Here is a 57512-nt window from a genome sequence, read left to right on the forward strand (position 1 = left end):
GTCTTGCCATGGTCAACGTGGCCAATCGTGCCAATGTTCACATGAGGCTTGTTGCGCTCAAACTTACCCTTAGCCATTGCTTTTTCCTGTCTGTTTCGGGTGGCCGAACATGGGAGCCCATGTTTGAGCGGCGGACATAAGGGGTAAACACCGGAGGCGCAAGGCCAAATTGCCCGCATGCACGGCACCGAAAAGCGAGCTTTCAGAGCCGGATTGGAGCGGGCGAAGGGAATCGAACCCTCGTCGTAAGCTTGGGAAGCTTCTGCTCTGCCATTGAGCTACGCCCGCATGTGAAAATGCGTACTGGATGCCGAGAGGAAAATCTACGGAATTTATGGAGCGGGTAGCGGGAATCGAACCCGCATATTCAGCTTGGAAGGCTGCTGCTCTACCATTGAGCTATACCCGCAGGCGCGAAAGCGCGAAGTCCGGTCAGGCACGCCGATGGTGGAGGAGGCTGGATTCGAACCAGCGTAGGCTTAGCCAACGGATTTACAGTCCGTCTCCTTTAACCACTCGGACACTCCTCCATGGCGGCGTGAACCGGTGCGCCGATACACGGTGTGCAACGACGACGCGCCTTATGATGCTGACCTCCGGCGCTGTCAACACGCATCGCGGGCTTTTTCCCGTTTGCGTGCGACAATCCCTTGCGGTGCATGCGGCGTTGTGATGTTCGTGCCGCTCAAAGCACAACCGGAAGATGGAAATGGCCGACAGGAACGACAAGGGGAGCCCCAGGGACAGCCATTACGCCCGTCTCCGGCGCGCCCACCGCGACGCGAAGCCGGCAGAGCCGGACGACGGTCACGTACATCTCTATGGCCTCCATACGGTGCGTGCCGCGCTTGCCAATCCGAAACGTCAGCATTTCCGCCTGCTGGCGACGCGCAACGCTCTCGCCCGCCTTGAGGAAGGGGGAAGCGCGCCCCGCTGCAAGGTGGAGACTGTCGAGCCGAAGGAGATCGACCGGTTGACCGGTTCTGACGCCGTTCACCAGGGGGTGCTACTCGAAACGCTGCCCCTGACGCCCAAGCCCCTTCGCCAGTTGGGCGAGACGGATCTTGTGCTGGTGCTCGATCAGGTGACCGATCCGCACAATGTCGGTGCGATCATGCGTTCTGCGGTGGCGTTCAATGCAGGCGCAATCGTCACCACCGCTCGGCACAGCCCCGTCGAATCGGGCGTCCTTGCGAAAGCCGCTTCCGGCGCGCTGGAGCATGTCGATCATATCCACGTGCGCAACCTTGCGGTCGCCCTCGAAGAGCTCAGCGCAGCCGGGTTTCAGACCGTCGGTCTCGATTCCGATGGCGAGGCGGATCTCGAAACTACCGTCAAGGGCCCGAAGATCGCGCTCGTACTGGGCGCTGAGGGCAAGGGCCTGCGGCAAAAGACGCGCGAGACGGTCAGCGCCCTCGCCCGTCTCGACATGCCGGGCGCCATACGCTCGCTTAACGTGTCGAACGCGGCTGCGTTGTCGCTTTACGTCGCACGCCGCTTTGGTCTTGGACAACGCATGCCCTGACCCATTTTGGCCTGAATTTTCGCTTTAGGGTCCGCGCAAGGTGTCCTAAATATGACCCTGAATTGACGGAGAGAAAAGGAAACTCCACATGAAAAAAGCAACAACACTCAGCATGGCGGGTCTCCTGGCCTTCACCGCGGCGTGCACCACCGTCGACCCGTACACGGGTCAGCAGAAGGTTTCGAACACGGCCAGCGGCGCGGCCATCGGGGCCGGCGTGGGCGCACTGGCGGGTCTCGCCGCTGGAGGCGACGACCGCCGCAATGCACTGATCGGGGCCGGGGTCGGCGCTCTCGCGGGAGGCGCGGTCGGCAATTTCATGGATCAGCAGGAAGCCGAACTGCGCGCGGAACTTCAGGCCACCGGGGTCAGCGTCACGCGCGTCGGCAACAACATCGTGCTCAACATGCCGAGCAACATCACCTTCGCAACCGATCAGGATCAGATCAATCCGGCCTTCTACCCCACGCTGAATTCGGTCTCCACCGTGCTGCGCAAGTACAACCAGACCCTGGTCGATGTTTACGGTCACACCGATTCGACCGGTTCGGACGGCTACAACCAGGCGCTCTCGCAGCGCCGCGCAAATTCCGTCGCCAACTATCTGATCCAGGGTGGCGTGAGCCCGCAGCGGCTGGTCGCTACCGGTTTCGGCGAAAGCCGGCCGATTGCATCGAATGCCTCCGAGGCCGGCCGTTCGCAGAACCGCCGCGTCGAAATTCAGATCGTACCCTTGAGCTGATCAGAAGTTCGGAAAAGATGAGAAAAAGGCGGCCGACCGGCCGCCTTTTTCATGCGTCGGGATCGCCGTCCAATTCGCCTGCATCGCGCGCCCGCATCTCCTCGATGTCGTCGGCCATCAGCGCAAGATGCTGCTCGATCAGCGACAGGTTGGCGATCAAGCCGCAGACAAGGGCAGCCACAACCAGTCCCGCGACGAGGCCAAGTCCGGCACCGAAGGTCAGGTTTTCGCCGACCTGGTAGGCTTGCCGGTAGCCCAAATATGCCCCGCCGGCGACGATGATGAGCGCGAGCCCCGGATTGATGGTCTCGAGCAGTTCGGCGAGAAACCTTGAAAATCGCATGGCAACCTCGTTCGCTTGGTGACGGGGTAAAACGGTATCGCGTGCTAGCCGGTTCCGGCCAGTAGCGCCTCGATCTCGCCGCGTGCCGGCATAGAAGGCGCTGTCCCCGGGCGTGTGACGGAAATCGCCGCCGTCGCGCAGCCGAACCGCACCGCCTCGACCGGATGCCTGCCCTCTGACAGTGCGACCGCGAATCCGCCGTTGAAGGCGTCGCCCGCGCCGGTTGTCTCCACCACGGGTCCCGCGCTGAACGCCGGAACGTGTTCCGAAATGTCCTTTCCATGGATCAGCGCGCCGCGTTCGCCGAGCGTGATCACCGCTGCGCCGACACCCTTGCGCATGAATATTTCCGCTGCCTGCCGTGCCTGATCGATCGTTTCCACCGTCTGGCCGGTAATTTCGGCCGCTTCCGTTTCGTTGGGCGTGACATAACTGCACAGCGCCAGCATCGCGTCGCTCACCGGCGCGGCCGGGGCCGGATTGAGGATGGTGATCGCACCGCCGTTGCGGGCGATGCCCAGCGCATGCTCGGCGGCGTCCATCGGCTGTTCCAGTTGCGTGATGAACACCGAAGACCGGGCGATCCGATCGGCATGGGCATCGACGTCCGAGGTGGAGATCTTCGCCGCGGCGCCAGGAGAAATGATGATCGCGTTGTCGCCGGTCGCTTCTTCGATGAAGATATAGGCCGCCCCGGTGTAGCTGTCCGGGTCATGCGTCACCAGCGGCTCGACCCCGGCGTCGGCCCAGGTTTTGATGGCCAGTTCGGCGAACGCATCCTTGCCGAGGCGGGTGATGATCGCTGCGCGTCCCCCTGCTCGCGCCGCGGCGACCGACTGGTTCGACCCCTTGCCGCCCGGTCCGAGCACGAACGACTTGCCGAGGATCGTCTCCCCCAAGCGCGGCTGGCGCTCCGCCCGGTAAGCGGTGTCGGCGACGAACACGCCGAGGATGGTGATGCCGCCGTCAGTCATGATGGCGCTCCCCTGCTCTCACGAAATCAGGCATCTGGCGGAATTACCCCCTTGCGGAAGGCGAAACATCCGTAGAAGCGGCGCTCGCCGGTCTGGATGACGCAATAGGCCTTCTTGGCCCGCTCGTAGAATGCGTAGCGCTCGATCGAGATCATCGGCCAGGGCTTTCCCTCCGCGGCGTCGATCTCGGCCTGTACCTCGGCCTGGACCGGCGGCACCTCGTCCGGTGAGCCGACGATTTCCATCCGCGCCACCGCGTCGTCGACGAACGTGTCCAGCGGATAGACCGAGAGCACCGCCTTCACCACCTCAGCGGCGCTGGCGTCGATCCGCAGGACCTTCCCGAGAACCGTCTCCCGGGCGACCGAATCGGACGGAAAATTCGTATCGGCGATGATCAGATCGTCGCCATGTCCCATCGCTCGAAGCGCTCTGAGCACATCGGCGTTCAATTTCGGATCGATCCCCTTCAGCATGCTGCTCTCCCTGATCCTGTTCTGCTTCTAGCCGAATGCAAGGCGCCTTCCCGTCTCCGAGTCGAACACGTGCACCAGATCCGTGCGCGGCCGGACATGCACCGTATCGCCGGGCCGGAAATCATGGCGCTCCCGGAACAGCGACACGATCTGGTGCCCCGCCGACCGGAAAAACACCATTGTTTCCGATCCGGTCGGCTCGATCACGCCGACGGTAGCCTCTATCCCGCGGTCGCTGAGCTCGATGTGCTCGGGCCGAATGCCGTAGACCACCTTTCGCCCCTCACCGAGCGAGGCCGCCTCCTTTGGAAGCGGAAGCCGCATTTCCCCAGCCTCGACGGCCGGTTCCTCCCCGGTCCTGATCGCACCTTCCATCAGGTTCATCGACGGCGAGCCGATGAAGGTCGCGACAAAGGTGTTTTGCGGCGCATCGTAAAGTTCAAGCGGCGAGCCGATCTGCTCGACATTTCCGTCATTCATCACAACGATCCGGTCGGCCATCGTCATCGCCTCAACCTGGTCATGGGTCACGAACACGGTCGTCGTCTTAAGTCTCTGGTGCAACTCCTTGATTTCAGTACGCATCTGAACGCGGAGCTTGGCATCGAGATTGGAGAGCGGCTCATCGAACAGGAAAACCTGCGGATCGCGCACCAGCGCCCGCCCCATGGCGACCCGCTGGCGCTGCCCGCCGGAGAGCTGGCGCGGATAACGCTTCAGGTAGGGCTGGAGTCCGAGAATTTCCGATGCGGTCCCGACACGTTCAGCAACCACAGAAGGGTCGACACCTTTCAGCCGAAGCGAAAAGGCCATGTTTTTCTCTACCGTCATGTGCGGATAGAGGGCGTAACTCTGGAACACCATCGCGATGTCCCGGTCCTTCGGCGGCACGCTGTTCACGACCCTGTCCCCGATAGCGATGGTTCCGCCGGTGATCGCCTCAAGCCCGGCAATCATCCGCAAAAGGGTGGATTTCCCGCAGCCGGACGGCCCGACAAGAACGACGAACTCGCCATCTTCGATGCTGACGTCGATGCCGTGGATTACCTCCAGATCGCCGTAATTCTTGCGAACGCCGTTGATCGCGACTTCGGCCATTTCCCCTCCACCCGAATTTGACCGGTCTGAAATGAGCCCACAAGGCAGCCGATTTCAAGCACTAACTTTAAAGACTGATTTCACCACGCCCGTCAGCGAACATATTGCTGCCGCGATGTTTTCCGCGTCAGGGCTCGATTGACAGTTTTCAAATTTGAGCCTTACACTCGCCCTGCAAGTAGTTGGTATTGTGGTGTTCCAGCCCTGAAAACAGAAGCGGCCAGACGGAAAGCGAAAGAGGATCGCCGACCGCACAACCGCAATTCGGGTTTTTGCGAATTTCGCTCATGCAGCTTGCATTGCCGGGCGTTTTTTGCGCCGGCTCCAACCAGGGAGGAATGGCATGAAACTTGGTGTTTACGAAAAGCTGATGGCCATGCAGGCCAGCCGCCGGACGCTGCTCAAGGGCGCTGCCGGCGCGACCGCTGCGCTGTCTGCGTCGACCGTTCTTGGCGGTCTTGCGACCAGCGCCTTCGCGCAGGACAATATCCGCGCGGAGATCCTGAAGATTCCGGGTGTGGGCGCCGGCTCGCCCGGCGACGCCGAATGGCAGAAGGTCGGCGAACTGTGCCTCGGGGGCACGAAATCGACCGTCGAGGAGGGCGAGTTCGAGGGCGTCGAACTGACCTTCATGGGGCTCAACAACCAGAACCTCCACAACTTCCTGTTCCGCGGCTTCCTGAAGCCGTGGGAGGCCTATACCGGCGCGAAAATCAACTGGATCGATCTGGCCCAGGCTGACTATAACGCCCGGCTCCAGCAGTCGATCGCCACCGGCACGGTCGACTTCGACATCATCGAGATGGGGGCGCCGTTCGAGGGTGACGTGCTGGGCAAGGGTCTCGCCTCCGAGATGCCGGACTGGGTCCGGGATCTGATCGACATGGACGACTATGTCGACTACCTGAAGGAGCCCGTCGGTACGTGGGACGGAAAGACCTACCGGATCTCGATCGACGGCGACTGCCACACCTTTGCCTACCGCACCGACTATTACGAGTCTGACGAATTGAAACAGGCTTGGGCCGAGTCCGGTGGAGAGGGCGACTGGGCGCCACCGACAACCTGGGAACAGGTTCAGGCCCACTCGAAGTTCCTGGCCGGCAAGAAGGATCCGCTGACCGGCCTTGATGCGCACGGTTTCCTCGATCCGCTCAAGGGCTGGGGCGGCTTCGGCTTCTACTTCCTCGAGGACCGGGCAACCGCTTACGCAAAGCACCCGGACGACCCGGCATGGCTCTTCGATCCGGAGACAATGAAACCGCGGGTCAACAATCCGGCGTTCGTTCAGGCGATCCAGGACGTCATGGACCTGATCGCCATATCCGGCGCGTACCCTGCCGATCAGATCAACGCCGACCCCGGCACGACCGCGTTCCAGCAGTTCCTCGCCGGTACCGGTGGCATGCTGACATGGTGGGGCGACGTGGGTTCGAGCGCTCGCACCTCCGATACGTCGGTAGTGGGCGATGTTGTCGGCTTCTCGACCCTTCCCGGATCGAACCGGGTCTACAATTCGCAGACAAGCGAATGGGAAGACAAGGCCAACGAGGCGCCAAACATGGCCTATATCGGCTGGGGCATCTACGTCATGGCCCGCGTCGATGGCGACGAGAAGAAAAAGAAGGCGGCCTGGTCGGCGGCGGCACATCTTGGCGGCAAGGACCTGTCCCTGTGGGCGTCGGCCTATCCGTCCGGCTTCCAGCCCTACCGCAATTCGCACTTCCAGTACGACGAATGGGAAGAAGCCGGTTACGACCGCGCCTACATCGAGGATTATCTCGGGTCGAACGCCGACAGCTACAACCACCCGAACGCCGCGATCGAACCGCGCATTCCCGGCATCTTCCAGTACTATTCGGTCGCCGAAGACGAACTGGCCAAGGGCTTTGCCGGCCAGTACGGCTCGGCACAGGAAACCGCGGACGCCATCGCCGCGGCTTGGGAGAAGATTACCGACCAGATCGGCCGGGATTCCCAGATCGCGCTCTACAAGGCGTCGCTCGGCATGTAGCCAATCGAAACCGGCGGCGGGCTCCGGCCCGTCGCCATTTTCCCAAACCAATCTCCGGGCCGAAAATCCATGAGCGTCATCGAAGGCGACCGCCTTCACACAGTAAGCGGCGAGGAACTGTCGAAAGCCCGGATCGCTGCCGGCAGGGTCGTGCTCTGGGGAAGTGCGCTTGTCCTGCTCATCATGGTTCTCGTCCAGGCCCTGCATAGCGCCAGGCAGATTCCATTCGGTTTCGAAAATTGGCGTCCGGTTCTCTATGCCTACTTCTTCTGGGCGTTCGCACTGTGCGTGTCCCGCGTGTTGATATACGGCGAGCAGGGCAAGAAGGCGTTGTTCGTCCTTCCGGCCGTCCTCTTCGTCGTTTCGATGGTCGTGTTTCCGCTGGTCTTCGGCCTCTACATCTCCTTTACCGACTGGAACCTCAGTTCGCTGACCGGACGCAAGTTCAACGGCCTCGACAATGTGAGGCAGATGTGGACGGACCCGTTCTACTGGAACGCGCTTCGGAACATGGTCGTGTATGTGTTCGCCATCCTGGCCGAATACGCCGTCGCCTTCGGACTGGCGATGCTCCTGAATGCGCAGATCGTCGCGCGGAAGTTTTGGCGGGTGATCTTTCTCCTGCCGCTGATGCTCAGCCCGGTGGCGATCAGCTGGATGATCGGCAAGTCGATGATGGAGGTCCGTTTCGGTCCCCTCGCCCGCCTAGCCCGCTGGCTTGGCTGGGAGAATCCGTCCTTTTTCGGCTCCCCGGAGATCGCCAAGTTGACCATCATGCTGATGGACGCGTGGAACTTCATTCCATTCATGATGATCATGATTCTGGCTGGCCTGCAGGCCCTGCCGAAGGAGGTTCTGGAGGCTGCCAAGGTGGATGGCGCGTCGGCTTGGCAGAGCTTCTGGCGCGTGACCTTCCCGCTTATGCTCCCGGTCTCCGTTACCGCCATAATGATCCGCATCATCTTCAAGCTGAAGCTGGCCGACATCATTATCAACGTTACGGCGGGCGGGCCTGGCGGTGCCACCGACTCGGTGACCAGTTTCATATTCCGCGAATATCGCGACCGGTCGAATGTGGGGTACGGCACGCTGCTAGCCATGTTCTATCTGGTGCTGATCGTCATCTTCATGACTGCGCTGCTGAAGATCTCCGACCGGATCGTCCGGCGCGCCACGGGCACGGGCTGACCGGAAATGGCCGATCTCGAACTCACCACCGACGATTTCGACCGCCAACGCCGGATCCGCTGGATCGTCAGCCGCATCGTAATCTACGGTTTGCTCATCACCTGGGCAGCGATCTGCATCTTTCCCATCTTCTGGACCGTCACCACCTCTTTCAAGATCGCGCCCGACGTCATGAAGGGCAATCTGATCCCGTATCTGGACTTCATGCCCAAGGACCGGGGCTGGGAGTCACTTGGTCTGTCGCCGGACACCATCTTCCGAACATCGACGGTGCGCGAAGAATTCATGAAGCGGTTCATGAACAGTGTCGTCATTTCCATGTCCGCATCATTCCTGGCGGTTGTCCTCGGCGCGCTCGCCGCGTACGGGCTGAGCCGGTTCTCCTACCGTTTCGGCTTCATGCGCAATTCGGACATTTCGTTCTTCTTCCTGTCGCAACTGATCCTGCCTCCGGTCGTGCTCGCCCTGCCCGTCCTGGTACTCTACAAGGAGATGGCGCTGCTGGATTCGCGGATCGGCATGATCGCGATCTATACGCTGATGGTGCTACCGATCGTCATCTGGATCATGCGCGACCAGTTCATGGCGATTCCCGTCGAACTGGAGGAGGCAGCGCTGGTCGACGGCCTGTCCGTATGGGGTGCGTTCCTGCGCATTATCGTCCCCCTCGCCCTGCCCGGCATGGTGGCGGCCTTCATCCTGTCGCTGGTGCTGACCTGGAACGAATATTTCTTCGCCGCGCTGCTCACCAGCACCGACGCCAAGACGCTGCCCGTGATGATCGCCAGCCAGACAGGGTCGCAGGGAATCAACTGGTGGTCCATGGCCGCGCTGTCGACGGCGGGGATCGCGCCGCTGGTGTTGGTCGGGATATTCCTTGAACGCCACATCATCAAGGGCATGACCGCCGGCGCGGTCAAATGATCCCTGTTGCGCCTTTCCCCTCGCCCTCATCCCGGGGCTCGGTATTGAGTTCAGCGAGGTTGGCTCCTGAGCGCCGGAGAAGAAATCCGGCACGTTGATAAGTTTTTTGCCCGGTTTTCTATAACTCGTTGTCCTGTCTCGATATTTTATTTTTTTCCTTCGATTTCCATCAACACCTCTGAAATCTCCCGCATACTTGTGGCACGTTCCTCCACGGGAAGCCGGGTTCATGGACCGGATGGCCAGGCGGAGGGATGCGGTGCCGGCTGGGGCGTGCGGTTCACGCCTGGCAAGAGCTTACGGCCGGGCCCTAGCCTTCAGCTTTTCGGCCGGTCCCACGGGACCGCGAGCCGTGGCCGGGAGGCGGGTGAGCAACCGGCGGGCGGTCGATCCGATCGCACCAAACCATTCATAGAAGCGTGACGACGACCGCCCGCTTCCCATGAATGTTTCAATGGCCAGACTGGAGACAGGGCGTGGCAACGGAGCGACGCGCCCTACTCCATATTCGTGTGATTGGCGCGCATGGCCTCCTCACTCACACGGAGATCCCGCTTCAGCGTTGCCACCATGATCTCGAAAAGGAAAAACAGCGCACCCTCATAAGCCGATCCCATGGGCAGGATCGCGCTCGCGGCCGGCCCCCGGTCGCTGGCCATGGTCTGTGCGGGGAGATGAAGAACATGGTCGGCCAGCGTCGCGCTCGGCGTGTCCGCCACGGCCGTCAGAAAAAGAACATTCGCGCCAGCCTGTTTCGCGGTCTTCATCAGTGCAGTCACCGTTGCCAGTTCGCCCGGTCCCGCCGAAACGATGAGCAGATCGCCTTGGCCGAGCGGCGGCATCGTCACATCGAAGACCATCGATACCGGCAGACCCAGATGAAACAGCCGCATGGCGAATCCGCGGATTTGCAATGCCTCGCGCCCGCAGCCGTAAAGCCCGATCCTTTCCGCTGCGGCGATCCGGCGGCAGGCCTCGTCCACGCTGGGCGTGTCCACCGCATCGAGTACCGCACCGACCTCGTCGAGCGCCTGGCGTACGGCGTTGCTCATGGCGCATCCGCCGACAGCGCCGCCATGAGCGCCTTGGTACCCGGATAAAGATCGCGGAAAACCTGATACTGGCGCGAATATGCATTGACGTTGGCCGGGTCGGGCGCAAAACCCTCAACCTCGGGGTTCCAGCGGTCGATGTCAGCGAGTTCCGCATCGCCCAGCGCAACCGCCGCCAGAAACGCGTCGCCATAGGACGCGCCAACGGACTTCTCGCGCAACACCTGCCGCATTCCGGTGACATCCGATGTCGCCTGCGCCCAGACACGGTTTTTCGTGCCCCCGCCGACCGCATGCAGCGTTTTCGGCGCATGGCCGATCTCGCGGTAGGTGTCCACCACATGTGTGGTGCCATAGGCGATGCCTTCGAGCAGCGCCCGGTAGATGTCCCCGCGCGTGTGGGTCAGGTCGAGGCCGAAGATGACCCCCTTGGCGTCCGGATCATGGATCGGCGTCCGCTCCCCGGAAAAATAGGGCAGCATGACGAGCCCCTTGGCGCCCGGAGGAGAAGCCTCGGCTTCCTTTGCCAGCGCGGGAAACGCATCGTCCGGATCGAGTTCTCTGGCGAACTGGTCGCGGAACCAGTGCGTCAGCGTGCCGCTGGTCGCAAGCCCGGCCATCGAGGCGTGCTGGCCGTCGAACAGCCATGGCGCATACCAGAGGCGTGGATCGCTGACCCGCTCGGCGGTCGGCATGATGATGAAGATCGTCGAACCGTACATCACCATCATCTGGCCGGGTGCAGCGACCCCGACACTGACCGCCTCCGCTGCCGCGTCGACCGTCCCGGTGATAACCGGCGTCCCCGCGGCCAGTCCGGTCTCTTCAGCCGCAACAGCCGTCACCGCGCCCGTGATCTCCGTCGACCAGCGCGGGACCGGGAGCCGGTCCGGGTCCACGATCCCTTCGGACAGCTCGCTCGACCAGCCTCGATCGGCGATCCGGTAGAGCGGTGCGAAATTCGCCGCCGTGTAGTGATCGATCACACGCTCGCCGGTCAGCTTCTGGACGAGGTAGGATGTCGCCGTGTGGATCGTGGCGGCCTTCGCATGGATTTCCGGATGGTTGCGCTTCAGCCAGAGGATCTTCGGCCCGACCGACTGGGAGGTAAGCGCGTTGCCGCACTCCGCGATCAGCCTTTCCTCCCCGAACTTCTCCGTCAGTTCCGCGACTTCCCTCGCCGCGCGGTTGTCGACCCCGTAGAGAACGCCATTCATCAGCGTGTTGCCATCGTCATCGACCGGCAGCATGCACGGCCCGATCGCGCTGCACCCGATTGCCCCGATCGTCTTCGGATTAATCCCGGTTTCCCTGAGCAGCGCCTTCGTGATGTGGACGAAGTCGCCCCACCAGTCCTCGTCTGGGCGATGTTCGGCCCATCCGGCGCGCGGCACCAGCATCTTGTGCGGGCGCGACGCCATGCCGGCAATACGCCCCTCCGGATCGACAAGAACACCCTTGGATTCGAATGTCCCGATATCGACGCCGAGATAATAGCTCATGAGGGATAGTCGTCCCGGTCGAGGCTGAAATCGCCGTCAATCGCCCCGACGACCGAGACCAGCAGTCCCGCCAGACCGCACAAATCATCGAGGTCGCAGATTTCCATCGCCGAATGGGTGTAGCGGCAGGGAAAACCGAGATCGATCACCGCGACTCCCTCACCCACGAGTTGAACATAGGAGGTTTCGGTGAGCGCGCCGGTATGGGCGCTTCGTTGCAAGGCGATATCTTCCGCGCTGGCGGCCCGTTGGAACAGTGACACCAACGCCGGATGCGGGATCGCTCCGTTGAGCGTACCCCGGCCGTGGAACGAATACATGCTCATCGCCGGCCCTTCTCCGAGCGCAACGTCGCCGCGGGTCGCCATGTCAGGCGTGTCGGTTGCCAGCACCAGATCAAGCTGGATGCAGATGGAGGGCTTCAGGGCCTGCGCTGCCGGAAGGGCACCGCGCAAGTTGAATTCCTCCTGCACGGAGAAGACCACATGAACGGTCGGCCTCGTTCGCGTTTCGTTGAGATGTCGAACCGCCTCCAGCAGCACCGCGCAGGCGGCGCGATCGTCGACCGACGTCCCGGCAATCCGTCTTTCCCCGAGTTGAACAGCGTGCGGCTTGTAGACAACCGGCGTTCCGATATCGACGCCTGCCTCGATCGCCTCCGACCGGCTGGCGAAACCGGCATCGACATGGACCTCCTGATAGGGGATGACGCGGTATTTCTCATCCGGCGCGGTCGCGTGATGGCTCTTGTTGGCGATCACGCCCTCGCGGTCGCGCCCCTCGCCAATGCAAATCAGGACCGGCTGGCTTGCGAGCGCGCGCTCAGGCACTCCGCCCACGCGCTCAAGCCGGATGAGGCCGTCATCCTCGATCTTGCGGACCACAAATCCCAGCTGGTCCATATGCGCGATCAGCATCACCGACGGGAGGCCGGAGTCGCCTTCGAGCGTTGCGATCAGATTGCCGAGCATGTCGGCGCGCGAGGCGATGCCGAGTTCGTCGAGACCCGTTCGGATACGCTTCCTGACGCGGCCTTCGTAACCGCAGAGGCCCGGGATCATCATCAGATCGAGCGTATTTTCAAGAATGCGCTCACTGGAGATATGAGTCGTCATCCTTCGCCCCGCGCCGCACGGACCCACGCCATGAAGTCGCTCGCGCGCTCCGGATCGACAGCGTTCCACGTATCGCCGTCGATCTTCAGCGAGGATCCGACGATACAGCCGTCCGCGATGGCGAACACATCGCCGACCGTCTCGTGCTTCACGCCCGTATTGGCCAGCACCGGCGTTTCCGGCAGCACCCCCTTTACCGCTTTGAGGTCACTCATCTCCGCCGCCTCACCGGTGATTTGCCCGGAGACCAGCACGGCGTCCGGAACGCTCGAAAAGACAGCGCTTCGCGCCCGGTCTGCCACACTGCGGCGGTCAAGCGACCATGCGAACTCCGCCGAGATATTGAACAGTACGGCAAGATCAGACCGGCCTAGCCGGTCGCGGTAGCGGATCGCCTTGCCGGCATCCGGGGTCCAGGGCCCCATGTCCGAAGCGTAAGTTCCGGTGAATATCTCGCGCACGAAGTCAGCGCCTGTCGCCGCCGCCACAGCCATCGTGCTCATGGGGTCCCAGAGAACATTGACGCCGAACGGAATCCGGATTGCGTCCTTCAAGCGGCCGATCGTGTAGGCCATCGCTGATGACGACGCAGTATCGACAGCGAATTCATAAGGCCGGTCGTTCTCGTTGCCGAACATCACCGCATCGAAGCCGGCCGCCTGCAGCGCGTCGAGATCGCGGCGCGCGGCATCGACGATGCCATCCATCCCCGCAGAATGATCATGCAGCGGCGACCCCGGTAATGCGCCGAGATGAACCATCGCTATCGCGGGTTTCGTATCGCCGAACACGCGCTTGAAATTGCCGGTCATTCGGTATTCCCCTCCCGAAGAAGCGGACGCTACCATTGCGGAAATCCGCTGTCCAACGGGTCTCTTGCCTGTAATCATTGCCTGTTTCATGATCGCCGCCAGAGGCGCACCGGGAGAAAAAGATGAAGCTTCGCCATTGGGAGAGGATCGCCGGACGGGGTCTCGACTTCACGGAACTCGGCTTCGGGACCGCGATGATCGGCAACCTTTACCAGCCCATATCCGACGACGAAGCGCATGCGACCCTGGAAGCCGCATGGGATACCGGCTGTCGCTATTTCGACACCGCGCCGCTTTACGGCCTTGGGCTTGCCGAAACCCGCCTCAACCGCTTCCTGCGCGGGAAGAATCGCGACGATTACATCCTGTCGACCAAGGTCGGGCGCTATCTCGAGGTGTGCCCGCCGGAGGAACGAAGCGGCATCGGCAAGTTCTTCGAAACGCCCATCCGCCGAGAGGTCTACGACTACACCCATGACGGTGTGATGCGGTCGATCGATCAATCGCTGGAACGACTGGGGGTCGATCGCATCGACATCCTGTTCGCGCACGATCTCGATATTTTCAATCACGGTTCGCAGGAAGCTCTGCAGGAGCGCCTCGATGCCTTCATGGCATCCGGTTACGCCGCGCTGCTCTCGCTGCGCGATCAGGGCGTGATCACGGCTTTCGGCGCAGGCATCAACGAATGGGAGCCGGCGCAATGGCTGGCCGAGCACGGGGATTTCGATCTCTTCCTCCTTGCCGGGCGCTACACATTGCTGGAACAGGAGGCGCTCGATACCTTCCTTCCGCTCTGCACGGAACGCGGTATCGGGATCGTGCTCGGCGGCCCTTACAATTCAGGCGTATTGGCGACAGGACCCGTAAAGGGAGCGCATTTCAACTACGATCTCGCCCCGCAGAATGTCCTCGACAAGGTTGCCCGTATCGAGGCTGTCTGCCAAAAACACGGCGTGCGGCTGATCGAGGCGGCCCTGCGGTTCCCGCTCAATCACGACGCCGTGGTCTCGGTCATTCCAGGCGGTGCGTCGGTCCGGCAGGTGGAGGACAATCAGGCCATTCTGTCGGCGGATATTCCCGACGCATTGTGGACGGATCTGAAATCCGAGGGCCTGCTGCGTTCAGACGCACCCACTCCGTGAGCGGCCGCGTTCGAGCAGTTCCAGAACGTGGTTCGGGCTGATCTTGTCGCGTTGTTCAGTCGTGGCGGAAACGTGCAACGCCGCAGCGGCCATCGCGTATCGGATCGCCTTTTCGATGGAATTTCCGGTTGCAATCCGCGCCGCGAGCGCTCCGGTGAACGCATCGCCCGCGCCATGCGTCGACGCGACTTCCACCTCGAACGATGGCATATGCGCCGGAGATGATCCCGCGCGGCGATACACGAGACCCTCCCCACCGAGCGTGATGACCACGTTGTCCGGCCCCGCACTCTGCCTTTCCGAAGCTTCAGCGGCCTCGGTTGGCGTTCTGATTTCACAACCGAACAGCTCTTCCGCTTCAATACGGTTGACGATCAGGACATCAACCAGCGCCAGCAGATCTGAGGATAGTGGACGTGTCGGCGCGGCGTTCAGGATGACGGTCGCGCCAACGGCGGACGCCGCTTTGGCCGCGGCGAAATTGGCTGCCTCCGGAATTTCGTTTTGCAGAACCAGAACGGCTGCATCAACCGGCACGGCCAGCCCCGCCGCCTCGACTTCCCGGTTTGCCCCGGAAACGACGACCGCGCCGTAATCCCCTGTTTCTTCGACAATCGCGACGCTCATCCCCGACGCGCCGCTTTTCGCTTTTTGCATCAACGACACGTCGACATCCCATCTCGTCAGATTTTCAAGCAGCCGGTCGCCGAAGAAATCCGTGGCGACCCGGCCCGCCATGTAGGTGCGCGCTCCATGGCGGCGCGCGGCGGCCGCCTGATTGCCGCCCTTGCCTCCACAAATTATCGCCACGCCGCTGCCCATCACGGTTTCGTCGCGGCGCGGAAGGCGCGGCGCATCGACAATGAAGTCGAGATGCAGGGAGCCAACGACCAGAACGGCGTTCCTGCCAGTCATGCGCGCCCGCTGAACAGCGCCTTCTGCACGATCCGCTGACTGATTGCCGCATCCTGGCTCTCGATGGCGGCAGCGAGGTCTACATTGTCGGCAAGTCCGTCCGCGATGGCGGCAAGTCGCTCCATCGCTGCTATGTTGGTGCGGCATTCCTCGACCGGATCGAGGCCGGAATGATCCGGGAAAGTATCGAAGTAGATCGCACGGTCATATCCGGAGCGTTTCAGTTGCACGAGCAGTTCCACGGTCTGGACGGGATGAACCGCGCCGACCATCAGGCCGTCGTCGCGCTTGGCGTAACCATCATTCAGATGGACACCCAGAAGGCGCGAATGGCGCGAGACCAGCGCCGCCGAATGCGCCGGCATCTCGTCAGCGTAGAGCACATGGGCAAAGTCAAGCGTCACGCCGATGTTCTGCGCGCCGCATTCCTTGATCGCCAGAAGGGTGGTCGCAACGTCCGGCATCAGGGAGAAGGCACGCGGCTCGTTCGGCTTGTATTCGATTGCGATATCGACGCCCGGATCATGAGCAGCAACCTCGATCAGGGCCTCGATGGTATTGTCCCAGAGGCGCGAGTAATCCGCCTGAAACGAGTAGTCAAAACCGTCCTGTCCCATCCACAAGGTCATCAGGCCCGCGCCCATCCGCCCTGCGGTGTCGATGCCGCGTTTGGTACTGTCTATCGCGGCGCGGCGGACCCGTTGGTCCGGATGCGTGAAGGCGCCGAGTTTGAAACCCGGATCGGTGTAATAGCGCATGGCGAGACCGTTGAGGACGACACCATTGCCATCCAAAGCCGACGCAATGTCTGTCTCGTCGAGACCGTCGAAATGATCCGGATAGTTCAGGTCGGCGGCGTTCAGCCCTTCAGCCTCGGACGCCCGTTCGACCAGGTCGAGCGTGGTGATCCGATTCTTGCCGGGCCAGCGCTGCTCCGCGCCAATCCTGAATGCATTCAGCCGTGCCGCGTAGCGGTACCCGCCGGACGGATTCCCCATCAAACTGCCCCTCGCCCTTGGGTCACATCACAGCACCGATCTGCCAAGGCACGAATTCATTATCGCCGAGACCGAGGGCTTCGCTCTTGCTTTTCTCCCCCGAAGCGACAGCGATCATCTTCTCGAAGATTTCGCGACCCTTTTCGGCGACCGGAATGCCATCGTCGATGATGTCGCCGCAGTTGATGTCCATGTCTTCGCTGAGCTTTTTGTACATCGCGGAATTGGTGGCGAGCTTGATCGTCGGAGAGGGCTTCGAGCCGAATGCCGATCCGCGTCCCGTAGTGAAAACGACGAGTTGCGAGCCGGACGCGATCTGGCCCGTCGCCGACACCGGGTCGTATCCCGGCGAATCCATGAAGACGAAACCGTGGGATTTCACCTTTTCGGCATAGAGGATCACGTCGGCGAGTGGCAACGTGCCGCCCTTCGCTGCAGCGCCGAGGGACTTCTCGAGGATCGTTGTGAGACCGCCTGCCTTGTTGCCGGGTGACGGATTGTTGTCCATCGTTCCTCCGTTGATGGCGGTATAGTTCTCCCACCAGCGGATGCGGTCGATAAGCTTTTCGCCGACCTCCTTCGATACGGCGCGCCGCACCAGCAATTGCTCGGCGCCATATATTTCGGGCGTCTCGGAAAGCAGTGCCGTCCCGCCATGGCGAACGAGCATATCCGTTGCCGCGCCGAGCGCCGGATTGGCCGTGATCCCGGAAAATCCGTCCGATCCGCCGCATTGCAATCCGACCGTCAGTTCCGAAACAGGGACAGGTTCGCGCGTGACCGCATTTACGGATGGGAGCAGTTCCCTGACCGCTTCGACGCCGGTCTCGATTGTCTTGCGGGTGCCGCCCGTCTCCTGGATCGTCATTCCGTAGAACCGCTCGTCGCCGGACGCGCCGAACATTTCCTTCATCCGGCCAATTTGCATGACTTCGCAGCCGAGGCCGACAAAAACGGCGGCGCCCACATTGACGTGGGTCGCATGGCCCCACAGAACGCGCTGCAACGTATCGAATCCCTCACCGCTGGAGGCCATGCCGCAGCCGGTGCCGTGCGCGAGCGCGATCACCCCGTCGACATTCGGATAATCGTCCAGCATGCCCGACCGGTTGACATGATCCGCGATGTGGCGAACGACCGTGGCCGAACAGTTCACCGTGGCAAACAGCGCGATATAGTTGCGCGTGCCTGTCCCGCCACCGGCGCGGCGGTATCCCTGGAAATAGCGCTGGTCGGCGTCCGCAACCAGATCGAAAGGCCGGAAATCCGCCCCGATCCGGTAGGCCTGATCATGATCTCCCATACCGCAATTATGCGTGTGGACGTGCTCGCCGCGGGCGATTGCCGCACCGGCATATCCAATAATCTGTCCGAACTTGACGATTGGCGCCCCGGCTCCGATTTCGGCGGTGGCGATCTTATGCCCCGGCGGGACCATCGCATGAAGCGGCTTGCCGCCATCGAGGACGCTCGCCCCCTTGGGCATATAGCGCAAGGTCACGACGACATTGTCGTCCGCGTGCAGCTGCAGCACCCCTTCGGGTGCGGTCTTGACGTCCATCTCCGATGTTCCTCACCAATGCCCCGCGCACGAGCATCGCATCGCTCCCAGTGAAGGATGCGGCGTGTCATCTGTCAATCGGACGCGAGCGAATTGACCGGCCCGACGATCGCAAATCGACGGCTTACGAGCCGTCTCAGACGATCCCGTGATATTTTCGGTACCAGGCGACAAAGCGCTCGAGGCCCTCGCGCAAGCTCGTCGATGGGGCAAATCCGAAATCGCGCTGCAGGTCCGAAATATCGGCAAACGTCCGGTACACGTCGCCGGGCTGCGCCGGATGCATCTCCCTTACGGCCTTCTTCCCGATGACCTCCTCTAGCGTACCGACCAGATCGAGAAGCTTCTCCGGATTGCTATTGCCGATATTGTAGACCTTCGCAGGGACATGACCATCATCGGATCGGTCGAATTTCGGATCAGATAACGCGACCCTCTTCACACCCTCGACGATGTCGTCGATGAAGGTGTAGTCCCGCCACGTGTCACCATTGTTGAAGAGCTTGACCGGCTTTCCCTCGAAAATCGCCTTGGTGAAGAGATAGACCGCCATGTCCGGCCGGCCCCACGGCCCATACACGGTGAAGAAACGCAGCCCGGTCGTCGGAAAACGGAAAAGGTGGCTGTAGGAATACGCCATCAACTCGTTCGCCCGTTTGGTTGCCGCATAAAGGCTGACGGGATGGTCGGCACGATCTTCCGTGCTGTATGGAACCGTATTGCGGTCTCCGTAGACGGAACTTGAACTGGCATAGACGAGGTGCTCGACGGCAGAGGTCCTGCATCCCTCCAGAATATTTAGGAAGCCCAGCACGTTGCTGTCGGCATAGGCATGCGGATTTTCCAGCGAATAGCGTACGCCCGCCTGGGCGGCGAGATGCACCACCCGCGCGGGCCTAACGGTCTCGAACAACTCCGCGGTCTTGGCCTTGTCGCTCAGGTCCGTCTCGATGAATGAATAACGGGGTAGATTGGCAATCTCCGCGAGTCGCGCTCGCTTCAGTTCGGGGTCGTAATAGTCATTGACGCTATCGACCCCGTGGACTTCATGCCCCTCTGCGATGAGCGAGCGCGCCACATGCATGCCGATAAAGCCGGCAACGCCAGTCAATAGAAATCTGGTCCCGGTTGGGCCGGCCATGTGACGTTCCCGCAAAATCTACTTAGGCGCTGCGCTTGATGCGCTTCGTCAACGGCGTGACAATATCCGCTGGAGGTTCCGCTTCAGCGCCTGCCGGCGCGCGGCGCTGCGAAGTTGCGGGACGGCCCACGCTGTAACTCGCGAAACCTGCCTCGGCCAGATCCTCGGGAGCAAAAACGCCGCGAAGGTCGAGCAGGACCTTCTCCGCCATCAGCGCCCCCAGGCGTCCCAGGTCGATGTCCTTGAACGACTGCCAGTGCGTAACCAGCACGACCGCGTCGCAACCATGCGCGAGCGCATAAGGATCGTCGGCGAATTCCACGTCAGGCATGAGCCGTTGAGCTTCCCGGACACCCTCGGGATCATGCGCCCTGACCGAAGCGCCCGCATCCATCAGCGCCAGCGCGATCGGAAGTGCGGGCGACTCCCGCATGTCATCGGTGTTCGGCTTGAAGGTCAGTCCGAGCAGTCCGATCGTCTTGCCGCGCACGTCGCCGCCGCACATCGCGATGACCTTGCCGGCCATTTGCCGTTTTCGGATCTCGTTGACGTCGATCGTCGTCTCGATAAGCCGAAGTGGGCTTTCCGCATCCTGGGCGAGCCTCACGAGGGCGTTGGTGTCCTTCGGAAAGCACGATCCGCCGAAGCCCGGGCCGGCCTCGAGAAACTTGTTGCCGATCCGCGTGTCCAGACCGATCCCCTTGGCCACGTCGACCACATCCGCGTCCAGTTTCTCGCAAAGCTCCGCGATCTCGTTGATGAACGTGACCTTCATGGCGAGAAAGGCGTTCGCTGTATATTTGATCAGCTCGGCAGTGCGGCGATTGACCATCTGCACCGGCACATCGCGCGGGACCGTTGCCCGATAGAGCTGGTGCAGCGGACCGAGTACATGCTCCCGGTCGCCCCCCAGGATCACACGGTCGGGGTTCAGGAAATCGGAGATCGCCGTTCCCTCCCGCATGAACTCGGGATTGAACGCCACGTCGAAATCCGCCGCCGGTTTGACTGCACGGATACGATCTTCGATCTCGTCACACGTGCCGACCGGCACGGTGGATTTCACAACAATCAGCGTCCGTCCCGTCAGGTGTCGTGCAATCTCGTCCGTCGCGGCCCGCAGGTAGGTAAGGTCGGAATACCCGTCGATCGCTCTGGCCGGCGTACCGACCGCGATGAAGACGAAGTCGGCATCTGGAATGGACGATCCTAGATCGGTGCCGAACGACAGCTTGCCCGCCTCGACGCCGTCGGCCACCATTTCGGCCAGACCCGGCTCGTAGATCGGAATGTGGCCCGAATTCAGGGACGCGACCTTCTTCTCATCGATGTCGATGCAACGGACCGTATGCCCGCACGCGGCAAAACAGGTTCCGCTTACCAGACCGACATAACCGGTTCCAACCACAACAATCTGCATAGCCAAGCTCGAATCTTGCCCCTCACCGGGCATCTCTGCTCCGAAATCCAACCCGCTTATGGTGCGTATGGATGTCCGTCTGCCGGTCGGAGCAAAAACCGGCGTCGAAACGTCTCATAGGGAAGTGAGCCCCCGTGGGCAATACAGCGGAGGCAAAAGCCCCATCTCTTTGCCGGGCCGCCGCCTCCTCGCAAGCACTCCTGCTATCCGCGGGCCAGATACTTCTTAAGCGTTCCGGCCGTCCCGTCCCGCCAGAGCGCGTTGAGCCAGTGCTCAAAACGCTGAGCGAATGCCTCGTTTTCCCCGAGGTCGCCGTAGATCTCCTTCATTGCGAGCCAGGCGGCCGGATTGTCTCGCGCCATCTTCGACTGCGCGGTCAGACGGTCCCAGTTCGGGTCGTTGGGGGGGATTGCCTTGCCGCTGTCGGTTTCCGCGTAGCAATAGCGGCACCACAACGCCGATTCCAGCGCCAGCCCGTCGACTGCCACTCCCTGTGAAATCCGTGCTCGCACGGTGGGAAGAATGAATTTGGGCTGCCGGTTGGAACCATCGAGGCAGAGCCGGGAAATCGTGTCGCCGACGGCAGAATTGGAGAAGCGCTCCACGCACATCCGGTAGTAGTCTTCCCGGCTCACGCCAGGGATTTCAGGGACGGTCGGCATGATCTCGTCGTGCTGCAACTTGTCCAGAAATCCGGTGACCAGCTGGTTCTCCATGGCTTCATGCACGTAGTGAATATCCATCAACCCGGACGGATAGGCGATTGTCGCGTGCCCGCCGTTGAGAATGCGCAGCTTCATCAGTTCATAGGGCGCGACATCGTCGACAAACTCGACGCCCACCGTCTCCAGCGCCGGCCGGCCCTGCGGGAAATTGTCCTCCAGCACCCATTGGCGAAACGGCTCGCAAACAACCGGCGCGGCATCGTCGATCCCGAACTTCTCGGCAACGATAGCGATTTCCCGGGGCCCGGTCGCTGGGGTGATGCAGTCGACCATTCCGCAAGGAAATGCGACATGTTCCGAAATCCATGCCGCGGAATCATCACCTCGAAGCCGTGCCAGACCCAGCACTGCATTGCGCGCGACATGCCCGTTTTCCGGCAGATTATCGCACGACATGACGGTGAATGGCGGGGTGCCGGCGACGCGACGCTTCATCAGCGCAGCAATGATAATCCCGAAAACCGTCCTCGGTTCGTCCGGATCCTTCGCATCGGCAGCGATCTCCGGATGCCCTGCGTCGAACCCGCCCGTATCCGCGTCCATATAGTAACCGCCCTCGGTGACGGTCAGAGAGACAATCCGGATTTCGGGACGAGCCATCAGTTCAACAAGCGCGGCGGGATCCACTGCGGCAAAGTCGATCATCGCGCCCGTGATGCGGGCCGAGAAGCCTTTGGGATCAAGTTCGACAACCGTCGTGAGCCAGTCCTGCGGCTCGAGCTTGCCGCGCATCGCCGCATCATAATGCTTCACGCCGGCGCCGATGATCGCCCAGTCGAGATCCCGCCCGGTTTCGAAAAGCTTGTGTAGATAGATCGCTTGGTGGGCACGGTGAAAGTTGCCCACGCCGACATGGACGATTCCGGGCGAGAGGTCGCCTCGTGCATATGACGGCTTCGCCACCGCAGGGGCGATAGCGCCCAGATTGCCGAGGGACAGTTTCGTCGTCATCGCAAACCCCGCGTAATTCATGCGTGCATGTATCGACGAGCCGATGGAAGGCGTGGGTCCATCAACTCATCCATTGGCCACCGTCGACGTTATAGGTCTGCGAGAGGATGTAGTCGGCCTCCGACGACGCGAGGAAAACCGCCATCGGCGCAAGGTCCGCCGGCACCGCAAAACGTCCCGCGGGAACGCCTGCGGCCACTTCGGCTTTCTTCTGTCCAGGTTTTTTGCCCTCAAGCTTGGCGAACATGGAATCGACATGGTCCCAATGCTCGCCATCGACGACACCCGGCGCGATCGCATTGACGTTGATTCCATGCCGAATGAGGTTCAGACCCGCAGATTGGGTGAGCGAGATGACAGCCGCTTTGGTGGAGCAATAGACCGCCACGAGGCTTTCTCCGCGACGCCCCGCCTGGCTGGCCATATTGATTATCTTGCCACCGTGGCCCTGTTTGATCATCTGACGCGCCGCGGCCTGCATGGTAAAAAGTGTGCCGGCCACATTGACGGAATAGAGCCTGTCGTAGCTTTCCCGGGTAATGTCGACGATGTTGTCCGCATCGAACAGGGCGGCATTGTTCACCAGAATGTCGAGCTTGCCTGCCTTGGTCACGACCGCTTCGACCGCCGCATCGATGCTATCCTGGCGGGTAACATCGAGTTTTACCGCAAAAGCATTCTCACCAATGTCGGCCGCCGCCGCTTCTGCCGCCTTGATGTCGATATCCCCGATGGCGACTGTCGCCCCCTCGGCCACATAGGCCTGCGCAAAACCTTTGCCGATGCCGCGGGCAGCGCCGGTGATCAGCGCGACCTTTCCGTCAAGCCGCGTCATGCAATCCTCTGCCCCTGCGTGTCGAATTTGTGGATCAAATCGGTGCGCGGCGTCATGTAGATCCTGTCGCCATGCCTGAAAGAGACCTCCCCGCTGGCGCGAACCGTCATCGGGTCGGCAAGACCGCTGTCGTGAATGTGGAAGAACGTGTCCGAACCGAGGTGCTCTGCGACGCCAACGACTCCCTGCCAGGGCCCGTCACTTGCGGAGACCTCGATATGCTCGGGCCGGATCCCGATCGTATGCGCGCCGTGCTTTTGCGCCTCGGGCCCCTCGATCAAATTCATGGTCGGCGAGCCGATGAACCCCGCGACGAACTTGTTGCGCGGTGTCCGGTAAAGCTCGAGCGGGCTACCCACCTGCTCAATGTTGCCGGCGCGCAGCACGACGATCTTGTCGGCCATGGTCATGGCCTCGACCTGATCGTGCGTTACGTAGACCATCGTCGTGGCGAGGCGTTTGTGCAATTCGGAGATTTCCAGCCGCATGCCCACCCGAAGGGCCGCGTCAAGGTTCGACAGAGGCTCGTCGAACAGAAAGGCCGCAGGCTCCCGCACGATGGCGCGGCCGATGGCTACGCGCTGACGCTGACCGCCCGAAAGCTGGCCGGGCCGCCGGTCGATATAGTCGCTGAGATTGAGAATGCTCGCGGCGTGATCGACCCTCTTCTTGATTTCGGCCTCGCTCATCTTCGCCATCTTCAGCGGAAAGGCGATGTTCTTCCGAACGGTCATGTGGGGGTAAAGGGCATAGCTCTGGAACACCATTGCCAGCCCGCGTCTTGCCGGCGGCAGCTCGGTAGCGTTCTGTCCGTCGATCTCGATTTTGCCGCTTGTGACGTCCTCGAGCCCGGCGATTAGCCGCAGGAGCGTGGACTTGCCACAGCCGGATGGACCGACGAACACCACGAACTCTCCGTCATTGATCTGCAAATCCAGCGGCGGAATGACCTCGACATCTCCGAAGGTTTTGGTGACCTGGCTGAGGGTGATGTTTCCCATGTCGTTAGTCCCCTATTTCACCGCACCGAAGGTCAGGCCGCGGACGAGTTGTTTCTGGCTGAACCAGCCCAGAATCAGGATCGGGGCGATGGCCATTGTGGAAGCCGCGCTGAGCTTGGCGTAGAAGAGTCCCTCGGGGCTCGAGTAACTGGCAATGAACGCCGTCAGCGGGGCGGCCTTGGCTGCCGTGAGATTCAGTGTCCAGAATGCCTCGTTCCAAGCCAGAATGAAGTTCAGCAGGATCGTCGAGGCTATGCCGGGAACGGCCATCGGCGTCAGCACGTAAAGGATCTCGTTCTTCAGCGATGCGCCGTCCATCCTCGCCGCTTCAAGAATCTCGCCCGGAATCTCCCGGAAATACGTGTAGAGCATCCAGACGATGATCGGCAGGTTGATGAGCATCATCACGACGACGAGGCCGATCCGGGTGTCGAGGAGCCCGAGGCTGATGAAGATCAAGTAGATCGGATAGAGCACGCCAACGGCCGGCAGCATCTTGGTGGAAAGCATCCACAACAGGATGTCCTTGGTGCGCTTGGACGGCACGAACGCCATCGACCACGCAGCCGGCACCGCCACGATAATTCCGAGCAGCGTCGAACCGCCGGCGATGATTACCGAATTCCAGAGGAAACGCATGTAGTCGGAACGCTCCTGCACGACGCCGTAGTTCTCGAGCGTCCAGTCGAAGAAGAGGAAGACCGGCGGGTCCGATATCGCCTGCGCTTCGGTCTTGAAACTGGTCAGAATCGTCCAGAGGATCGGAAAGAAGATGAGCAGACCGACTGCCCAGGCGGCTATGGTATTGATGGTCTTGCGTTGCTTGGTGACTGCGCGGGCCATGGGCTTGTCTCCTCACGCGTCCAGATTCTTGCCGACGATGCGCATCAGGAAGATCGCAACGATGTTGGCAAGGATGATTGCGTAGACGCCGCCAGCCGACCCGAGCCCGACATTCTGGCTTTCGAGCACCCGCTGGTAGATGAGGTAGGTCAGCGTCCGGGTCCCGAAGGAGCCTTGGGTGGTGACGAAAATTTCGGCGAAGATCGACAGCAGGAAGATCGTCTGGATCAGGAGGACGATCGTGATCGCCCGGGAAAGATGCGGGAGAATGATGTAACCGAAGCGCGACAGCGGCGGCGCGCCATCCATCTCCGCGGCCTCGAGCTGTTCGCTGTCCAGAGACTGGATCGCGGTCAGGAGGATGAGCGTCGCGAACGGCAGCCACTGCCACGAGACGATGAGGATAATGGAGAAGAGCGAATAGTTGCTCAGCCATTCCACCGGCTGGGCTCCGAAGAACTTCCACAAATGCGCCAACAGGCCGTTCACCGGATCCATGAACATGTTTTTCCACACCAGCGCGGATACGGTCGGCATGACGAAAAACGGCGCGATCACAAGAATGCGGACAACGCCTTGTCCCCACATCGGCTGGTCAAGGAGAAGCGCCAGCAGCACGCCGAACACGATTGTGATCACGAGCACCCCGCCGACGATGATGAGGGTCGACTGGACGCTGGGCCAGAACGTACTGGACGACAGAAAGCGTGCGTAATTTTCGAATCCGACCCAACCCAGATCGCCGCCCCTCAGCGGCAGGTATTTCTTGAACGAGAAGTAGAGCGTCATCACCAGCGGCACGAGCATCCAGCCGAGGAGCAGAACCACGGCGGGCATCATCATGAATTGTGCGGCGGATCGGGAATGCTGGGTGGCCATGACGCGCCTCCTTCACAGACAGGCGAGCGCCTGTCGGATCGGTTCTCGCTCGAACGTGCTTGGAACAAAACGCCGGGGGCAGTTGAACCGCCCCCGGCCGGGAGGATGCCTCAGTTGTATCCTGCAGCTTCCATCTCGTCGGTCACCAGGGCCTGCGCCTTCTCAAGTGCTTCGTCAGGAGACTGCTGGCCCGCAAGCATCGCGGAGAACTCCTGACCCGCTGCGGTGCCGATGCCGGCCCATTCCGGGATTGCGACATACTGAATGCCGACATAGGGCACTTCACCCACGGTTGGGCTGCCCGGGTCGGCCGCGTTGATCGACTCGAGCGTCATCTTCGCGAACGGAACCTTCTGGTATTCCGGGTTTTCGTAGAGCGAAGTCCGGCTGCCGGGAGGCACATTGGCCCAACCTTCCTTGGATGCCACCAGCTCCAGGTAGTCCTTCGACGTAGCCCAGGCGACGAACTTCTTGGCGGCCTCCTCAGCGTCCGTACCTGCCGGGATCGCCAGCGCCCAGGCCCAAAGCCAGTTCGCCCGCTTGCCCTTGCCGGTATCCGGCGCCAGTGCGAATCCGACCTTGTCGGCCACGGTCGAATCGTTGGGATTGGTCACGAAGGAGGCCGCAACCGTGGCGTCGATCCACATGCCGCACTTGCCCTGCTGGAACAGCGCGAGGTTCTCATTGAAGCCGTTCGTCGATGCGCCGGGAGGGCCGGCTTCCTGCATCAGGTCGTAGTAGAAGGTGATCGCTTCCTTCCACTCGGGGGTATCAAGCTGCGGCTTCCAGTTTTCATCGAACCAGCGTGCGCCGAACGAGTTCGCGACGGTGGTGATGAACGCCATGTTCTCGCCCCATCCGGCCTTTCCTCGCAGACAGATGCCGTAGATCTCGTTTTCCTTGTCGGTCATTGCGCGCGCCGCTTCGGCGATAAAGTCCCAGGTCGGCGCTTCGGGCATCTCCAGCCCGGCTTTCTCCATCAGGTCGGTCCGATACATGACCATGGAGGATTCACCGTAAAACGGCGCGGCGTAGAGCGTGCCGTCATGGGACAGACCCGAGCGCATCGCCGGCAGGATATCGTCAGCATCGTAGTCATCGCCGAGATCGTCCAGGGGCACGAGCCAACCCTGCGCGGCCCAGATCGGAGTTTCGTACATGCCGATGGTCATGACATCGAACTGGCCGCCCTTGGTTGCGATGTCCTGCGTAACGCGCTGACGGAGGACATTCTCCTCGAGCGTTACCCATTCAAGCTCGATGCCGGGATTTTTGGACGTGAAGTCGTCCGTCAGACCCTGCATCCGGATCATGTCGCCATTGTTGACCGTGGCGATGGTTAGCGTTTCGGCCGATGCGCCGAATGCCATCGATACGCCAGCCAACAGGCTGAGCGAATAGGTCGCTAGTTTCTTCGTATGCGCCATCTGGATCCTCCCATTTTTACGCGCGTAACGTTCGTAATCTCCACTGGTGTGGCAAATGCTGGCCTTGAGCATTTGACCGAAGCATAAACAATTGCTCACGAACCGCAAGTCTCATTATGTCGATTTTCCGCCGGAAGTTCACCTGGCTGTCCGCGACATTTCCCCCTCACAGCGACCATGGAGCCAACCCATCAGCCGTCCGATACCGGTCAGATTTTCACCACGTGGTTGCTGCTCGCGCTCGGGGGGAAACCGCATCTGGGATGCCCGAGCGGCTCTGAGCGGCGGCGCAAATTCGCCCCACGTTCCCGGCCTGTTCCGCGCCGCTTCTCGCAAGTGCTTGAAATGATTGGTGCCCCCGCACGGACTCGAACCGCGGACCCTCTGATTACAAATCAGATGCTCTACCAACTGAGCTACAAGGGCATTCTCTGCGCAATAACATATACACGATAGCTGTAAAGAGACTATTTCCCCGCCCTGTGTTAAGCGCCAATGCGCTATGTTAAGCGGAGACCTGCCGGCCGTCATGACCACATCGTCAATCGCCTTCGTTTCATCCGATGCGCCGGGATCGCGGGAGTCCGCCGCGCTTCTCGCGGCTCTCTACGGCCAGGAAGCGGTCGAAGACGCGGAAACAATTGTGGCGCTCGGCGGCGATGGCTTCATGCTGCAGACACTCCACCGCTTCATGAATACCGGAAAACGGATCTACGGCATGAACCGCGGTTCCGTCGGCTTTCTGATGAACGATTTTCGTGAGGAGGAGTTGCGCGAGCGCCTCGAGGCGGCGGTGCCGGAAACGATCAGGCCCTTGCGCATGAAGGCCGAGAATATGGACGGAAAGGTCACCGAAGCGCTTGCAATCAACGAGGTTTCGCTCTTTCGCCAGTCCTATCAAGCTGCAAAGATCGGCATTCATGTCGACGGCCAGGAGCAGCTATCCGAACTGATATGCGACGGCATAATGCTGGCGACGCCCGCTGGCTCAACGGCGTACAACCTGTCGGCTCAAGGCCCGATCATCCCCATCGACGCGCCCTTACTGGCGCTGACGCCCGTCAGTCCCTTTCGGCCGCGCCGCTGGCGCGGCGCCCTCCTCCCCAACCAGGTCTCCGTACGCTTTACCGTGCAAGAGCCGATAAAGCGTCCGGTCAATGCAGTGGCCGACCACACCGAGGTCAAGTCCGTGCGGCGAATCGACATCGCGGAGGCCCGTGACACGACGGCGACGATTCTCTTTGACGCCAGCCACTCCTGGGACGACCGGATTCTGGCGGAGCAGTTCAGGTATTGAGAATTAGTCCGTATTTGCCCTAAAGGCCGGAAAAAAGGGGCTTTCTGTTGACTTTGACCGGTGAAATGCCTACGTGACGCAAAACGTTGACTGCTGCATTGCAGCAAGCCGTTGCCGATAGACGAAGCGTGGATATCCTTTGACATTATTCTCAGAACTCGGACTTTCCGAGAAAGTCCTGAAGGCCGTTGAGTCGGCCGGCTACACCGAACCGACTCCCATTCAGGAAAAAGCAATCCCCCACGCCCTCGAGGGCAAGGATGTGCTCGGCATTGCCCAGACGGGCACAGGCAAGACCGCCTCTTTCGTTCTTCCGATGATCACCCGCCTTGAGCGCGGACGCGCGCGGGCCAGAATGCCGCGCACGCTCATACTTGAGCCGACGCGCGAACTGGCGGCGCAGGTCGAAGAGAATTTCAACAAGTATGGCGTCAATCACAAGCTTAATGTCGCACTTCTTATCGGCGGCGTGTCATTCGAGGACCAGGAGCGCAAGCTCGAACGCGGCGCCGACGTACTGATCGCGACCCCGGGACGGCTCCTCGATCACTTCGAACGCGGCAAACTGTTGCTCACCGGCGTCGATATCCTCGTCATCGATGAAGCGGACCGTATGCTCGACATGGGGTTCATTCCGGATATTGAGCGGATCTCCAAGATGATCCCGTTCACGCGTCAGACGCTGTTTTTCTCGGCCACGATGCCGCCGGAGATCACGCGTCTCGCGGACCAGTTTCTTCAGGCGCCCGTCCGGGTCGAGGTTTCCAGGGCCGCGTCGACGGCGACGACGGTCGAGCAAAAGCTGCTCGGCGTCTCGAAAAAAGATTTTGAAAAACGCGCATCGCTGCGCGATCTCATCCGCGGTCAGGGAAACCTCAAGAACGGCATCATCTTCTGCAACCGCAAGCGCGACGTCTCCGAATTGTTCCGTTCGCTCGACCGTCACGGCTTCTCGGTCGGGGCGTTGCATGGCGACATGGACCAGCGGTCGCGCATGGCGATGCTTCAGGGATTCAAGGACAATAAGATCCAGTTGCTTGTGGCTTCCGACGTGGCCGCCCGCGGTCTCGATATTCCGGACGTCAGCCACGTATTCAATTTCGACGTTCCGATTCACGCCGAGGATTACGTCCACCGCATCGGCCGCACCGGACGCGCCGGTCGCGCGGGTGCCGCATTCACGCTCGTCTCGAAGCCCGAAATGAAGCATCTCGAAGCCATTCAGGAGTTGATTTCAACCAAGATTGACTGGTTGTCGCCCATTCCTCAGCAAGGGGCCGACGGAGAGACGGACGGAAAGGGCGACCGCGCGGAGCGCGGTTCAAGACGTGGACGAAGCGGCAAGCGGAATCAGTCCGGTCCCCGTGTCGAGGCTACCGGCACCCCCGCTTCGAAGCCCGCGGATGACACGAAACCCGCAGTCGAGGCGGAGCGGAACGAGGCCGCGACGCAGCAGCGAAGGGCCGAACGACGGGAAACCAAGGCAAAAGACACGCGCAAGCGGCGCAGCGACGATGCCCGTGCGCCGGTCGGTTTCGGTGAAGATGTCCCCGCATTCATGATGAATGGTCAATGACGGCAACGTGCCCGCGCCCGCTTCGCTCAAGCCATTAACAAAACACTGAACATTCCAATGACGGCGACTGCCATGGCAACCGCGAAACTGCGGTTGACCATGTGATGTGGCGCGTTTTCGCGGCCACGAGCATGGTGTGGGCGAAATTCGATCATCGGCGTTCTCCTCGCACCCGCCAGTCGGTGGGTGGAAAACACTATGCGGCCAAGATCGCCCTGCGGGCCAATCACTGCCGTTCAATTAGTTGCGAGGTCGCGTCGCGGTCTTGACCCTAGACGCCCCGCGCCTGAGCCAGTTCCTGCAGATCAGCTGGGGTAAGTTCGACGGATTCGCCACAGCCACAGGCGGAAGACTGGTTTGGATTGTTGAAAACGAAGCCGTTACGTAGTTTCGTCACCTCGAAATCCATCTGGGTTCCCAGCAGATAGAGCATCGCAGCGGGATCGATCCAGAGATGCGCATCATCGTGTTGAATGTGGTCGTCTTTAGGATCAGGGTCGCTCACCAGATCCACCGTATACTCCATTCCGGCACAGCCACCTTTCTTGATGCCCACGCGTACACCCTTCGCACCTTGGTCGGCACGTGCCGCGACAATCTCCTTGATACGGTCTGCCGCAGCGTCAGTCATGGTCATGATGGCGAAAGGCATGGCTCTTCCAGTCGTGTGTCTCACATGAAGAATCTATGTGCGGTGCGAGCGATCCGCAAGCAGACCCTCAGTACCAGCCCACCGCGATCTGCGCTTCTTCCGACATCCGGTCCGGCGTCCAGGGCGGGTCGAACACCATGTTGACCTCCACATCCATCACCCCCTCGACGGTCCGGACGGCATTTTCTACCCATCCGGGCATCTCGCCGGCCACCGGACAACCGGGCGCGGTCAGCGTCATCTCAACCCTCACTGTGCGGTCATCCTCGATATCGACCTTGTAGATCAGCCCGAGTTCGTAGATGTCCGCGGGAATTTCGGGATCGTATACCGTCTTCAGCGCCAAAACGATGTCATCCGTCATCCGGGCAAGCTCGTCGCGCGGAATTGCCGATTCCTTGACCGTGTCCGGAGACGTGTTTTCCGTCTCTTTTGCCACGGTCGTGGTGTCCTGGTTTTGATCCATGCCGCTTGCTCCTGTCAGCCGAAGAAGGAGCGCGCCTTTTCAAGCGCCTCCGCCAGCGCGTCTACTTCTGACCGCGTATTATACATGCCGAACGATGCACGGCATGTGGAGGTCGCGCCGAACCGCTTCAAGAGGGGTTGCGCGCAATGTGTGCCAGCGCGAACCGCGATGCCGGATCTGTCGATGAGCATCGAAACGTCATGCGCGTGTATTCCTTCGAGCTCGAACGAAACGATCGAACCCTTGTCCGGTGCATCGCCGATGATGCGCAGTGAATTGACGCGGCCGAGTTGCTCATGAGCGTAAGACTTGATGCCTGCCTCATGCGCGGCGATCGCTTCGCGGCCGACTGATTCCATGTAGTCCAGCGCGTAGCCCAAACCGATTGCCTGCACGATCGGCGGTGTACCCGCCTCGAAGCGGTGGGGCGCGTGATTATACGTCACGGCGTCTTCGGTGACCTCCTCGATCATCTCTCCGCCACCCTGAAACGGGCGCATGGCCTCAAGCCGCTCCTTTTTTCCGTAAAGCACACCGATCCCCGAAGGTCCGTATACCTTGTGGCCGGTGAACACGTACCAGTCGCAATCGAGGTCCTGCACGTCAACCGGCATGTGCACCGCGCCCTGGCTGCCATCCACCAGCACCGGGATTCCGCGCGCATGGGCTATCCGGCAGATATCCCTGATCGGCAGCACCGTGCCGAGAACGTTCGACATATGCGTGATCGCAACGAGTTTCGTGCGGTCGGTCAGCCGCGCCTCGAATTCCGTGATATCGAAACGTCCCTCGTCATCGACAGGGATCCAAACCAGTTTTGCGCCCTGTCTCTCGCGGATGAAATGCCACGGCACGATGTTCGAGTGGTGCTCCATAATCGAAAGCACGATCTCGTCGCCCTCGCCGATCGACGGCATGCCATGGCCGTAGGCGACGGTGTTGATTGCCTCCGTCGCCGACTTCGTGAATACGATCTCGTCGACCGAGGATGCATTCAGGAACTTGCGCACCTTCTCGCGCGCGCGCTCATATGCGTCGGTTGCAGCATTCGACAGAAAATGCAGTCCGCGATGGACGTTGGCGTATTCGCTTTCATATGCATGCTTCACCGCCTCGATCACCTGACGCGGCTTTTGTGCCGAGGCGCCGTTGTCCAGATAGACAAGCGGCTTGCCGTAAACTTCCCGGGACAGGATCGGAAAATCCGCCCGGATCGCGTCAACGTCGTATTGCGGTGTCTTGGCATCCATGATCAGGCGTGCGCCTCCAGCCAGTTCTCGAGGCGCGCCTCAAGGTCGGCAATCAGGTCCTCGTCTTCCAGTTCCTCGATGATCTCGGCGACAAAGGCTTTGATCAGTAATCCGCGCGCCATCTTTTCCGAGATGCCGCGGGCCATGAGGTAGAACAGGTGATCGTGGTCGATCTCCGCGACCGTTGCCCCGTGCGCGCACACGACATCATCGGCGAAAATCTCCAGTTCGGGTTTGGTGGCGAAACCGGCCGTATCCGACAGAAGCAGCGTATTGCATGCCATTTGAGCATCGGTCTTCTGGGCGATTTGCGCCACCTGGATCTGCCCCTGAAACACGCCTTGTCCTTGCCCGGTGACGACATTGCGCACGGTTTCCGTGGACGAGGTGTTGGGCACAAGGTGGCCAAGCGAAAGCGTCACGTCGCAATGGGTCTTGTCGCCGACAAGATTGACCGACCTGAATGTCAGCTTCGCGCCCTCGCCAACCACGTCGGCGTTGACTTCCTGGCGCACGACCTTGCCGGACAGATTGATGTTGAAGAGGGTCAGTTCGGCATCGTCTTCCAGCGTCAGGTTCACCTGCCCCAGATGCGTTGCCGCTTCACCCTGCTCCTGGACCGTGACCCACAGCACCTTTGCGCCCTTGCGCAGCTTGAGATCTGTCACGGAGGACGCAAGTACGCTCTTGTCGCTGCCCGCGTGGCGATCGAAGATTGTCACATTCGCATCCGAACCGACCGTTACCGCATTGCGCGTATGGGTCTGGCCACCATCGTGAAGCGACTGCAATTCAATCGGTGACGCCGCCACAAAGCCATCATCGACCTTCATCACGAAGCCGTCCGTCACAAAGGCGGAATTGATCAGCCCGACAGCGTCATGCACCCCGTGATCGGCGGGTTTCACACCGGATATGTCGGCCCGCAGCACATCGGCCATCGAGGTAACCGAGACACCATCCACCGAGGCGACATCCGCGATCATGCCGTTCTTCAGTACAAATGAGGGAATACCCTTCGTAAGCGTCTTGATTTCGCTGACGTTCGCGTCGGGTTTGCGCTCGGGCACATCGGCAAGCAACCGCCGCAGGTCAGTGTAATGCCATGCCTCGACACGCCGGGTCGGAAGACCGCTTGCCGATATCGCCTGAAGCGCCTTCTCACGGTGCGCGGCCATTTCCGCGTTTCCGGGCAGCGCGCCCGACTGGTCGGCAAACTGACCCACCAGCGCGGTTTCCGCCGCTGTCAGCGGCAATTTGGGTTGGACGTTCATTCCGTCTTCTCCTGTCGTCGCCTCAGGCCGCTTCGCTGATGATGTTCGCGTAGCCGTTCGCTTCCAGTTCAAGCGCGAGAGCCTTGTCGCCGGACTTCACGATCCGGCCCTTCGACAGGACGTGCACGCTGTCGGGCACGATATATTCGAGCAGGCGCTGATAGTGCGTGATGACCACCGTCGCACGATCCGGAGAGCGAAGCGCGTTCACACCATCGGCAACGATCTTCAGCGCGTCGATGTCGAGACCGGAATCGGTTTCGTCGAGAACGCAGAGCTTGGGCTCAAGAAGCTTCATCTGCAGGATTTCGGCGCGCTTCTTCTCGCCACCCGAGAAGCCGACATTCAACGGGCGCTTCAGCATTTCCATGCTGATTTCAAGGCTGCCGGCCGCCTCCTTCACGAGCCGGATGAAATCCGGCGTCGTCAGTTCGGGCTCGCCGCGCGCCTTGCGCTGCTCGTTCATCGCGACCTTGAGGAACTGCATCGTGGCCACGCCGGGAATTTCCATCGGATACTGGAACGCGAGAAAGATACCGGCCGCGGCGCGCTCGGCCGGATCCATTTCCAGAACGCTCTCGCCGTTGTAGATGATATCTCCCTCGGTCACCTCGTAGTCTTCCCGGCCCGCCAGAATGTAGGACAAGGTCGATTTCCCGGAGCCGTTCGGGCCCATGATCGCAGCGATTTCGCCGGCCTTGACCGTTAGATCGAGTCCGCGAATGATCTCCGTTCCGTCCTCGGCGATGCGTGCGTGCAGGTTCCTGATCTCAAGCATTGTTGGTTATCCGTCTTTCGCTTTCCCGGCTGTTGCCGGCTTTTTTCGTTATTCTTCGCCGTCGTAGTAACCGAGGCTGTCCTTGGTGCGCCCTATGGAACGGATACCCCCGCTCATGGTCGCCCAGTCGAAGCGGCTCATCACCGCAAACTTGTCCGAGTCCGGATATTCGACGACTTCCGTCTCCGCCACCGTCGAAACACCCAGATATTTAAGCGGCACCGAGCCCGTATTGGCGATCTGGTGGGCCGTTTCAGGCCCCCCGGTCGGCGCCGCGCAAACGTCGCCGGCTTTCACCGGATGGGCTTCGTCGCCGAAGCGGTAGACCCCCTCGCCTTCCAGGATCACGAAAAGTTCGTGAATCTGGTGGTGGGCATGACGCGGAAAGGCCTTCTTGCCCGGCTGCACGACATGCAGCATGCAGCCGATGCCGGTCGAGCCAATCAGGCGGCCGAAAGAGCCGATCTCGGCCTCGAAGCCTTCGCCGTTCCCGTTTTTTTGAAGCGGAACGTCAGCCAGGTTTATGACCGGACCGGTGGTCATCAGCCGACCGAGCCCTCCAGGCTGATGCCGATCAGCTTCTGCGCCTCGACGGCGAATTCCATCGGCAGTTCCTGGATGACTTCCTTGACGAACCCGTTCACGATCAGCGCGATGGCTTCCTCCTCCGGGATGCCGCGCTGCATGCAGTAGAACAGCTGGTCCTCGGAAATCTTCGACGTCGTCGCCTCGTGCTCGAACTGCGCGGTGGCATTGTTCGCCTCGATATACGGCACCGTGTGTGCGCCGCAGTCATTGCCGATCAGAAGCGAGTCGCACTGCGTGAAGTTTCGTGCATTGGCCGCCTTGCGGTGCGCCGAGACACGCCCGCGATACGTGTTGCTCGACCGGCCGGCCGAGATGCCCTTCGAAATGATCCGGCTAGACGTGTTCTTGCCGAGGTGGATCATCTTGGTGCCGCTATCGACCTGCTGCGCGCCGTTGGAGACGGCAATCGAGTAGAACTCGCCGCGTGAATTGTCGCCGCGCAGGATGCAGGACGGGTACTTCCACGTGATCGCGGAACCGGTTTCGACCTGCGTCCATGAGATCTTGGAGTTCTTGCCGCGGCAGTCGCCGCGCTTGGTGACGAAATTGTAGATCCCGCCCTTGCCGGTGGCATCGCCCGGATACCAGTTCTGGACGGTCGAGTACTTGATCTCGGCATCGTCCATGGCAACCAGTTCCACCACGGCGGCATGCAACTGGTTTTCGTCGCGCTGCGGCGCCGTACACCCCTCGAGATAGGAGACGTAAGCGCCCTCTTCCGCGATGATCAGCGTCCGCTCGAACTGCCCGGTATTCTTTTCATTGATGCGGAAATACGTCGAAAGCTCCATCGGGCAGCGCACGCCCTTGGGAACGTAGACGAACGAGCCGTCCGTAAAGACGGCAGAGTTGAGCGCGGCGTAATAATTGTCGGAAATCGGCACCACCGACGCGAGATATTTTTTTACCAGATCCGGATACTCGCGAATGGCTTCGGAGATCGACATGAAGATCACACCTGCCTTCGAAAGCTCTTCTTTGAACGTGGTGACGACGGAAACCGAATCGAAGACCGCGTCGACAGCGACCTTGCGTTCCTGCACCCCGGCGAGAATCTCCTGTTCAGCGAGTGGAATACCGAGTTTCTCGTAGGTCTTGAGAAGCTCCGGATCGACCTCATCGAGGGTCTTGGGACCGGACATGCTCTTCGGAGCGGAATAGTAGTAGATATCGTTGAAGTCGATCTTCGGATATTCGACGCGCGCCCAGGACGGCTCCTCCATCGCCAGCCACCGTTTGTAGGCATCGAGCCGCCATTCCAGCATCCAGTCCGGCTCGTTCTTCTTGGCGGAAATGAAGCGAATGATATCCTCGCTCAGTCCCTTCGGCGCCTTGTCGGACTCGATAACGGTCTCGAACCCGTATTTGTACTGGTCGACGTCAATCTTGCGGACCTGATCAATCGTTTCCTGTACAGCGGGCATTCTCGTCTCCGTTCCTGCATTCCCGGCCTGCGGCTTCCGCCAGCAAGGCCTTCACTTTGAAAATAGGTGATAAGCCAGTTTTGAAAAGTTCTAAAGTGAAAAAAGATGAGTTTTTGACATATGTTTTGTGTGGGCCCGTTTCTCAAGCCCTTTCGAGCGTTTTATCCGGCCGCGCTCTTGCGGCAATTTCGCGCAACCTGCCGCTGAATTCGGCTATCTCGGCTGTCGTCGTGCTCGGGCCGATCGAGACCCGGATACCACCTTCTTCGGTATCGCGGCCCATTGCCTTGAGAACATGGCTGCGGCCCACCTTACCGGAAGAACATGCCGATCCTGAGGAGAGCGCAACACCTGCAAGATCGAACGCGATCTGCACCGTCTCCGCCTTCAGGCCCGGAATGGTAAAAAATACCGTATTCGGTAACCGCGGTACATTCTCGCCATGTATGACCGCGTCCGGCGCAATTTCACGAACGGCGGTTTCGATCTCGCCCCGCAATCCGGCCACTTCGGCGAACGCCTCCAGATCGCGCTCCGCAACATCCGCCGCCGCGCCAAACCCGGCGATATTGGCGACCGCTTCCGTTCCGGAGCGATGCCCCCGCTCCTGTCCGCCTCCGGAAATAAGCGGCAACGGCATCATCAGATCCGAGTGAGCGACGAGCGCCCCAGCCCCCTTGGGACCGCCGATCTTGTGCGACGACAAGATTAGAAAATCCCCACAACCATCTGATATATCAATTGGAATACGTCCGATAGCCTGGACGGCGTCGACCACGAGCACGCCGCCATGCGCTTTGACCCTGTGCGCGATCTTGCCGATGGGCTGGACCACTCCCGTCTCGTTATTGGCCCAATGCACAGCGACGAGCGGAAGCCCCGCGCCCTTGTCGTGGCTGGCGAGGGCCGATTCGAGGAATTCACAGTCGAGTATTCCATCCCCACCCACCGGCAGGAATACGACGTCGCCCTCCTCAAACCGGCCTCCGGCTAGTGTGCAGGGGTGATCGGCCGCGCAGACATAGAGCTTCGAGAACGTGAGCGGCGAACGCCCGAAAGAATAGTGCGGTGTCAGCAATGTCGCTGCTGCTTCGGTGGCGCCTGACGTGAAGACCACATGATCCGGTTTCGCTCCGGCCAAGGTAGCCACGCTGCGTCGCGCCTTCTGTATTGCGGCCTTCGCCGCCCGCCCGGCGCGATGCACGGAAGACGGGTTGGCGTCAATCTCCAGAGCCTCCATCATCGCGGCACGCGCTTCAGGCAACAGGGGCGCGGAAGCGTTGTAATCCAGGTAGATAGACGGTCGCGTCGTGGGCATGGCGATGGAAGTTATCAATTTCCTTGAATTCTTTGCACCAAACCCCTTATGACAGCCGCTTGCATCAGTCGATGCACTCAGTTTGGAACAATTCTAATTTTTAATAATGATGCCGCCAGCCACCGTCAAGCAACCCTGCGCCGCGTCCCGCAGGCGCCGGCTGGCGAGGACCGTCATGACATTACGGAGAACACATGCCTGAGGTGATCTTTACCGGCCCCGCCGGACGACTCGAAGGCCGATACCAGCCCTCGACGGAAAAGAATGCGCCCATTGCCATGGTGCTGCATCCGCATCCGCAGTTCGGCGGAACGATGAACAACCAGATCGTCTACAACCTCTTCTACATGTTTCAGAAGCGTGGTTTCACAACGTTGCGGTTCAACTTCCGCAGCATCGGGCGCAGCCAGGGCGAATTCGATCACGGCGCCGGCGAATTGTCGGACGCTGCCGCCGCGCTCGACTGGGTTCAGTCACTTCATCCGGACTCAAAATCGTGCTGGATTGCCGGTTATTCATTCGGCGCATGGATCGGCATGCAACTGCTGATGCGTCGGCCGGAGATCGAGGGCTTCATCTCGATCGCGCCACAGCCCAACACCTACGATTTCTCTTTCCTGGCTCCCTGCCCGTCATCCGGCCTGATCATTCACGGTTCCGAAGATCGCGTGGCGCCCCCGAAGGACGTGCAGGGTCTTGTCGACAAGTTGCATACGCAAAAGGGAATCTTGATCACGCAGAAGACGATCGAAGGGGCCAACCACTTCTTCTCCGATCACAGCGAGACCCTGCTTGCCGAATGCGCCGATTACCTTGACGCCCGCATGCGCGGTGAGCTCGTTCCGGAAAACGTCAAGCGGATCAAGTAGCTGGGCCTACTCAGCGGCCGACCGCACCATCCTGAGTGAAAGTCGCTGTCCCTTCGAATAGTTGACGCCGTCGATCGCGGCTACTTCATCGACGTTGGCCCCTTCAGCCGAGAGCAGCCCGCGCAATTCATTGACATCTTTTGCCGGGACAACCGCGACGGCGCAGGCCGGATCGTCGAGCAAATGCTCGGCCGCACCATTGACGTCCGTCAACACCGTGTCGGTTCCGGCAAGAAAAACCAGGCTCGGTTCGTGAAAACCGACCGACGCAAGCACCGATTGTGGGCACGGGCGGTGTTCTTCGAACGCCGCGGCGATCCGCGGCGCCATCCACATTCTGTCGAATGACGGCAGCACCAAACCGAACATCGACCCATAAGCAACGATAGAAGCGACTGCCACGTATCCCGCACGCCGGATGGTTATACCCGATAGATGCGCGATCGCCAGAAAGCCGGTCCCAACGATGGCAATAGCAGCAACGATGCCGAATGGATTGAACCCGCCGCCTAGATAGATCGGGCCGGCGATGGCCGCGCCGGCAAGTGCGACGGTCACCACGATGTGTCCGACATAGGCGGGATAAAGCAGCCACTTCTGCCAGAGACGAAGTCCGGAAACCGTAATCGGCTGCGATTGCGCCAGGGCCCAGCCGGCAAGCAAAGCTAACGCCGGATAGGCGGGTAGTACGTAGTGCGGCAATTTCGTCGGAATGAGCTCGAAAAAAAACCAGAACGGAACGTACCAACACAGCAGAAACAGCAGTCGCGCATCATCACGCGCCCGGTTTAACGCCACCAGCCCGGCCAGGAGTGCGAATACGCCGAAAGGCCACGTAAACACTCCATATGTCAGAAGATAATAGCCGGGCGGCGCGCCATGCGATTCCGCACCCCCGCCGACCTTGCCGAGCATGTCCTGCCCGACCGACTCGATCCAGAAGGCGCCCCCGCTCTTCCAGGTGATCAGCAACAGCCAGGGCAGGACCATCACCCCCGCCAGCACCACGCCTCGGACAGGTCGCAGATCGCGCAGCCACCGCACATTCCGATCGAACGCAAACAAGGCGGCAATTGTCAGAACGCTCGCCAGCGGCACGATCGGTCCCTTGACGAGAACGCCGGCGCCCTGCGCCAGCCAGAAAACCCAGCTCAGGTGGACAGGCGGCAAGCGTTCCGTTCGCGATGCTACGTAGATCTGTGCCAGGGCACCTTGAGCGGCGATGGTAAGGGCGGCGAGCACCGCGTCGGTCTTGGCGATATGCGCCTCGAACACGAGCCCGAACAGGGCCGCCATGATAGCCCCGGCGGCAAAGCCGGCCGGGCGTCCGAACAACGCCGTTCCGGCCCAGCAGGTCGCAAGGGCCGCGAAGGCCGCGCCGAGGACCGAGACTATCCTGTAGATCCAGAGCGGAGACTCAGCCCCCTGTCCGCCAATGGCCAGGACCGCGGCCTGCATCCAGTAAATGCCGACCGGCTTCTTGTAGCGCGACTCCTCCTGAAAGCGGATGTCGACATAGTCGCCGGTTTCGACCATCTGCTTGGTGGCCTGCACATATCGCGACTCGTCGCGGTCGACCGGCGGAATGCCGGCCTTCCCCGGCAATCCGATCATTAGGCTCAGCAGGAACAGGACCAGGTAGCGCATCGGCACTCGCAGATGGTTGCGATCCGGGTCATCGGCGATCCGGAGTCCTTCAGTCGGCCTCGACCTGCGCCGTCCTGCGCTCACCGGCGATCAACCAGATGTTTCGCATATAGATGAAGAGGCCCATGGCCTGCCCGGCGATGAATACCGGATCCTGGCGGTGGATCGCGTAGGCGAGAAGGAGTGTACCGCCCAGCATCGAGAAGAACCAGAACGCGACCGGCACGACGCTGCGCTTTGCACGCTCCGATGCGATCCACTGAACGACGAACCGCATGGTGAAGCAGATCTGCGCGACGAAGCCGAGAACAACCCAGGCGTTCAGTTGCTCGACGAAGACGGCGTACAGCCAGTCGCTGAGAGCTGTGATCATGCTAACCTTCCGAGACTTCCACGATCTTTGGCATTCTCCTGCGGCGTCGGCCTAGCCACCAGACTCCCGCAAGATCGAGCGCACCTCGTGCGCCGCGATCCAGTATCCCGTAATGTGAAGCCCCGTGACGGCGCTGGCGGTCTACGACATCGCGGTGCACGACATCGAACCCTTCCTGGATCACAAGCGCAGGAAGATAACGGTGTGTGCCATCGAAGAAGGGCAGACGCCGGAAGATATCTGCGCGCACCGCCTTGAGGCCGCATCCGGTGTCGCGCGTGCGATCCTTCAGGACCGAGCCCCGCAGCCAGTTTGCGAAACGTGACGCATATTGTTTCAGCACCGTGTCCTTGCGTTTCAGGCGTTGCCCAGCGGCAATTCCGACCGTTTCACCGCCCTCGATCAACGCATCGACGAGGACTGGAATGAACTGTGGATCGTTCTGTCCGTCGCCGTCGATCGTCGCGATGATTTCACCACGAGCAGCCAACGCGCCGCTGCGCAGCGCAAGGCTCTGCCCGCACGATGTGGCGTGACGAACGTGGCGCACCGCAAAAGGACGCGCTGAGGCCTCCCTGGCAACCGTGCCCGGCGTGTCGTCGGTCGACCCGTCATCGACCACGACGATCTCGAACGAGCGACCCTCCAGCGCGGCCTCGATCTCATCGATCAATTGCGGCAGGTTGAGCGCTTCATCCTTACAGGGAATGACAACGGAAATGAGAGGCAGGTTCATCGACAGAGCTGCGGTTTTCGGGTGCAAGTCATTTGCAGGCACCTTGCAAGGGACGGAACCGTCGCGCGCCTGAACAATCTCGCTGCTACTACGCGACCAGCCTGGGTTAGGCAAGTCGAAACCGGATCGCCGCCCTCTCCCCCGCGCTTGTTCTTGTCGATTACCGGCGAATGATGTTAAAGCCGCGCGGCCCCGCAACCCGGTGGCCTTTTCTGCAGCTTTCCCATCCTGGCCGGCCCGACCCCATGACAGCCTATAAATCCGATTTCCTGAACGTTCTCGAAGAACGCGGCATGATCCATCAGATCTCCGATCCGGAGGGTCTCGACAAGAAATGCGCGGAAGGAACGATCACGGCATATGTCGGCTATGACGCCACGGCGACCAGCCTTCACATCGGCAACCTGATCAGCGTGACGATGCTCTACTGGCTCCAGCAGACCGGCCACCGGCCGATCACCCTGATGGGCGGCGGGACCTCGATGGTCGGTGATCCCTCTTTCCGGGACGATCAGCGCCAGTTGCTGACCCCGGAAAAAATCGAGGAGAACATCGCTGGCATCAAGTCGGTATTCGGGCGCATTCTCGATTACGGCGAAGGCAGGACCGGGGCGATGATGGTCAACAACGCCGAGTGGCTTCTGAAGCTCAATTACGTCGAGTTTCTGCGAGAGGTCGGCCGCCATTTCTCGGTCAATCGTATGCTCACCTTCGATTCCGTAAAACTTCGGCTCGATCGCGAGCAGTCGCTTTCGTTTCTCGAATTCAACTACATGATCATGCAGGGATACGACTTCGTGGAGCTGAACCGGCGCTACGATTGCATCCTGCAGATGGGCGGCTCCGATCAATGGGGCAACATCATCAACGGCCTCGATCTGAGCCACCGCATGGGCCGGCCGCAACTTTTCGCGCTGACGACGCCGCTTTTGACGACCGCGTCAGGCCAGAAGATGGGCAAGACGGCGTCGGGAGCGGTCTGGCTGAACGGCGACCTCTTCTCGCCCTATGATTTCTGGCAATATTTCCGCAACACCGAGGACGACGATGTCGGCCGCTTCCTGAAGATCTTCACCCGCCTGCCGCTGGACGAGATCGCCAGACTGGCCGCTCTCGGCGGTGCCGAGATCAACGAGGCCAAGAAGGTGCTGGCAACCGAAGCGACGGCTATCGTCCATGGGCGCGAGGCTGCGAAGCAGGCAGCCGAAACGGCGCGCGTGACATTCGAGGAGGGCCAGGTGGCCGCCACCTTGCCGACCGTGGAAATACCGGCCGCAAGTCTCGAAGCGGGACTTGGTGTCCTGTCGCTCTTCGTTACCGCCGGGCTGGCGGCCTCGAACGGCGAGATGCGCCGCCACATCAAGGGCGGCGCCGTCAGGGTGAACGATGAGACCGTCACCGACGATCGGCTGACACTCGACAAGTCGGCGCTGGCGGACGGCGTCATCAAGCTGTCGCTCGGCAAGAAGAAGCACGTTCTGGTCAAACCGGTCTAGCGATACTCGAAGATCGAGCGGAAGACCCCGGGAGCTATCACCGAGAGCGGATTGACGGACACTTCCGGTTTCTTGGCGTCGCCCTCCAGCAGATAGGTGACGCCGATCAGCCCCCGATCCCGTCCGTTGCCGAGGAACAGGCCGAGCACCGGTATTTCGGCGAACAGGCTGTTGAGCCCGTAGGCAGGCAGGAACGTGCCGGTGATGCGCATCCGGTTGTCGGCGTCGAACACGGTTCCCTGAAATGTCGAGCCGACGACCGGCCCGCGAACCACCCCGTCGGCGACCTGCAGCGAAGAAGGTCCGATCGACACGCGAGCCGACGCAAGGTCGAACTTTACCTCGCTGGTATCGATATTCCGGTTCACGGCCTCGCTGAGGCTGCGTGAATTGTTCGCCCGCGTTGAGACGATCGAGTTCAGGCGGGGTTCGTTGAAGATCCGGAAGTCCCGCATCGTCATCGCGCCGGCAAGCCCGGACTCGCCCTGCCCCCCGAGCGAAATCTCGAGCACGCCGCCGCGCACCTGGCCGTAAACGTCCAGAAAACGTAAAACTTCGCCCGCATCGAGCGCTTCGCCGCGAACCGTCCTGCCGGAGCCTGCTCCTTCAAGTGCCAGGGAGACGGGAAACCCGCTTGCCGAGAGACCGGAGACGGACAGTGCGACAAGATTGCGGCCGTCGTGGCGCATGGCCAGCTTCAGGTTCCGCATGGTTTCGCCGCCGAAGCCTGTCACGGCCGCCACCGATGCCGTGAGATCGACCGGCGTCCCGCCATCCTGCCCGGAGGGCTGCGAGATCAGTTCGCGGACATGGCGCAGAAGAGCGCGCGCATCGAAAGACGCGCCCCGCACGTCGATGCTGAACCCCCTTCCCTTGCGCTCGATCGAGATCGAGACGTCGTCGGCCTCGTTGAGGCGCACCTTGCCGAATCGGGCCAGTTGCAGACCGGCCGGTGAAATCCGGACATCTCCGTCGGCCGAGAAGGTGTCCCCGTCCAGACTGAAATTTTCGAGGTGCGTATCGTTCCCGTTGCGAACAAGGTCGAATGTCGCCTTGGCGCCTATCCCGCTGCCCTTCATCCAGCCGATCCAGGGAAGCGAGAGCTGCGCTGAGGTCAGATCGGCCGAAATGGCCATGGCCGGGGAACCTTCCACCGAAGCGACCGCAACTGGCGTCGCGCCGCGCACAAGGGCCTCCAGGCCGGGCGCGATCCGCTTGCGCGCGGCGTCGTCGAGATCGAGCACGATGTCGCGGCGCAGCTCGTACTTTCCCTTTTCAAAGGGCTGGATCATGGCGATGTCCGCCGGAACCCCGTCAATTAGCCCTGTGACATCTATGTCCGCGCGCTCACGGTTGATCCTCACCGCTCCCGTCAGCTCGGACAGCATGCGCCCCTCGAAGGGGGTGGCAATCGACGCCTTGGAAACATCCAGGGAAACGTCCCACTGCGGCGGCGGCGCGGTCTCCTTCCGATTGAGCGCGAACTGCATGGTCAGCCGCGCGTCGACCTCGCCGGAAAGGTCCTCCGGCTGATAGGCGTGAAATTGCTGCGCGTTGATGGGTCTGTATGTGATGATCTCGCCGATCGCGTCCGCCGGCCCCGAAACGTTCATATCGAGGTCTGCCATCACCACACCCGAGGCGTCTGCCGGATGGATGACCAGCGTACCGCCATTGGCCTTGGCCTTGCGGCCGCTGGGCAGATACGCTGTTCCGACCGTGAGGGTGATTTCGGTTTGCCCGCCCTTGAATACAACGCTCCCGTCGGCGTCTCTGACGGCGGGGATATCCCCGGCGACATCGAAACGGATACCGCTCACCTGCAACGACAATTCGCTGTCGCCGGTCAGTTCCTTGTCCGCACCGGGAAGACGGCGGCGAAGCGGTTCGGCGATCAGGAATTCGCCCTCGGTGACCCTTCCCCCCGCCAGATTGGCGAGAACCCACCGCCGCGCACCCCTTGCAACAGGCGCCGGCCAGAACTGTTTGACGCCTGCAACGGCGAAATCGCGGATCGAAAGCGCGAACACCGCCGTGGGAACTGCCGGCGCCAGATCGATTGTTCCGGCTCCCTCGACATAGCCTGCCGTGGAGTCGAGTTCGATCCGGTCGAATCGGACAGTCCCTTCGGCGGGCTTCCAACTGCCTTGTGTTCGTGCGGCGAACCGTATTGAGCGAACCGGCGAATCGCGCGGATCGCTGATCCCGCGATTGGTCAGCAGCTCGAATTCGTATCCCGGACCGTCGGGAGCGCGTTCGCGGCGCAAATCCCGGATCGCGCCCGAAAGGAGCACGGACGAACGACCGAGGGTTACGGGCGAGTCGCGGATTCCCAGCACCTGCCGTGACGGTTCCCACACTGCGTTGATCGTTCCGGCCACGGGAACCAGATCTCCGTCATCCAGCTTCAGCGACAGATCGTGGGGAGTGATCGAAAATGTAAGTTCGTCGGGGTCGTCCTCGGGACTTCGATACGCTTCGAGCGTCACATTGAGCGGTATGGGCGCATTGAGTTGGCCGGGCTGATGATCGGCCTCCACCGCCGACAACATGGTGCGCAGACGGCCAGCGGGCAGCGGGACGCCTTCCGCGGTCACCCGCAGCGAAATGGCGCCTGCCTCCGACTTTCGGACCGTCCCCGCCAAGGCAACCGTCCGCTCGTTGGCAACGAATTCCGCCTCGAACTGTCGTTCGAATCGCGATCCCGTCAATTTGCCCGACGAAATCACCAGATCGCCAAAGCGCGGTGCGCCTGGCCGTCTGATCGTGAGATTCTCCAGCTTCAGATCGATGACGGCGCCGTTTAGGGACGTGCGGCTGAAGAGACGGCCTGCCGCGTGCAGCGCATTCGAAAGCTTCCGCTCGATCGACGCGACCGCAGGCCATTCCATCGCTGACGCATCGGCGACCGACAATTCTCCGCCGGATAGGTTCAGGTAATCGAGCCGCGGCTTGCCCTCCAGCAGGCTGGAGAACTTGACCCCCACCGCCGACTTGTCGACGTGAAGCGATGGGGTGCCGGTTGACTTGTCGATCAGAGTGAGATTGTCGAGAGAAACCGCAATCCCGTCAAAGCCGTTCAGCACGACCCGCGTCGCGCCGACCCGGGCTTCGAGATTGGGCGGCAGCACCCGCTCCAGCGCCTCGATGGCCTCGCGCTCGACGACTGCAGCGGGAATGCCCAAAAAAAACAGCGCGCCAAGCATCACCGGCAAAACAACAAGAAAGGCCATCCAGCCGCGGATCCGTCTGCCTCTTCGTCGCTTCGGTCGTGAGAACAGTGGGCTGTGAACCGGGGGAGCGTCTTGCACCAGATTGGACGGGAGCGTTCGAAGCGTGCCTTTACGCGGCGGGCCGATTTTCTCCTGTGGCACGTCGTTCATGACCTGATTAATGAACCCCGTCGCAGGCACTCTGACATCATGGGTTAAACGAACCGTTGATCCGCATGGACTCGATAGTGTTGCACCATTTATCGCTGCCTGTATGCAACGACGCGCGGAATGCAAAGGAAAAGACGCATGACGAAATTGACCGAGGGATCGATAGCGCCCGATTTTTCGCTTCCAGCCGATGGCGGCGCCACGGTGTCTCTTTCAGAGCTGCGCGGCAGAATTGTGGTCCTTTATTTCTATCCCAAAGACGACACCAGCGGCTGCACTACCGAGGCGATTGCCTTCACTAGGCTGATTCCCGAATTCGAAAAGCGAGGCGCAACGGTTATCGGCATGTCGCCCGATACGGCCGCCAGGCACGACAGGTTCAAGGCCAGGCACGATCTCGCCGTGACCCTCGTTGCGGATGAGGAGACCTCCACGCTCGAAGCTTATGGCGTATGGCGAGAAAAAAGCATGTACGGAAGGAAATATATGGGCGTCGAACGCTCTACCTTCCTGATAGGCCGCGACGGTGCGATTTCGAGGATTTGGCGCAAGGTCAAGGTTCCGAACCATGCCGAAGAGGTTCTGGAGGCGGTGAAAGCGCTCGCGTGACGGAGACTGAAACCATCGAACCGCTGCATTCCCTACGCACCGCGGCGGTCCGCGGGCTGGGGGAATCCGATCTCGACCGCAAATGCGCGATCACACGCATCGCGGCGGCCCGTTGGCGTGCTCGTGCACTATCGCTGCGCGCGCCCCTCGATTCGGAACCGCCACTGCGGCCCGGTCGCCCCGAACGGCCCGAGCTTGTCCCTCCGCGCGCCCTGAAAAAACGGTCGCTCGGCAGTCTCGACGGACGTATCGCGCTCATCCACGCGCTCGCTCACATCGAGCTCAACGCGATAGATCTGGCGCTCGACATCGTCGCGCGTTTCGCCGCGCTGCAGATCCCCCTGAGCTTTTTCGACAACTGGATGCAGGTCGCCGACGACGAAGCCCGCCATTTCGGCTTGCTCCGAAACCGGCTCGGTGATCTCGGCGCAGAATATGGCGATCTGCCTGCCCATGACGGGCTCTGGCAAGCGGCGACCGACACGCGCGGTGATCTTGTCGCGCGTCTCGCAATAGTCCCCCTCGTTCTCGAAGCGCGCGGACTCGACGTCACGCCAGGGCTTGCTCGTAGTCTGCGGGAAGCGGGCGATGAGAAAACCGCCGGCATTCTCGACATCATCTATCACGACGAGAAGACCCACGTCGCAGTGGGCGCAAAATGGTTCCGCTTCTTCTGCGCGCGATCCGGCAAGCACGCCGCAGAAAATTTTCGTGCGCTCGTGCAAACGCATTTCCACGGCGAGGTAAAACCGCCGTTCAATGACCGCGCCCGCTCGGCGGCTGGGCTCACACCGCTGTTTTACCGCTCGCTCAGTTCGGCCTCGGTGTCGAGATGAATAAAAACGCCAGCGCGAAAGGGCTTGTTAACCCTAATGAAGTGTACTTCGAACCGTCGTAAATCGTGACAATGGTGGCGAGTTTTGAGTAGCGCAGCGGTCTTTGGAAAGCGTACGGAACCACACACGATCATTATCGCGCGAGGCGATACTCTCCGGCACTTCACGATCCGTCCATGGTTCGTAGCTCTGGCCGGCTCATTTGTTGCTGCGATTGCCGTCGGATATCTTGTCGCGACAGCGTACCTGGTCTTGCGCGACGATGTCCTGAGCGCTGCCGTGGCACGGCAGGCGCGCATGCAGTACGCCTATGAGGACCGGATAGCTGCCCTGCGCTCTCAGGTCGATCGCGTCACCTCCTACCGGCTTCTTGACCAGCAGATCATGGAAACCAAGGTCGCCGAGTTGCTGACCCGGCAGAGCGTTCTCGCGCGCCGGAGCGGCCGCCTCGCGCCGCTGCTCGAAAAGGCCGGACTCAACGGAATCGCGCCCACGAGCGAGCGGTTCGATCCGGCTAAAGTTCCGGTCCCGCAGGTCCGCGGAAAGACTGACCGCGTCACGCGCGTGATGTTCCGGACGCCGGAATCCGTTGGCGCAACCGCCTTCAATGCGGGAGACGCTCCGACAGCCCTTCCGCAGATCGCTACGGCAACGCCGGTGGTGGCCTTGGCGAGACTCGGCACCTCGCTTTCCTATCTCGAGGCGGACCAGATGAACCAGATCAGCACGCTTGCCGAGACTGCGCGCACCACGCGCCAGGAGATTGTCGACGCCGCGGTGAAGGCAGGGTTGGAAGTCGTAGACCCGGCCGCCGGCGAAACCGGAACGGGCGGCCCGTTTATCCCCGCAGGGGGCGCGAATTTCGAGGGTGCGTTCGATCAGGAGATGCAGACGCTCAACCGCGAGCTCGATGCTCTCGACCAGCTCCGCGACGTAATTCAGGCATTTCCCATTGCCAATCCCGCTCCTGGCCGACGCATCTCCAGTGGTTACGGGAATCGGCGCGATCCGCTCATCGGCCGCTCTGCTTTTCACGCCGGTATCGATCTGGCTGCTCCGAGAGGCACGCCGATCCTCGCCGCCGGTTCCGGAACTGTCAGGAAGGCGGGCCGCAGCGGCGGCTACGGCAACCTCGTTGAAATCGAGCATACCAACGGGCTTCGCAGCCGATACGCGCATCTGGATCGGATTGCGGTGAAGGTCGGCCAGATCCTGACCGTCGGCGAAAAGATTGGGGAAGCGGGAAGTACCGGCCGCTCGACTGGACCACACCTGCACTATGAGGTGCGGCAGGGTAAAACGGCGCTCAATCCGATGACTTATATGAAGGCCGGAACCCGCCTGAAGCGCTACTTCTGATTTCCGTTCGATCAGATCGGCTTGGCAGCGTCGAGAATGCGCATTTGCGGCGTCTGCTGTCCGTTCCAGTAGTTCAGCGACAATGTGCCGGCCACGTGTACCGGCGATCCGTTCCCCGCGATCAGGAATTGGCCTAGCTCCGAATCCGCCGCCCGAAAAGCGATTGCCTCGATCAGCGATTCCTCCTGTCCCCGCAAGCGCAGCTTAAGATGCCCGTTGCCGACGACCGCGCTTGAAACCACCCGATGGCTCGGAAGCACGAAAACCGGCTCGGGACTGCCCGAACCGAACGGTCCGGCCTTTTCCATCTCCCCGATCAACGTGGCGGTCGCGCCACGTGCCGAGATCGCTCCGTCGATCGGTTGACTTTCGGTGTCGATCAGCTTGCCGACCTTTGCCGACGCCTTCTCCTCGAAGAAATCGCGCAATTCACCAAGACGTTCGGCGTCTACGGTCAGTCCGGCCGCCATGGCATGCCCACCGCCCTTGACGAGTATGCCAGCCTCAACCGCAGCCCGGACGATCCCGCCAAGATCGAAGCCCGGTATGGATCGCCCCGACCCGGTGCCTTTTCCCGATCCGTCGAGGGCAATCGCGAATGCCGGGCGGCGCGTGTGCTCCTTCAGGCGCGCTGCGATCAGGCCGACGATCCCCGGGTGCCAGTCGCGGCTGGACGTCACAATAATCGATGGTGGAGAATTCGACTGCAGGTCGCGGTCGGCTTCGGCCTTCGCCTCCTCCACCATACCGGCTTCTATCGCCTGACGTTCCTTGTTCAGCCTGTCGAGTTCAGCGGCGATTTCCCCCGCGCGGTCGCGATCGTCTTCGCTCAGCATGCGCGCACCCAGCGCCGCGTCGCCGATACGGCCGCCGGCATTGATCCGGGGCCCGATCAGAAATCCAAGATGAAACGGATTGATAGGCTCACCGATTGACGCCACGCGCGCAAGGGCCGCAAGTCCCGGGTTGTTAAGGTGTCTGGCGGCTATCAGACCCTTCGTGACGAAGGCCCGGTTAAGCCCCGTCAGCGGAACCACGTCGCAGACCGTTGCCAGCGCCACCAGATCGAGCATTGAAAGAAGGTCGGGAACATCCGACCCGCGCCCACGCAACAGCCGCGACACTTCGACAAGCGTCATGAACACCACACCCGCGGCGCAAAGATTGCCAAGTCCGGACAGATCGTCGTCGCGGTTTGGATTGACGACCGCCACCACGTCCGGCAGTTCCCCGCCGACCTGATGGTGATCGAGTACGACGACATCGCATCGCGCATCGTCCACTGCATCGAACACGGCCTTGCTGTTCGTGCCGCAATCGACCGTGACGATCAGGGAGGCCCTGTCCGCGAGTTGCCTGATCGCATCGGCGTTCGGCCCGTAGCCCTCGAAGATCCGGTCCGGAATGTAGATTTCTGCATCCAGGCCGAAGAACCGCAGATATCTTGCCAGCAGCGCGGATGAGGCCGCCCCATCGACATCGTAATCGCCGAAGATCGCCACGGATTCGCCATGCGTGATCGCATCGGCGATCCGCTGCGCAGCCGCTTCGAGCGCTGTCACGCTTCTCGGGTCCGGCATCAGCATTTTCATGGTCGGATCGAGATAGGATAGCGCCTGGTCTGCGCTGACGCCGCGCCCCGCCAGAACCCGCGAAAGCACGTCGGACAGGCCGTGCCGTTGAGCGATATCGACGGCGACCTGCGCCTGCGCGGCGGACATCCGGTCGATCCACCGCCGCTGTTTCGCCGAACGCTCGACGCCGAGGAATGCCTTTCCATTGGTCATCGCAGTGTGCCCGGATGATGCATCAAGGGCGGAGGGCCCCTAAAACTTTTCCATGTCCTGATGCCGCGCCTTGATCTCGCGCACCGTCTTGGAGGACGACCGCATGACGATGGTTTCCGTCTGGATGTAGTTCTTCGTGAACCGAACCCCCGAAAGCATGTTGCCGTCGGTCACGCCCGTCGCGGCGAAAAGCACTTCTCCGCTCGCCATCTCCAGGTGCGAGTAGGTCTTTTCCGGATGTTCCACGCCCATGCGTTCCGCGCGCGCCCGCTTCTCGTCGGTGTCCAGGATAAGCCGCCCCTGCATCTGCCCGCCGACGCAGCGAAGGGCGGAAGCGGCAAGAACGCCTTCCGGAGCGCCGCCGGTGCCCATATAGATGTCGATGCCGGTCTCTTCCGGCGCGGTCGTGTCGATAACGCCCGCTACATCGCCGTCTCCGATAAGCCTGATGGCGGCCCCGGTGCTACGCACCGCCTCGATCAGCGCGCTGTGACGCGGGCGATCCAGGATGCAGGCCGTGATCTCGCTTACCGGCACATTCTTCGCCTTCGCCAATGCGTGGATGTTGTCTTCCGGCGCGGCGTCGATCGCCACCACCCCGTCCGGGTATCCGGGTCCGATTGCGATCTTGTTCATGTAGACGTCGGGAGCGTAGAGAAGGCTGCCCTTCGTCGCGAGGGCGACCACCGCAAGCGAGTTCGGCAGGTTCTTCGCGCAGATCGTCGTGCCTTCCAGCGGGTCGAGCGCGATATCGACCTCGGGTCCCTTTCCGGTGCCCACCTCCTCGCCGATATAGAGCATCGGCGCTTCGTCCCGCTCGCCTTCGCCGATCACCACGGTCCCGCGGATTGCCAGGCGGTTGAGTTCCGCACGCATCGCGTCGACAGCGGCCTGATCGGCGGCCTTCTCGTCGCCCCGTCCTCGCAGCCGCGCCGCCGCGACGGCGGCCCGTTCTGTCACGCGCCCGAGTTCCATCGAAAGTTCACGCGTGAGGCCGGGCGTACCGGCCGGGGAAGACACGTTCATGCGGATGTCCTTAATGGGTTTGCTTCGGCTTTCGTTTAGCCGTTGCGCCCGCCGCGGCGCAACCGCCCGCTGCCCGCCTTGGCGGGCACGTACCCTATCTAATCGATTTTGTCCGGCCGCCTCCGGCCGAGGCGTTCATCAGCCGGCGGGTTCGATGCGGATGACCTGCGGTTTCGAAACCAGGTGCCCGTCTTCCAGCACTGCCTCGATCGCCTTGCGCACATGCGATTCGGTGGTCTCGTGCGTCACCAGAATGACGGTCTTCGGCGCGTCGACCTCGCCATTGACCGTGCCATGCTGCACGATCGATTCCAGCGATATGTCGTTTTCCGCCATATGCGCGGCCAGTGTCGCGAACACACCGATCCGGTCGTGCACCGTCATGCGGATGAAATACCCGCCCGCGTGGCTTGTCATCTCCGCTCGTTCATACGGCCGCAATTCGGTCGCCGCGCGGCCGAAAACGGGAGCGACCTGGCGTCCCGGATGCGACTTGGCGATGTCCGCGATATCGCCGATCACGGCGGAAGCCGTCGCATCGCCCCCGGCGCCAGGTCCGGAGAGCAGCAGCGAGCCGACCGTGTCCGCCTCGATCGCGACCGCATTGGTCACCCGGTCGACCTGGCCGATCATCGAACCGAGCGGCACCATGGTCGGATGCACCCGCTGTTCGATGCCGGTCGCGGTGCGTTGCGCGACGCCGAGGAGCTTGATGCGGTAGCCCAGTTCCCGCGCGGCGTGGATGTCGCCGAGCGAGATATTGCTGATGCCCTCTATGTAGATTTCTTCGCTCGCCACCTTCGTCCCGAACGCAAGGCTGGTGAGGATCGCCAGCTTGTGGGCCGTGTCCTGGCCTTCTATGTCGAATGTCGGGTCGGCCTCGGCATATCCGAGGCGCTGCGCTTCGGCGAGGCAGTCCTCGAAGGACAGCTCGTCGCTTTCCATGCGCGTGAGGATATAGTTCGCCGTGCCGTTGAGGATTCCGTACACGCGGCTCGGCGTGTTCGCCGCCATGGATTCCCGCATCGTCTTGATGACCGGAATGCCGCCGGCGACCGCCGCCTCGTAGTTCAGGATCAGCCCCTTGTCTTCGCTGGTTTCCGCCAGTTCCACGCCATGCCGGGCAAGAAGCGCCTTGTTGGCCGTGACCACGTGGCGTCCCGCTTCGAGCGCCGCCCGGATGCCGTCAAGCGCCGGGCCGTCCTCGCCTCCGATCAGCTCGACGAAAACGTCGATTTCGCCGGAAACCGCCATCTCCGCGGGCGTGTCGAACCATTTGGCACCCGACAGATCCACGCCGCGATCCTTCGACCGGTCGCGCGCCGACACGCCGGAAACCACGATGCCCCGGCCGCATTGCGCTGTCAGGGTCGCGGCCTTGTCGGCAAGAATGCGTGCGACGGACGCGCCCACTGTGCCCAACCCAGCAATACCGATGCGCAGCGGCTCGCTCATAAAACCACCTTCTCAAACCCTGTGTTCCGATGAAGCGCCCGCGCTATCGGCGGGCGTCGAGTGCGATCACGTTGTGCAGATTTCCGCGTGCCGATGCAAGGAAGCGTTTGATATTCCTCGCCGCCTGACGAATGCGATGCTCGTTTTCCACCAGCGCGATGCGCACGTGGTCGTCGCCGTGCTCGCCGAAGCCGATACCGGGCGCGACCGCGACATCGGCCTTCTCGATGAGAAGTTTCGAAAACTCGAGCGATCCGAGCGCGCGGAACTCCTCGGGGACCGGCGCCCAGGCGAACATCGTCGCGTCGGGCGCAGGCACCTTGAAGCCGGCCTGGGAGAAGCTGTCCACCATCACCTGCCTGCGCTTGCGGTAGACCTCGCGCACCTCGGCGATATCGGATCCGTCGCCGTTCAGCGCCGCGGTCGCCGCCACCTGGATCGGGGTGAACGCCCCGTAGTCCAGATAGGACTTCACGCGCGTCAGCGCCGAAATCAGCCGTTCGTTGCCGACCGCGAAACCCATGCGCCAACCGGGCATGGAGAAGGTCTTCGACATCGAGGTGAACTCAACACAGACATCCATTGCGCCCGGCACCTGAAGGACCGAAGGCGGCGCCTCGTCGCCGAAGTAGATTTCCGCATAAGCGAGGTCGGAAAGGACGATGATGTCGTGTTTGCGGGCGAACGCAACGACATCCTTGTAGAAATCCAGCGACGCCACATAGGCCGTCGGGTTCGACGGATAATTCAGGATAATGGCCAGCGGCTTGGGAATGGAGTGCCGGACCGCGCGCTCCAGCGCCGGCAGGAAGGTGTCGTCCGGCGCTGCTGGCATCGAGCGGATAACGCCGCCCGACATGATGAAGCCGAACGCATGGATCGGATAAGTCGGGTCGGGGCAGAGGATCACGTCGCCGGGGGCGGTGATTGCTTGCGCCATGTTGGCGAACCCCTCCTTCGAGCCGAGGGTGGCAATCACCTCCCGTTCGGGGTCGAGCTTCACACCAAAGCGGCGCGCGTAATAGCCCGCCTGGGCGCGGCGCAAACCCGGAATGCCCTTCGATGAAGAGTATCGGTGCGTGCGGGGATCACGCACGGTCTCGCAAAGCTTGTCGACGATCGATTGCGGGGTGGGCAGATCCGGATTTCCCATGCCGAGATCGATAATGTCCCGCCCTTCGGCGCGCGCGCTCGCCTTGAGGCGGTTGACCTGCTCGAAAACGTATGGCGGAAGCCGGCGAACCTTATGGAATTCCTGCATGGCAGTACCTCGAATACTTGAGAGCGCTATACGCTCCTGGATCGCCAAAATCGAGCGATCTCCAACGGACGGCGCGTCACTCTTCTATGGTTCTTATTGTCGCCGTCGAATGGGTCGCACCGAGCCGTCTCAGTTCGGCAAGACGCCTCTGATATTGCGCCGGCGAGATCCGGCCGTTCGCATGCGCCGCGCTCAAGGCGGTCATCTGCGCCACCAGCGCGTCCCGCTGGGCGTCCGTCATCTGGGCGGTTTCACCTTGCGGCATCTCATTGATATTCGGGAATTCACCTGTCGCAGCGACAACACCGGTCCCGGTAAAGACGGAATCCCCTGGCGGGGGCGGAAAGGCGGCGGCCGTTCCGGCAGCGGGTTCGGATGGCGCTGCTGGCGCGGCCGCCTCGCTGAACGCGGTCTTGGGCACGCCCTTGTCGATGGCATTTCCTCCCGCGCAACCGGCTACCGACAGTGCGGCGATCGTCAGCCAGGCCAGGCAAGTGCGGTTGCTTCGAAGTGTCGCCATGAGTGTCTGTCGTCCATACGCGGAGTGCAGCCGGTATCGCCTTTTCAGCCATTCCGGTCAATGAGTTGCGGCTTGCGATATGTCATCAAGGGCCCGTAATATGTCATCATAACGAAAACAGGAAAAACAGGCCGTCTCAGCGGCAGGGCGGAAAAGCAATGGCTGAGAAGCAGGAAAGCAACGGCAGCGGCTCGCAGAAGCAATCGATCGAGGCTTACGTAATCAAGGATCACGAAGCCTTCGCCCGCAATCTCGCGCGCGTGATCGAGGAAGCCGGACATGCTGCGTCAGCATGGATTGCTCCGCGCGAATCGGGTGAAAAGACCGATGCCTATGCCGACAATATGGCCGATGCGGTCAAAACGCTCTCAAAAGTATCGGAATACTGGCTCTCGGACCCGCAGCGGGCGTTGGAGGCGCAGACCCGTCTGTTCTCCTCCTATCTCGAAGTATGGAGCAATTCCATCAAGCGCATGGGCGATCCTGGCGTGTCCGAGGCCGTTGAGACGCCGCACGGGGACAAGCGCTTTGCGGACGAGGATTGGAAGGAGAATGCCTTCTTCAGCTTTCTCAAGCAAACCTATCTGGTAACTTCGAAATGGGTTGCCGATCTGGTCGAGCATGCTGACACGCTGGACGAGCACACTCGGCACAAGGCCGGTTTCTATGTCAAGCAATTGACCAACGCGATCTCGCCCTCGAACTTCATGGTTTCCAATCCGGAGATATTCAAGGAAACTATCGCCACCAACGGCGCCAACCTCGTTACCGGCATGAAGATGCTCGCAGAGGATATCGAGGCCGGCGGCGGTGACCTTAAGGTCCGGCAGGCGGACTATTCGAAGTTTGAGTTGGGCAGGAATATCGCCATCACCCCCGGGAAGGTGATTGCCCGCAGCCCGCTCGCAGAGATCATCCAGTACGAGCCGACGACTGCGAAGGTGCTGAAGCGTCCGCTCCTGATCTGCCCGCCCTGGATCAACAAGTTCTATATCCTCGATCTCAACCCCGACAAATCCTTCATCCGCTGGGCGGTGGCCGAAGGCCATACCGTTTTCGTCATTTCCTGGGCCAACCCCGACGAGCGCCACGCCGAGATGGACTGGAACGATTACATCGACCAAGGACTGAGATTCGGGCTTGACGCAGTGGAGAAGGCGACGGGGGAGAAAAAGGTCAACGCGATCGGCTATTGTGTGGGCGGCACCCTGCTGGCCGCCGCCATGGCCTTGTTCGCGCGTGAGAAGGACAACCGGATCGCGACAGCGACGCTGTTCACGACGCAGGTCGATTTCGTCCATGCGGGCGACCTGAAGGTGTTCGTGGACGACGATCAATTGAAAGCGTTGGAAAAGCAGATGAAGCGCACCGGCTATCTTGAAGGCTCCAGGATGGCGACCGCCTTCAACCTGCTGCGCTCGGGCGATCTGGTCTGGCCCTACGTGATCAACAACTACATGAAGGGCCGTGAGCCCCTGCCCTTCGATCTCCTTTACTGGAATGCGGACTCGACACGCATGTCGGCCGCCAACCACATCTTCTACTTGCGCAACTGCTACCACGAGAACAATCTCGCGAGAGGCAAACTCGTTCTGGATGGAGCGCCGGTCACGCTCAAGGACGTCAAGGTTCCGATCTACAACCTCGCGACAAAGGAAGACCACATCGCGCCGGCACTGTCAGTATTCGAGGGAAGCAAGCTGTTCGGCGGCAAGGTGACCTATGTCATGGGCGGCTCCGGTCACATTGCCGGTGTCATCAATCCGCCGCACCGCCAGAAGTATCAGTTCTGGCACGGCCCCAAGGTCAAGGGAGACCTGTCAGGCTGGATCGAGAAGGCTGATGTAACCGAAGGATCGTGGTGGCCCCACTGGCAAGCCTGGATCGAGGCACAAGACAGCGAACGGGTGAACGCCCGCACGAAAC

51 protein-coding genes and 4 tRNA genes (1 of these 55 cut by a window edge) are annotated in these 57512 nt (G+C 61.4%); 14 read left to right on the forward strand and 41 right to left on the reverse strand.

Annotation, left to right across the window (positions count from 1 at the left end; genetic code table 11):
- Positions 1-214 precede the first annotated feature (214 nt).
- From LC298_RS13350 to LC298_RS13360, 3 genes are all read right to left on the reverse strand, one after another.
- Positions 215-288 (reverse strand) — tRNA-Gly (locus LC298_RS13350).
- Between the two features lie 47 nt (positions 289-335).
- Positions 336-409, reverse strand: a tRNA-Gly gene (locus LC298_RS13355).
- 36 nt (positions 410-445) lie between these two features.
- A tRNA-Tyr gene (locus LC298_RS13360) sits at positions 446-530 on the reverse strand.
- Between the two features lie 179 nt (positions 531-709).
- Here LC298_RS13360 and LC298_RS13365 point away from each other — a divergent pair.
- A complete protein-coding gene (locus tag LC298_RS13365; RefSeq protein ID WP_131569909.1) occupies positions 710-1525 on the forward strand; it encodes a TrmH family RNA methyltransferase in 816 nt (271 codons plus the stop codon).
- A gap of 88 nt (positions 1526-1613) precedes the next feature.
- Entirely contained in the window at positions 1614-2267 is a 654-nt protein-coding gene (locus LC298_RS13370) for a YiaD family glycine zipper/OmpA-like lipoprotein (protein ID WP_131569907.1), read from the forward strand.
- A gap of 49 nt (positions 2268-2316) precedes the next feature.
- On the opposite strand, the gene LC298_RS13375 is transcribed toward LC298_RS13370, so the two are convergent.
- Genes LC298_RS13375 through LC298_RS13390 form a run of 4 tightly spaced genes read right to left on the reverse strand, consistent with a single transcriptional unit; the run spans position 2317 to position 5158 of the window.
- Positions 2317-2610: a hypothetical protein gene (locus LC298_RS13375; protein WP_131569905.1), complete on the reverse strand. Its 294-nt coding sequence runs from the start codon at positions 2608-2610 to the stop codon at positions 2317-2319.
- Positions 2611-2654: 44 nt separating this feature from the next.
- Positions 2655-3584, reverse strand: a complete 930-nt coding sequence (locus LC298_RS13380) for a ribokinase (RefSeq protein WP_131569903.1) — start codon at positions 3582-3584, stop codon at positions 2655-2657.
- Positions 3585-3610: 26 nt separating this feature from the next.
- Positions 3611-4060, reverse strand: a complete 450-nt coding sequence (locus LC298_RS13385; protein WP_131569901.1) for an RbsD/FucU family protein — start codon at positions 4058-4060, stop codon at positions 3611-3613.
- 27 nt (positions 4061-4087) lie between these two features.
- Entirely contained in the window at positions 4088-5158 is a 1071-nt protein-coding gene (locus LC298_RS13390; RefSeq protein WP_131569899.1) for an ABC transporter ATP-binding protein, read from the reverse strand.
- Positions 5159-5501: 343 nt separating this feature from the next.
- On the opposite strand from LC298_RS13390, the gene LC298_RS13395 reads away from it, so the two are divergent.
- From LC298_RS13395 to LC298_RS13405, 3 genes are all read left to right on the forward strand, one after another.
- Entirely contained in the window at positions 5502-7172 is a 1671-nt protein-coding gene (locus tag LC298_RS13395) for a type 2 periplasmic-binding domain-containing protein (protein ID WP_131569897.1), read from the forward strand.
- 69 nt (positions 7173-7241) lie between these two features.
- Positions 7242-8360 carry a carbohydrate ABC transporter permease gene (locus LC298_RS13400; protein ID WP_131569895.1) on the forward strand — a complete coding sequence of 373 codons (1119 nt, stop codon included), beginning with the start codon at positions 7242-7244 and terminating at the stop codon, positions 8358-8360.
- Positions 8361-8366: 6 nt separating this feature from the next.
- Positions 8367-9284, forward strand: coding sequence for a carbohydrate ABC transporter permease (locus LC298_RS13405; RefSeq protein ID WP_131569893.1), 918 nt, complete (start codon positions 8367-8369; stop codon positions 9282-9284).
- 497 nt (positions 9285-9781) lie between these two features.
- On the opposite strand, the gene LC298_RS13410 is transcribed toward LC298_RS13405, so the two are convergent.
- The 4 genes from LC298_RS13410 to LC298_RS13425 are packed head-to-tail and all read right to left on the reverse strand — an operon-like array spanning position 9782 to position 13765.
- Entirely contained in the window at positions 9782-10336 is a 555-nt protein-coding gene (locus LC298_RS13410; protein ID WP_131570640.1) for an SIS domain-containing protein, read from the reverse strand.
- Entirely contained in the window at positions 10333-11838 is a 1506-nt protein-coding gene (locus LC298_RS13415; RefSeq protein ID WP_131570638.1) for an FGGY-family carbohydrate kinase, read from the reverse strand. The genes LC298_RS13410 and LC298_RS13415 overlap by 4 nt, the downstream gene beginning before the upstream one ends.
- A complete protein-coding gene (locus LC298_RS13420) occupies positions 11835-12953 on the reverse strand; it encodes a M42 family metallopeptidase (RefSeq protein ID WP_131570636.1) in 1119 nt (372 codons plus the stop codon). Before LC298_RS13420 ends, LC298_RS13415 begins: the two co-directional genes overlap by 4 nt.
- On the reverse strand, positions 12950-13765 hold the full coding sequence (locus LC298_RS13425; protein ID WP_131570633.1) for a BtpA/SgcQ family protein: 816 nt from the start codon (positions 13763-13765) through the stop codon (positions 12950-12952). The genes LC298_RS13420 and LC298_RS13425 overlap by 4 nt, the downstream gene beginning before the upstream one ends.
- A 122-nt stretch (positions 13766-13887) precedes the next feature.
- Here LC298_RS13425 and LC298_RS13430 point away from each other — a divergent pair, with 122 nt between their 5' ends.
- The gene (locus LC298_RS13430; protein WP_131570631.1) at positions 13888-14910 is read left to right on the forward strand and encodes an aldo/keto reductase; all 1023 of its coding nucleotides are present in this window, start codon (positions 13888-13890) and stop codon (positions 14908-14910) included.
- On the opposite strand, the gene LC298_RS13435 is transcribed toward LC298_RS13430, so the two are convergent.
- From LC298_RS13435 to LC298_RS13490, 12 genes are all read right to left on the reverse strand, one after another.
- On the reverse strand, positions 14890-15825 hold the full coding sequence (locus LC298_RS13435) for a ribokinase (RefSeq protein WP_131570629.1): 936 nt from the start codon (positions 15823-15825) through the stop codon (positions 14890-14892). The two genes, LC298_RS13430 and LC298_RS13435, sit on opposite strands and share 21 nt — an antisense overlap.
- Positions 15822-16823, reverse strand: coding sequence for a sugar phosphate isomerase/epimerase family protein (locus LC298_RS13440; protein ID WP_131570627.1), 1002 nt, complete (start codon positions 16821-16823; stop codon positions 15822-15824). Before LC298_RS13440 ends, LC298_RS13435 begins: the two co-directional genes overlap by 4 nt.
- 22 nt (positions 16824-16845) lie before the next feature.
- Complete coding sequence (locus tag LC298_RS13445; protein ID WP_131570625.1) at positions 16846-18384, reverse strand: UxaA family hydrolase; 1539 nt, start codon at positions 18382-18384, stop codon at positions 16846-16848.
- Positions 18385-18520: 136 nt separating this feature from the next.
- On the reverse strand, positions 18521-19525 hold the full coding sequence (locus LC298_RS13450) for an NAD-dependent epimerase/dehydratase family protein (RefSeq protein WP_131570623.1): 1005 nt from the start codon (positions 19523-19525) through the stop codon (positions 18521-18523).
- Between the two features lie 22 nt (positions 19526-19547).
- On the reverse strand, positions 19548-20945 hold the full coding sequence (locus tag LC298_RS13455; protein WP_131570691.1) for a UDP-glucose dehydrogenase family protein: 1398 nt from the start codon (positions 20943-20945) through the stop codon (positions 19548-19550).
- A 203-nt stretch (positions 20946-21148) separates the two neighbouring features.
- Positions 21149-22621: a mannitol dehydrogenase family protein gene (locus LC298_RS13460; protein ID WP_131570621.1), complete on the reverse strand. Its 1473-nt coding sequence runs from the start codon at positions 22619-22621 to the stop codon at positions 21149-21151.
- Positions 22622-22682: 61 nt separating this feature from the next.
- Entirely contained in the window at positions 22683-23456 is a 774-nt protein-coding gene (locus tag LC298_RS13465; RefSeq protein WP_131570619.1) for an L-iditol 2-dehydrogenase, read from the reverse strand.
- The gene (locus LC298_RS13470) at positions 23453-24457 is read right to left on the reverse strand and encodes an ABC transporter ATP-binding protein (protein ID WP_131570617.1); all 1005 of its coding nucleotides are present in this window, start codon (positions 24455-24457) and stop codon (positions 23453-23455) included. Before LC298_RS13470 ends, LC298_RS13465 begins: the two co-directional genes overlap by 4 nt.
- A 12-nt stretch (positions 24458-24469) precedes the next feature.
- Positions 24470-25300: a carbohydrate ABC transporter permease gene (locus LC298_RS13475; protein WP_131570615.1), complete on the reverse strand. Its 831-nt coding sequence runs from the start codon at positions 25298-25300 to the stop codon at positions 24470-24472.
- 12 nt (positions 25301-25312) lie between these two features.
- Positions 25313-26179 (reverse strand): carbohydrate ABC transporter permease, encoded by an 867-nt coding sequence (locus LC298_RS13480; protein ID WP_131570613.1) that lies wholly within the window; start codon positions 26177-26179, stop codon positions 25313-25315.
- 110 nt (positions 26180-26289) lie between these two features.
- Positions 26290-27549 carry an ABC transporter substrate-binding protein gene (locus LC298_RS13485; protein WP_223385683.1) on the reverse strand — a complete coding sequence of 420 codons (1260 nt, stop codon included), beginning with the start codon at positions 27547-27549 and terminating at the stop codon, positions 26290-26292.
- A 407-nt stretch (positions 27550-27956) separates the two neighbouring features.
- Positions 27957-28032 (reverse strand) — tRNA-Thr (locus LC298_RS13490).
- A gap of 103 nt (positions 28033-28135) precedes the next feature.
- Between LC298_RS13490 and LC298_RS13495 the strand changes: the two genes are divergently transcribed.
- Together LC298_RS13495 and LC298_RS13500 are read left to right on the forward strand one after the other, a co-directional pair.
- A complete protein-coding gene (locus LC298_RS13495; RefSeq protein WP_199223327.1) occupies positions 28136-28903 on the forward strand; it encodes an NAD kinase in 768 nt (255 codons plus the stop codon).
- A 139-nt stretch (positions 28904-29042) separates the two neighbouring features.
- Complete coding sequence (locus LC298_RS13500; protein WP_131570607.1) at positions 29043-30479, forward strand: DEAD/DEAH box helicase; 1437 nt, start codon at positions 29043-29045, stop codon at positions 30477-30479.
- A 26-nt stretch (positions 30480-30505) separates the two neighbouring features.
- Here the strand turns inward: LC298_RS13500 and LC298_RS18040 are convergent, their stop codons facing one another.
- From LC298_RS18040 to LC298_RS13540, 9 genes are all read right to left on the reverse strand, one after another.
- Positions 30506-30634, reverse strand: a complete 129-nt coding sequence (locus LC298_RS18040) for a hypothetical protein (protein WP_263289200.1) — start codon at positions 30632-30634, stop codon at positions 30506-30508.
- A gap of 116 nt (positions 30635-30750) precedes the next feature.
- Positions 30751-31131 (reverse strand): Fe-S cluster assembly scaffold SufA, encoded by a 381-nt coding sequence (gene sufA, locus LC298_RS13505; protein ID WP_131570605.1) that lies wholly within the window; start codon positions 31129-31131, stop codon positions 30751-30753.
- A 67-nt stretch (positions 31132-31198) separates the two neighbouring features.
- A complete protein-coding gene (locus tag LC298_RS13510) occupies positions 31199-31597 on the reverse strand; it encodes an SUF system Fe-S cluster assembly protein (RefSeq protein WP_131570603.1) in 399 nt (132 codons plus the stop codon).
- Between the two features lie 14 nt (positions 31598-31611).
- On the reverse strand, positions 31612-32847 hold the full coding sequence (locus LC298_RS13515; RefSeq protein ID WP_131570601.1) for a cysteine desulfurase: 1236 nt from the start codon (positions 32845-32847) through the stop codon (positions 31612-31614).
- A 2-nt stretch (positions 32848-32849) separates the two neighbouring features.
- On the reverse strand, positions 32850-34121 hold the full coding sequence (gene sufD / locus LC298_RS13520) for a Fe-S cluster assembly protein SufD (protein WP_131570599.1): 1272 nt from the start codon (positions 34119-34121) through the stop codon (positions 32850-32852).
- Positions 34122-34143: 22 nt separating this feature from the next.
- Positions 34144-34899, reverse strand: a complete 756-nt coding sequence (sufC, locus tag LC298_RS13525; RefSeq protein WP_131570597.1) for a Fe-S cluster assembly ATPase SufC — start codon at positions 34897-34899, stop codon at positions 34144-34146.
- Positions 34900-34947: 48 nt separating this feature from the next.
- Positions 34948-35442 carry a cupin domain-containing protein gene (locus tag LC298_RS13530; protein ID WP_131570595.1) on the reverse strand — a complete coding sequence of 165 codons (495 nt, stop codon included), beginning with the start codon at positions 35440-35442 and terminating at the stop codon, positions 34948-34950.
- The gene (sufB, locus tag LC298_RS13535; RefSeq protein ID WP_131570593.1) at positions 35442-36911 is read right to left on the reverse strand and encodes a Fe-S cluster assembly protein SufB; all 1470 of its coding nucleotides are present in this window, start codon (positions 36909-36911) and stop codon (positions 35442-35444) included. The genes LC298_RS13530 and sufB overlap by 1 nt, the downstream gene beginning before the upstream one ends.
- A 142-nt stretch (positions 36912-37053) precedes the next feature.
- Positions 37054-38229 (reverse strand): cysteine desulfurase family protein, encoded by a 1176-nt coding sequence (locus LC298_RS13540; RefSeq protein ID WP_131570591.1) that lies wholly within the window; start codon positions 38227-38229, stop codon positions 37054-37056.
- A gap of 194 nt (positions 38230-38423) precedes the next feature.
- Here LC298_RS13540 and LC298_RS13545 point away from each other — a divergent pair, with 194 nt between their 5' ends.
- Complete coding sequence (locus LC298_RS13545; RefSeq protein WP_131570589.1) at positions 38424-39098, forward strand: alpha/beta hydrolase; 675 nt, start codon at positions 38424-38426, stop codon at positions 39096-39098.
- 6 nt (positions 39099-39104) lie between these two features.
- Here LC298_RS13545 and LC298_RS13550 read toward each other — a convergent pair whose 3' ends face one another.
- Genes LC298_RS13550 through LC298_RS13560 form a run of 3 tightly spaced genes read right to left on the reverse strand, consistent with a single transcriptional unit; the run spans position 39105 to position 41854 of the window.
- Complete coding sequence (locus LC298_RS13550) at positions 39105-40745, reverse strand: ArnT family glycosyltransferase (RefSeq protein ID WP_131570587.1); 1641 nt, start codon at positions 40743-40745, stop codon at positions 39105-39107.
- A 49-nt stretch (positions 40746-40794) separates the two neighbouring features.
- On the reverse strand, positions 40795-41118 hold the full coding sequence (locus LC298_RS13555; RefSeq protein WP_131570585.1) for a lipid-A-disaccharide synthase N-terminal domain-containing protein: 324 nt from the start codon (positions 41116-41118) through the stop codon (positions 40795-40797).
- 1 nt (position 41119) lies between these two features.
- Entirely contained in the window at positions 41120-41854 is a 735-nt protein-coding gene (locus LC298_RS13560) for a glycosyltransferase family 2 protein (RefSeq protein ID WP_131570583.1), read from the reverse strand.
- A 245-nt stretch (positions 41855-42099) separates the two neighbouring features.
- On the opposite strand from LC298_RS13560, the gene tyrS reads away from it, so the two are divergent.
- Positions 42100-43350: a tyrosine--tRNA ligase gene (tyrS, locus tag LC298_RS13565; RefSeq protein WP_131570581.1), complete on the forward strand. Its 1251-nt coding sequence runs from the start codon at positions 42100-42102 to the stop codon at positions 43348-43350.
- On the opposite strand, the gene LC298_RS13570 is transcribed toward tyrS, so the two are convergent.
- Positions 43347-46583, reverse strand: coding sequence for a YhdP family protein (locus tag LC298_RS13570; protein ID WP_158284798.1), 3237 nt, complete (start codon positions 46581-46583; stop codon positions 43347-43349). The two genes, tyrS and LC298_RS13570, sit on opposite strands and share 4 nt — an antisense overlap.
- 288 nt (positions 46584-46871) lie before the next feature.
- Between LC298_RS13570 and LC298_RS13575 the strand changes: the two genes are divergently transcribed.
- The 3 genes from LC298_RS13575 to LC298_RS13585 all read left to right on the forward strand — a co-directional run bounded on the left by LC298_RS13575 (position 46872) and on the right by LC298_RS13585 (position 49537).
- Complete coding sequence (locus tag LC298_RS13575; RefSeq protein ID WP_131570577.1) at positions 46872-47342, forward strand: peroxiredoxin; 471 nt, start codon at positions 46872-46874, stop codon at positions 47340-47342.
- The gene (locus tag LC298_RS13580) at positions 47339-48178 is read left to right on the forward strand and encodes a ferritin-like domain-containing protein (RefSeq protein ID WP_223385665.1); all 840 of its coding nucleotides are present in this window, start codon (positions 47339-47341) and stop codon (positions 48176-48178) included. The genes LC298_RS13575 and LC298_RS13580 overlap by 4 nt, the downstream gene beginning before the upstream one ends.
- An 84-nt stretch (positions 48179-48262) precedes the next feature.
- Positions 48263-49537 (forward strand): M23 family metallopeptidase, encoded by a 1275-nt coding sequence (locus tag LC298_RS13585; protein ID WP_131570575.1) that lies wholly within the window; start codon positions 48263-48265, stop codon positions 49535-49537.
- An 11-nt stretch (positions 49538-49548) separates the two neighbouring features.
- On the opposite strand, the gene recJ is transcribed toward LC298_RS13585, so the two are convergent.
- The 5 genes from recJ to LC298_RS13610 all read right to left on the reverse strand — a co-directional run bounded on the left by recJ (position 49549) and on the right by LC298_RS13610 (position 55586).
- Complete coding sequence (recJ, locus tag LC298_RS13590; RefSeq protein WP_131570573.1) at positions 49549-51324, reverse strand: single-stranded-DNA-specific exonuclease RecJ; 1776 nt, start codon at positions 51322-51324, stop codon at positions 49549-49551.
- 39 nt (positions 51325-51363) lie between these two features.
- Complete coding sequence (gene glpX, locus LC298_RS13595; RefSeq protein WP_131570571.1) at positions 51364-52350, reverse strand: class II fructose-bisphosphatase; 987 nt, start codon at positions 52348-52350, stop codon at positions 51364-51366.
- Between the two features lie 138 nt (positions 52351-52488).
- Complete coding sequence (locus tag LC298_RS13600) at positions 52489-53805, reverse strand: homoserine dehydrogenase (protein WP_131570569.1); 1317 nt, start codon at positions 53803-53805, stop codon at positions 52489-52491.
- Between the two features lie 43 nt (positions 53806-53848).
- Positions 53849-55066: an LL-diaminopimelate aminotransferase gene (locus LC298_RS13605; RefSeq protein WP_131570566.1), complete on the reverse strand. Its 1218-nt coding sequence runs from the start codon at positions 55064-55066 to the stop codon at positions 53849-53851.
- 76 nt (positions 55067-55142) lie between these two features.
- Positions 55143-55586, reverse strand: a complete 444-nt coding sequence (locus tag LC298_RS13610; RefSeq protein ID WP_131570564.1) for a hypothetical protein — start codon at positions 55584-55586, stop codon at positions 55143-55145.
- 158 nt (positions 55587-55744) lie between these two features.
- Between LC298_RS13610 and LC298_RS13615 the strand changes: the two genes are divergently transcribed.
- A protein-coding gene (locus LC298_RS13615; protein ID WP_131570562.1) for a PHA/PHB synthase family protein crosses the window boundary here: on the forward strand, positions 55745-57512 show its 5' portion. It continues 65 nt past the right edge of the window; only the first 1768 of its 1833 coding nucleotides appear in the window; it begins with the start codon at positions 55745-55747; its stop codon lies off the right edge, out of view.

Source organism: Oricola cellulosilytica (assembly GCF_019966575.1).
Taxonomy (GTDB): domain Bacteria; phylum Pseudomonadota; class Alphaproteobacteria; order Rhizobiales; family Rhizobiaceae; genus Oricola; species Oricola cellulosilytica.

Coding starts and splice junctions, on each gene's coding strand:
- LC298_RS13365 (WP_131569909.1), top strand. CDS start 710: ATGGCCGACAGGAACGACAAGGGGAGCCCCAGGGACAGCCATTACGCC.
- LC298_RS13370 (WP_131569907.1), top strand. CDS start 1,614: ATGAAAAAAGCAACAACACTCAGCATGGCGGGTCTCCTGGCCTTCACC.
- LC298_RS13375 (WP_131569905.1), bottom strand. CDS start 2,610: ATGCGATTTTCAAGGTTTCTCGCCGAACTGCTCGAGACCATCAATCCG.
- LC298_RS13380 (WP_131569903.1), bottom strand. CDS start 3,584: ATGACTGACGGCGGCATCACCATCCTCGGCGTGTTCGTCGCCGACACC.
- LC298_RS13385 (WP_131569901.1), bottom strand. CDS start 4,060: ATGCTGAAGGGGATCGATCCGAAATTGAACGCCGATGTGCTCAGAGCG.
- LC298_RS13390 (WP_131569899.1), bottom strand. CDS start 5,158: ATGGCCGAAGTCGCGATCAACGGCGTTCGCAAGAATTACGGCGATCTG.
- LC298_RS13395 (WP_131569897.1), top strand. CDS start 5,502: ATGAAACTTGGTGTTTACGAAAAGCTGATGGCCATGCAGGCCAGCCGC.
- LC298_RS13400 (WP_131569895.1), top strand. CDS start 7,242: ATGAGCGTCATCGAAGGCGACCGCCTTCACACAGTAAGCGGCGAGGAA.
- LC298_RS13405 (WP_131569893.1), top strand. CDS start 8,367: ATGGCCGATCTCGAACTCACCACCGACGATTTCGACCGCCAACGCCGG.
- LC298_RS13410 (WP_131570640.1), bottom strand. CDS start 10,336: ATGAGCAACGCCGTACGCCAGGCGCTCGACGAGGTCGGTGCGGTACTC.
- LC298_RS13415 (WP_131570638.1), bottom strand. CDS start 11,838: ATGAGCTATTATCTCGGCGTCGATATCGGGACATTCGAATCCAAGGGT.
- LC298_RS13420 (WP_131570636.1), bottom strand. CDS start 12,953: ATGACGACTCATATCTCCAGTGAGCGCATTCTTGAAAATACGCTCGAT.
- LC298_RS13425 (WP_131570633.1), bottom strand. CDS start 13,765: ATGACCGGCAATTTCAAGCGCGTGTTCGGCGATACGAAACCCGCGATA.
- LC298_RS13430 (WP_131570631.1), top strand. CDS start 13,888: ATGAAGCTTCGCCATTGGGAGAGGATCGCCGGACGGGGTCTCGACTTC.
- LC298_RS13435 (WP_131570629.1), bottom strand. CDS start 15,825: ATGACTGGCAGGAACGCCGTTCTGGTCGTTGGCTCCCTGCATCTCGAC.
- LC298_RS13440 (WP_131570627.1), bottom strand. CDS start 16,823: ATGGGGAATCCGTCCGGCGGGTACCGCTACGCGGCACGGCTGAATGCA.
- LC298_RS13445 (WP_131570625.1), bottom strand. CDS start 18,384: ATGGACGTCAAGACCGCACCCGAAGGGGTGCTGCAGCTGCACGCGGAC.
- LC298_RS13450 (WP_131570623.1), bottom strand. CDS start 19,525: ATGGCCGGCCCAACCGGGACCAGATTTCTATTGACTGGCGTTGCCGGC.
- LC298_RS13455 (WP_131570691.1), bottom strand. CDS start 20,945: ATGCAGATTGTTGTGGTTGGAACCGGTTATGTCGGTCTGGTAAGCGGA.
- LC298_RS13460 (WP_131570621.1), bottom strand. CDS start 22,621: ATGACGACGAAACTGTCCCTCGGCAATCTGGGCGCTATCGCCCCTGCG.
- LC298_RS13465 (WP_131570619.1), bottom strand. CDS start 23,456: ATGACGCGGCTTGACGGAAAGGTCGCGCTGATCACCGGCGCTGCCCGC.
- LC298_RS13470 (WP_131570617.1), bottom strand. CDS start 24,457: ATGGGAAACATCACCCTCAGCCAGGTCACCAAAACCTTCGGAGATGTC.
- LC298_RS13475 (WP_131570615.1), bottom strand. CDS start 25,300: ATGGCCCGCGCAGTCACCAAGCAACGCAAGACCATCAATACCATAGCC.
- LC298_RS13480 (WP_131570613.1), bottom strand. CDS start 26,179: ATGGCCACCCAGCATTCCCGATCCGCCGCACAATTCATGATGATGCCC.
- LC298_RS13485 (WP_223385683.1), bottom strand. CDS start 27,549: ATGGCATTCGGCGCATCGGCCGAAACGCTAACCATCGCCACGGTCAAC.
- LC298_RS13495 (WP_199223327.1), top strand. CDS start 28,136: ATGACCACATCGTCAATCGCCTTCGTTTCATCCGATGCGCCGGGATCG.
- LC298_RS18040 (WP_263289200.1), bottom strand. CDS start 30,634: ATGATCGAATTTCGCCCACACCATGCTCGTGGCCGCGAAAACGCGCCA.
- sufA (WP_131570605.1), bottom strand. CDS start 31,131: ATGCCTTTCGCCATCATGACCATGACTGACGCTGCGGCAGACCGTATC.
- LC298_RS13510 (WP_131570603.1), bottom strand. CDS start 31,597: ATGGATCAAAACCAGGACACCACGACCGTGGCAAAAGAGACGGAAAAC.
- LC298_RS13515 (WP_131570601.1), bottom strand. CDS start 32,847: ATGGATGCCAAGACACCGCAATACGACGTTGACGCGATCCGGGCGGAT.
- sufD (WP_131570599.1), bottom strand. CDS start 34,121: ATGAACGTCCAACCCAAATTGCCGCTGACAGCGGCGGAAACCGCGCTG.
- sufC (WP_131570597.1), bottom strand. CDS start 34,899: ATGCTTGAGATCAGGAACCTGCACGCACGCATCGCCGAGGACGGAACG.
- LC298_RS13530 (WP_131570595.1), bottom strand. CDS start 35,442: ATGACCACCGGTCCGGTCATAAACCTGGCTGACGTTCCGCTTCAAAAA.
- sufB (WP_131570593.1), bottom strand. CDS start 36,911: ATGCCCGCTGTACAGGAAACGATTGATCAGGTCCGCAAGATTGACGTC.
- LC298_RS13540 (WP_131570591.1), bottom strand. CDS start 38,229: ATGCCCACGACGCGACCGTCTATCTACCTGGATTACAACGCTTCCGCG.
- LC298_RS13545 (WP_131570589.1), top strand. CDS start 38,424: ATGCCTGAGGTGATCTTTACCGGCCCCGCCGGACGACTCGAAGGCCGA.
- LC298_RS13550 (WP_131570587.1), bottom strand. CDS start 40,745: ATGCGCTACCTGGTCCTGTTCCTGCTGAGCCTAATGATCGGATTGCCG.
- LC298_RS13555 (WP_131570585.1), bottom strand. CDS start 41,118: ATGATCACAGCTCTCAGCGACTGGCTGTACGCCGTCTTCGTCGAGCAA.
- LC298_RS13560 (WP_131570583.1), bottom strand. CDS start 41,854: ATGAACCTGCCTCTCATTTCCGTTGTCATTCCCTGTAAGGATGAAGCG.
- tyrS (WP_131570581.1), top strand. CDS start 42,100: ATGACAGCCTATAAATCCGATTTCCTGAACGTTCTCGAAGAACGCGGC.
- LC298_RS13570 (WP_158284798.1), bottom strand. CDS start 46,583: ATGGCCTTTCTTGTTGTTTTGCCGGTGATGCTTGGCGCGCTGTTTTTT.
- LC298_RS13575 (WP_131570577.1), top strand. CDS start 46,872: ATGACGAAATTGACCGAGGGATCGATAGCGCCCGATTTTTCGCTTCCA.
- recJ (WP_131570573.1), bottom strand. CDS start 51,324: ATGACCAATGGAAAGGCATTCCTCGGCGTCGAGCGTTCGGCGAAACAG.
- glpX (WP_131570571.1), bottom strand. CDS start 52,350: ATGAACGTGTCTTCCCCGGCCGGTACGCCCGGCCTCACGCGTGAACTT.
- LC298_RS13600 (WP_131570569.1), bottom strand. CDS start 53,805: ATGAGCGAGCCGCTGCGCATCGGTATTGCTGGGTTGGGCACAGTGGGC.
- LC298_RS13605 (WP_131570566.1), bottom strand. CDS start 55,066: ATGCAGGAATTCCATAAGGTTCGCCGGCTTCCGCCATACGTTTTCGAG.
- LC298_RS13610 (WP_131570564.1), bottom strand. CDS start 55,586: ATGGCGACACTTCGAAGCAACCGCACTTGCCTGGCCTGGCTGACGATC.